General features: G+C 72.0%; 40 protein-coding genes, 1 pseudogene and 1 riboswitch. Of the genes and pseudogenes, 10 read left to right on the top strand and 31 right to left on the bottom strand.

Annotated features, from left to right (window positions below):
* Positions 1–88 precede the first annotated feature (88 nt).
* The 14 genes from HET64_RS07240 to HET64_RS07175 form a co-directional block, all read right to left on the bottom strand.
* Positions 89–778 carry a hypothetical protein gene (locus HET64_RS07240; protein ID WP_215103216.1) on the bottom strand — a complete coding sequence of 230 codons (690 nt, stop codon included), beginning with the start codon at positions 776–778 and terminating at the stop codon, positions 89–91.
* A gap of 71 nt (positions 779–849) precedes the next feature.
* Positions 850–1407, bottom strand: a complete 558-nt coding sequence (locus tag HET64_RS07235; RefSeq protein WP_215103215.1) for a GNAT family N-acetyltransferase — start codon at positions 1405–1407, stop codon at positions 850–852.
* On the bottom strand, positions 1385–3646 hold the full coding sequence (locus HET64_RS07230) for an efflux RND transporter permease subunit (protein ID WP_215103214.1): 2262 nt from the start codon (positions 3644–3646) through the stop codon (positions 1385–1387). Before HET64_RS07230 ends, HET64_RS07235 begins: the two co-directional genes overlap by 23 nt.
* A gap of 189 nt (positions 3647–3835) precedes the next feature.
* Entirely contained in the window at positions 3836–5944 is a 2109-nt protein-coding gene (locus HET64_RS07225) for a phosphocholine-specific phospholipase C (protein ID WP_215103213.1), read from the bottom strand.
* Between the two features lie 122 nt (positions 5945–6066).
* Positions 6067–7326 carry an SLC13 family permease gene (locus tag HET64_RS07220; protein ID WP_215103218.1) on the bottom strand — a complete coding sequence of 420 codons (1260 nt, stop codon included), beginning with the start codon at positions 7324–7326 and terminating at the stop codon, positions 6067–6069.
* A gap of 94 nt (positions 7327–7420) precedes the next feature.
* Positions 7421–8929 carry an Asp-tRNA(Asn)/Glu-tRNA(Gln) amidotransferase subunit GatB gene (gene gatB / locus HET64_RS07215; RefSeq protein ID WP_215103212.1) on the bottom strand — a complete coding sequence of 503 codons (1509 nt, stop codon included), beginning with the start codon at positions 8927–8929 and terminating at the stop codon, positions 7421–7423.
* Between the two features lie 17 nt (positions 8930–8946).
* On the bottom strand, positions 8947–9180 hold the full coding sequence (locus HET64_RS07210; protein ID WP_215103217.1) for a hypothetical protein: 234 nt from the start codon (positions 9178–9180) through the stop codon (positions 8947–8949).
* A 5-nt stretch (positions 9181–9185) separates the two neighbouring features.
* Complete coding sequence (gene gatA, locus HET64_RS07205) at positions 9186–10688, bottom strand: Asp-tRNA(Asn)/Glu-tRNA(Gln) amidotransferase subunit GatA (protein WP_215103211.1); 1503 nt, start codon at positions 10686–10688, stop codon at positions 9186–9188.
* Between the two features lie 5 nt (positions 10689–10693).
* Complete coding sequence (gene gatC, locus HET64_RS07200) at positions 10694–10990, bottom strand: Asp-tRNA(Asn)/Glu-tRNA(Gln) amidotransferase subunit GatC (RefSeq protein WP_003966094.1); 297 nt, start codon at positions 10988–10990, stop codon at positions 10694–10696.
* Positions 10991–11163: 173 nt separating this feature from the next.
* Positions 11164–13335 carry a bifunctional diguanylate cyclase/phosphodiesterase gene (locus HET64_RS07195; protein ID WP_215103210.1) on the bottom strand — a complete coding sequence of 724 codons (2172 nt, stop codon included), beginning with the start codon at positions 13333–13335 and terminating at the stop codon, positions 11164–11166.
* 349 nt (positions 13336–13684) lie between these two features.
* Positions 13685–15916 carry an NAD-dependent DNA ligase LigA gene (ligA, locus tag HET64_RS07190; protein ID WP_215103209.1) on the bottom strand — a complete coding sequence of 744 codons (2232 nt, stop codon included), beginning with the start codon at positions 15914–15916 and terminating at the stop codon, positions 13685–13687.
* A 32-nt stretch (positions 15917–15948) separates the two neighbouring features.
* A complete protein-coding gene (locus HET64_RS07185; protein ID WP_215103208.1) occupies positions 15949–16977 on the bottom strand; it encodes a methionine synthase in 1029 nt (342 codons plus the stop codon).
* A 45-nt stretch (positions 16978–17022) separates the two neighbouring features.
* Complete coding sequence (locus HET64_RS07180) at positions 17023–17712, bottom strand: SDR family oxidoreductase (RefSeq protein WP_215103207.1); 690 nt, start codon at positions 17710–17712, stop codon at positions 17023–17025.
* Positions 17713–17798: 86 nt separating this feature from the next.
* Positions 17799–18338 carry a TIGR00730 family Rossman fold protein gene (locus tag HET64_RS07175; RefSeq protein ID WP_215103206.1) on the bottom strand — a complete coding sequence of 180 codons (540 nt, stop codon included), beginning with the start codon at positions 18336–18338 and terminating at the stop codon, positions 17799–17801.
* Between the two features lie 118 nt (positions 18339–18456).
* On the opposite strand from HET64_RS07175, the gene HET64_RS07170 reads away from it, so the two are divergent.
* Entirely contained in the window at positions 18457–18792 is a 336-nt protein-coding gene (locus HET64_RS07170; RefSeq protein WP_215103205.1) for a DUF427 domain-containing protein, read from the top strand.
* A gap of 74 nt (positions 18793–18866) precedes the next feature.
* Entirely contained in the window at positions 18867–19670 is an 804-nt protein-coding gene (locus HET64_RS07165; protein WP_215103204.1) for an alpha/beta fold hydrolase, read from the top strand.
* Positions 19671–19733: 63 nt separating this feature from the next.
* Here the strand turns inward: HET64_RS07165 and mnmA are convergent, their stop codons facing one another.
* Complete coding sequence (mnmA, locus tag HET64_RS07160; protein WP_215103203.1) at positions 19734–20870, bottom strand: tRNA 2-thiouridine(34) synthase MnmA; 1137 nt, start codon at positions 20868–20870, stop codon at positions 19734–19736.
* A gap of 61 nt (positions 20871–20931) precedes the next feature.
* Here mnmA and HET64_RS07155 point away from each other — a divergent pair, with 61 nt between their 5' ends.
* Positions 20932–21681: an N-acetylmuramoyl-L-alanine amidase gene (locus tag HET64_RS07155; protein WP_215103202.1), complete on the top strand. Its 750-nt coding sequence runs from the start codon at positions 20932–20934 to the stop codon at positions 21679–21681.
* Positions 21682–21691: 10 nt separating this feature from the next.
* On the opposite strand, the gene HET64_RS07150 is transcribed toward HET64_RS07155, so the two are convergent.
* From HET64_RS07150 to HET64_RS07140, 3 genes are all read right to left on the bottom strand, one after another.
* The gene (locus HET64_RS07150) at positions 21692–22861 is read right to left on the bottom strand and encodes a cysteine desulfurase family protein (RefSeq protein WP_215103201.1); all 1170 of its coding nucleotides are present in this window, start codon (positions 22859–22861) and stop codon (positions 21692–21694) included.
* Between the two features lie 176 nt (positions 22862–23037).
* The gene (locus HET64_RS07145; RefSeq protein WP_215103200.1) at positions 23038–23457 is read right to left on the bottom strand and encodes a hypothetical protein; all 420 of its coding nucleotides are present in this window, start codon (positions 23455–23457) and stop codon (positions 23038–23040) included.
* 79 nt (positions 23458–23536) lie between these two features.
* Entirely contained in the window at positions 23537–23692 is a 156-nt protein-coding gene (locus HET64_RS07140; protein ID WP_215103199.1) for a hypothetical protein, read from the bottom strand.
* Between the two features lie 138 nt (positions 23693–23830).
* Between HET64_RS07140 and HET64_RS07135 the strand changes: the two genes are divergently transcribed.
* The 3 genes from HET64_RS07135 to HET64_RS07125 all read left to right on the top strand — a co-directional run bounded on the left by HET64_RS07135 (position 23831) and on the right by HET64_RS07125 (position 26273).
* Positions 23831–24457, top strand: a complete 627-nt coding sequence (locus HET64_RS07135) for a TetR family transcriptional regulator (protein ID WP_215103198.1) — start codon at positions 23831–23833, stop codon at positions 24455–24457.
* A 71-nt stretch (positions 24458–24528) separates the two neighbouring features.
* Complete coding sequence (locus HET64_RS07130) at positions 24529–25413, top strand: DUF2268 domain-containing protein (RefSeq protein WP_215103197.1); 885 nt, start codon at positions 24529–24531, stop codon at positions 25411–25413.
* Between the two features lie 38 nt (positions 25414–25451).
* Positions 25452–26273, top strand: a complete 822-nt coding sequence (locus HET64_RS07125; RefSeq protein ID WP_215103196.1) for a MerR family transcriptional regulator — start codon at positions 25452–25454, stop codon at positions 26271–26273.
* Positions 26274–26282: 9 nt separating this feature from the next.
* Here the strand turns inward: HET64_RS07125 and HET64_RS07120 are convergent, their stop codons facing one another.
* From HET64_RS07120 to HET64_RS07075, 10 genes are all read right to left on the bottom strand, one after another.
* Positions 26283–27152 (bottom strand): thioesterase family protein, encoded by an 870-nt coding sequence (locus HET64_RS07120; RefSeq protein ID WP_215103195.1) that lies wholly within the window; start codon positions 27150–27152, stop codon positions 26283–26285.
* A gap of 62 nt (positions 27153–27214) precedes the next feature.
* On the bottom strand, positions 27215–27886 hold the full coding sequence (locus HET64_RS07115; protein WP_215103194.1) for a trimeric intracellular cation channel family protein: 672 nt from the start codon (positions 27884–27886) through the stop codon (positions 27215–27217).
* 18 nt (positions 27887–27904) lie between these two features.
* Positions 27905–29095 carry an ABC transporter ATP-binding protein gene (locus tag HET64_RS07110; protein WP_215103193.1) on the bottom strand — a complete coding sequence of 397 codons (1191 nt, stop codon included), beginning with the start codon at positions 29093–29095 and terminating at the stop codon, positions 27905–27907.
* The gene (locus HET64_RS07105; protein ID WP_050362362.1) at positions 29092–30084 is read right to left on the bottom strand and encodes an ABC transporter ATP-binding protein; all 993 of its coding nucleotides are present in this window, start codon (positions 30082–30084) and stop codon (positions 29092–29094) included. The genes HET64_RS07110 and HET64_RS07105 overlap by 4 nt, the downstream gene beginning before the upstream one ends.
* 6 nt (positions 30085–30090) lie before the next feature.
* The gene (locus HET64_RS07100) at positions 30091–31053 is read right to left on the bottom strand and encodes an ABC transporter permease (protein ID WP_007457141.1); all 963 of its coding nucleotides are present in this window, start codon (positions 31051–31053) and stop codon (positions 30091–30093) included.
* Position 31054: 1 nt separating this feature from the next.
* Complete coding sequence (locus HET64_RS07095; protein ID WP_215103192.1) at positions 31055–32059, bottom strand: ABC transporter permease; 1005 nt, start codon at positions 32057–32059, stop codon at positions 31055–31057.
* An 85-nt stretch (positions 32060–32144) separates the two neighbouring features.
* Positions 32145–33815: an ABC transporter substrate-binding protein gene (locus HET64_RS07090; protein ID WP_215103191.1), complete on the bottom strand. Its 1671-nt coding sequence runs from the start codon at positions 33813–33815 to the stop codon at positions 32145–32147.
* 275 nt (positions 33816–34090) lie between these two features.
* Entirely contained in the window at positions 34091–34918 is an 828-nt protein-coding gene (locus tag HET64_RS07085; protein ID WP_374105544.1) for an enhanced serine sensitivity protein SseB C-terminal domain-containing protein, read from the bottom strand.
* A gap of 167 nt (positions 34919–35085) precedes the next feature.
* Positions 35086–35856: an enhanced serine sensitivity protein SseB gene (locus tag HET64_RS07080; protein WP_215103189.1), complete on the bottom strand. Its 771-nt coding sequence runs from the start codon at positions 35854–35856 to the stop codon at positions 35086–35088.
* Positions 35857–35926: 70 nt separating this feature from the next.
* Positions 35927–36619, bottom strand: coding sequence for an AAA family ATPase (locus tag HET64_RS07075; RefSeq protein ID WP_215103188.1), 693 nt, complete (start codon positions 36617–36619; stop codon positions 35927–35929).
* 175 nt (positions 36620–36794) lie between these two features.
* Positions 36795–36893, top strand: a riboswitch (glycine riboswitch).
* Positions 36894–37067: 174 nt separating this feature from the next.
* Here HET64_RS07075 and gcvT point away from each other — a divergent pair.
* The 4 genes from gcvT (at position 37068) to HET64_RS07055 (ending at position 41647) form a co-directional block, all read left to right on the top strand.
* Entirely contained in the window at positions 37068–38183 is a 1116-nt protein-coding gene (gene gcvT / locus HET64_RS07070) for a glycine cleavage system aminomethyltransferase GcvT (protein ID WP_215103187.1), read from the top strand.
* Between the two features lie 155 nt (positions 38184–38338).
* Positions 38339–38716, top strand: a complete 378-nt coding sequence (gene gcvH, locus HET64_RS07065; protein ID WP_215103186.1) for a glycine cleavage system protein GcvH — start codon at positions 38339–38341, stop codon at positions 38714–38716.
* A 19-nt stretch (positions 38717–38735) separates the two neighbouring features.
* Positions 38736–39995 carry a serine hydroxymethyltransferase gene (gene glyA, locus HET64_RS07060; RefSeq protein ID WP_215103185.1) on the top strand — a complete coding sequence of 420 codons (1260 nt, stop codon included), beginning with the start codon at positions 38736–38738 and terminating at the stop codon, positions 39993–39995.
* Between the two features lie 266 nt (positions 39996–40261).
* Entirely contained in the window at positions 40262–41647 is a 1386-nt protein-coding gene (locus HET64_RS07055) for an L-serine ammonia-lyase (RefSeq protein WP_215103184.1), read from the top strand.
* A gap of 44 nt (positions 41648–41691) precedes the next feature.
* Here HET64_RS07055 and HET64_RS07050 read toward each other — a convergent pair whose 3' ends face one another.
* From HET64_RS07050 to HET64_RS07040, 3 genes and pseudogenes are all read right to left on the bottom strand, one after another.
* On the bottom strand, positions 41692–43842 hold the full coding sequence (locus HET64_RS07050; RefSeq protein WP_215103183.1) for an ATP-binding protein: 2151 nt from the start codon (positions 43840–43842) through the stop codon (positions 41692–41694).
* Positions 43839–44543, bottom strand: coding sequence for a DUF4255 domain-containing protein (locus tag HET64_RS07045; RefSeq protein ID WP_215103182.1), 705 nt, complete (start codon positions 44541–44543; stop codon positions 43839–43841). Before HET64_RS07045 ends, HET64_RS07050 begins: the two co-directional genes overlap by 4 nt.
* Positions 44540–45219 (bottom strand): annotated as a pseudogene (locus tag HET64_RS07040) (DUF11 domain-containing protein); the annotation flags it as partial. The gene HET64_RS07045 and the pseudogene HET64_RS07040, both read right to left, overlap by 4 nt.

The following is a 45219-nucleotide window of genomic DNA, read 5'->3' as shown; positions in this document are numbered from 1 at the left end:
GCGGGGGACTTAGGGAGTGTCCGGCGGATCGTGACCCGGCCCGCCGGACACGCCCGGGCCCCGTGCTCTACGAGGCCTCGGACCGTGGTCAGCCGCCGGCCGGGGCGCCCGCGGTGGGCAGGGAGACGAAGAGGTCGAAGTACATGCCCGCGGAGATCAGCACGCCGATGGCGCCGAGGGCGACACCGGCCAGGGCGACCGCGCGGATCCAGGTGGGCTGCGGACGCTCGGAGGGGGTACCGAAGGCGGGGCGGACCAGGACGAAGACACCGACGAGCAGGGCCAGGACGGCGAAGACGCCGTTGACCAGGGCGGTGGTGTGCCAGGCGTCCCCGTAGATCTCGGAGATCTGCTGGGCCGCGCTGCCGCCGCCGCCGGAGGTCTGGATCTGGCCGATGAGCGTCTCGCGCTCGGCGGCGACCCGGCCGGTCCACGCGCCGGTCAGGGCGACGATGCCGAGGGCGGCGGAGACGACGGCCGCCGCGCCCGCGCCGACGCCGTGCCGGGCCTCGTCGAAGGGGTCGGGCTCCAGGGCATCGTCCTCGTCGTCCGACTGCGCGGCGAGGTCGTCGTCGGGGGCCGTCCCGGAGTCGGCGGCGTCGGACGGCGTACCGGTGGCGTCCTTCGTCGCGGAGTCCTTCGCGGGGCCCTTGACCAGGGATTCCTTGGTGGTCGCCTCCTCCGTGACGGCGTGGGCGGTGCCATCGGCGGGGTCGGTCGTCCCGGCGGGCGGGGTGGTCGTGGACGGGGTCGTCGTCTTGGAGGGGGTGGTGTTCATGCGCCGCACGCTAGGGGGCCCGGATGAGAGCCCGCTTAACGCCGGGGCCCGGGAAGGGCCCGGGCCTGGGCTCAGCGCCCGGTGCGGGCCCGCCATTCCGGGGCGAGGACCGACCAGATCTCGGAGTCGTGGCGTACGCCCCGGTGGAGGTAGTTCTGCCGCATCACCCCGTCGCGGGCCATGCCGAGCCGCTTCGCCACCGCGATCGACCTGGTGTTCGCGGCGGAGGCGACCCACTCCACGCGGTGCATGCCGCGCTCGTGCACCGCCCAGTCGATCAGGCGCTCGGCGGCGCGCGTGATCAGCCCGCGGCCCTGGGCGGCGGGCTCCAGCCACACGCCGATCTCGCAGGTGCCGGACTCCGCGTCGAAGATCCGGAAGAGGACGCCGCCGACGAGGACGCCGTCCAGCCGGATGCCGTACAGCCGCCCGGTGTCCGTCGCCTGCTTCTCCGCGTACCGCTGGAGCAGGGCGCGCGCCGAGTCCAGCTCGGTGACGGACGAGGCGAGCGGGATCCAGGCGTCGACCAGCTCCCGGGCCCGGTCCATGTGGGCGAGGAGCTCCTCCGCCTGCCAGACCTCCAGCGGGCACAGCTGTGCCCCGTCGTCACCCAGGGATACGGCGAACATCGTGCTCCTCCTCGGCGGGCCGGACCATCACCGGTCCGGCGCCCTCTTCGGCACCCGTACCGCGTGCCTCCGGGATCTTCGCACGGAGCGGTACGCAGTCGGGCGGCTCGATGCTGATCCTGGGCAGCCGCTTCTCCAGCCAGCCCGGCAGCCACCAGTTCGCCCCGCCGAGCATGTGCATCAGGGCGGGCACCAGCAGGGTGCGCAGGACGAAGGCGTCCAGGGCGACGGCGGTGGCCAGAGCGATGCCGAACATGGCGATGACCCGGTCGCCGCTGAGCACGAAGGCGAGGAAGACGGAGATCATGATCACGGCGGCGGAGTTGATGACCCGGCCGGTCTCGGCGAGGCCGACCCGTACGGCCCGCCGGTTGTCGCCGGTCTCCAGCCACTCCTCGTACATCCGGCCGACCAGGAAGACCTGGTAGTCCATGGAGAGGCCGAAGAGGACCGAGACCATGATCACGGGGAGGAAGGGCTCGATGGGCCCGGCGCTGCCGAGGCCGAGCAGCTCGCTCCCCCAGCCCCACTGGAAGACGGCCACGACGACGCCGAAGGACGAGGCGACGGCGGCCACGTTCATCACGGCGGCCTTGAGCGGGATGCCGATGGAGCGGAACGCCAGGAGGAGGAGCAGGCAGCCGAGTGAGATGACGACCCCGACGAAGAGCGGCAGTTTCCCGACGATGATCTCGGCGAAGTCGTCGTAGCTCGCCGTCACCCCGCCGACATGGGCCTCCAGCGAGGTGTTGTCCTGGACCGGCGGCAGCACGTCGTCCCGGATCCGGTCGACCAGCTCGCTGGTGTCCTGCGACTGGGGGGACGAGTCGGGGACGACGGTGAGGAAGGCGGTGTCGCCGGAGCTGTTGTACGTGACCGGGCTGACGGACGCGACGCCCTCGGTGGTGCGCAGCTCCTCGGGCAGCGAGTCCAGCGCGAGCCGGTCGTCCGCGCCGTCGAGCTGGGCGGCGATGGTGAGGGGGCCGTTGACGCCGGGCCCGAAGCCGTCGGCGATCAGGTCGTAGGCCTGCCGGGTGGTGGCGGTGGCCGGGTTGTTGCCCTGGTCGGAGGTGCCCAGGTGGAGGCCGAGGGCGGGCAGGGCGAGCACCGCCATGACGACGGCCGCGATGCCACCGAGCAGCTTGGGGTGCCGTTCCACGAAGGCGGACCAGCGGGCGGCGAACCCGGTGGGCAGCTCGGGCCTCGGCCCGTGTTCGGCGAGCTGTCGCCTCTCGCGGCGGCTGAGCGCCCGCATCCCGATGAGGGACAGCAGCGCGGGCAGCAGCGTGACCGAGGCCATCACGGTGAGGACGACGGTGAGCGAGGCGGCGATGGCGACGCCGTTGAGGAAGCCGAGCCGCAGGATCAGCATGCCGAGCAGGGCGATGCAGACGGTGGCCCCGGCGAACACGACCGCGCGCCCGGTGGTCGTGACGGCGTTCTGCGCCGCTTCGTCGACCGACATCCCGCGCCGGAGGCCTCTGCGGTGCCGGGTGACGATGAAGAGGGCGTAGTCGATGCCCACGCCGAGCCCGATGAGCATGCCGAGCATCGGGGCGAAGTCCGCCACGGTCATCACGTGGCCGAGGAGCACGATGCCCGCGTAGGCGGTGCCCACGGAGACCAGGGCGGTGGCGATGGGCAGCAGGCTGGCGGCGAGCGAGCCGAAGGCGAGGAAGAGCACGACGGCCGCGACGACGACGCCGACGCCCTCGGCGAGGTGGACGGAGGGCGCCTCGCCGAGGGCGACGGCGGTGCCGCCCAGCTCGACCTGGAGCCCGTCGGCCTCGGCTCCCTTCGCGGTGTCGACGAGGGCCTGCGCCCGGGAGGCGGGGATCTCGTCGGCGGGGTGGTCGAAGGTGACCGTGGCGTACGCGGTGTGGCCGTCCTCGCTGATCTGGCCGGGTCCGGTGCCTCCGTAGGGGCCGGTGACCGCGCCGACGCCCGGCAGCTCCTCGATCGCGTGGAGCGTCCGGGTCATGGTCTGCTCGACGTCGGCGGCCCGGACCGTGGAGCCGGTGGTGTGCCAGACGACGGTGTCGGTGTCGCCGCCGAGGTCGGTGAAGCCGCGGGAGAGGAGTTCGGTGGCGCGGCCGGACTCGGTACCGGGGACCTCGTAGTCGTTGGAGTACGCGGAACCCGCGAAGCCCGCCGCGGCGGCGGTCCCGCCGAGGGCGGCGAGCCAGATGAGAACGGCGACGAGACGGTGCCTGATGCACCAGCGAGCGATGGCAGCCAACGGATGAGCTCCCTGCGGGTTCGTGAACATTTACCCACAGATGGCGTGATCTGCCCGTAAACGTCTCATGACCTGAGACCGTCACTCTGTCAGCAGAACGTGATCCTTTGTCCGTTTCGTGGCCATGGTCACAGGGCTTGATCTGTTCCCTACACGGAACGGATCAAGCCCTGCGGCCCTCGGGCCGGGTCAGCCGGAGACGCTGGCGCGGCCGTTCTCGATGTGGCCCATGAGCCGCCGCCGGAAGCCGTCCTCCCCGTCGACGGTGACGGCGAGGTCGTACCAGCCGTGGGCGTCGGCCGCCGAGTGCACGAGCGCGCGGCTGCGGCCCGGCTTGACCGTGACGCGGCGGGTCCAGTCCCGTACGTCGTCCTCGTCGACGTAGCCGAGCGGCCGCACCAGGAAGGTCAGGGTCCGGCGGCCGGTGTTGCGCAGGGTGAGGTGAAGGTCGCGGTCGCGGTGGTCGATGCGGGAGGCGACCTCCGCTCCCCCGTCGGCCGGTCCGGCGAACTCGCGCCGGAAGCCGTTCGGCCCGGTGACCGTGAAGCGGTACGCGTCCCCGGCGAGCGGAACGGTCCAGTGCGCGGTGTCGCGGACGTCCTTGTGCTGCGGGGCCGGGAACTCACCGGCGTACGGGTACAGCGCGAAGTGCGCCGAGGACCGGCCGGTGTTGGCGAGCTCCACGCGCAGGGTGTCGCCCGACCGCCTCGCCCGGGCGTCCGGCCGGTAGGGCAGCGGGCGCGCCGGGCGTGCGCCGGGCTCCTGCTCGGGGAGGTGCTGGACGGCGGGCGGCTTCGGCTGCCAGCGCCCGCCGATCGGCGGGATCGCCCCCGGCCGCTCGACGGCGGGCTGCCGGCGGGCCCGGGTGAAGTCGAAGGCGGAGGTCAGGTCGCCGGTGACGCGCCGCCGCCAGTCGCCGATGTTGGGTTCCTTCACGCCGGTCCAGCGCTCCAGGAAGCGGATGACGGAGGTGTGGTCGAAGACCTCGGAGCAGACGTACCCGCCGACGGTCCAGGGCGAGACGACCAGCAGCGGCACCCGGATCCCGAGGCCGGTGGGCCGGCCCTCCCACTGCTCGTCGGTGACCTCGGGGGGCGCGACGGGCGGCGGGACGTGGTCGAAGAAGCCGTCGTTCTCGTCGTAGTTGATCAGTACGGCAGTGTGCCGGCACACGTCGGGGTGCTTGCCGAGCGCGTCGAGGATCTTGTAGACGATGGTGGCGCTGTGCACCGGCGACGAGGTGCTCGGGTGCTCGGAGTCGATCGCCGAGGGGACCAGGTAGGAGACCGCCGGCAGCGTCCCGGCCGCCACGTCCTTGGCGAACTCGTCCGCCAGGCTTCCGGTCGGCACCCGGCGCAGCCCCCGCTCGAACAGGCTGCGCTCGCGCCGGTCGAGAGTGGCGACGCCCTCCTCCAGCAGCCCGAGGAGCCGGGTGCGCTCGGTCTCGGACGCGCCCCGGACCTTGGCGTAGAAGGCCTCCATGTAGGTGTGCCCGCCGGTCCTGGCCAGCGCCTTGCGGGCGATCGCCTTGAAGGTGGCGAAGAACTCGATCTGGTTGTCGGTGAAGTTCTCCCACTCGGTGTACGTCCGCCAGCTGCGCCCGGCCTTCTCCAGCCGCTCGGCATAGGTGGACCAGTCGTAGCCGGGGTGGCTCCCCTCGTTGTACGCGTCGTTGCCGACGGCCCGCTTCCCGTTCGCCTCGAAGCCGGTCTTCCCGCTCCACAGGTGGTTGCGGTTGGGGCTGGTGGAGGTGTGGACCGAGGAGTGGTAGGCGTCGCAGACGGTGAAGGTGTCGGCCAGCTCGTAGTGGAGCGGGATGTCGCGGCGGTCGTAGTACGCCATCGTCGCCGCGGTCTTCGCGCTGATCCAGCCGTTCATCCAGCCGCCGCCCCAGGCCTTCGCGCCACCGTTCCAGGAGTGGTCGAGGGCGCCGATGTACTGGAGGTCCTTCTTCTGCTCCTCGGCCGCCCCGCGCACCGGGAAGGGCAGCACGGTGGAGCCGGCCGCGGCGGGCTGCTCGAACACCGTTCCGCCGGTGGGCAGCTCGATGGCGTTGCGGTCGCCGAAGCCGCGTACGCCGCGCAGGGTCCCGAAGTAGTGGTCGAAGGAACGGTTCTCCTGCATCAGGATCACCACATGCTTGATGGAGCCGAGGCCTCCCCCGCCGGACCCCGCGTGGGCGGGCTGCGCGGCGATGGCGGCCTGGAGCGACGGCGGCAGGAACGATCCGGCCGCAGCCGCGCCGAGTGCGCCGCCGCCCAGCGCGAAGAGCCGTCGCCGTGACATGTCCGTGGTCAAAAGAGCCTCCTGGTTCCGGTGGTTACAGCCGGGAAGCTAGTCAGCCCAGGTGGCGTCGGGAAGGACTGCGCACGGACCGGTGGTGAACGTCCAAGAGGTCGGGCGAGAAGTCCAACCGGCTCTCACACGCCGATGAGGTGCAGCGATGCCCAGAGCGCGAGCGTGGAGGCCAGCAGCGTCGCCGGTACGGTCGCGAGTCCCAGCCGGGTGAAGTGGCCGAGCTCCGGGGCGTCCCCGTGGGCGTGCAGGATGCGCCGCCACAGGAGCGTGGCCAGCGACCCGACGTAGGTGAGGTTCGGCCCGAGGTTCACCCCGATCAGGGCGGCGAGCAGCGGTCCTGGCCCGGCCGCCGCGACGATCGGCAGCAGGGCGAGGATCGCGGGCAGGTTGTTGATCAGGTTGGCGAGCAGCGCCGCGACGACGGCGACGCCGAGCAGCGCCGGCAGAGTGTCGCCGTCGGGCAGCAGGGCCGCTATCCCGTCGCCGAGGCCGTTGTCGACGACGGCCTTGACGACGACGCCGAGCGCGAGGACGAAGAGGCAGAACAGCGGGTTGGCCGCGCGGACGACGGCGAGGGGTGTGGTCTCCCGCTTGGCGAGGGCACGGGCGCCCAGCACGGCGGCGCCCGCCAGCGCCGCCCACAGCGGCTCCGCGCCCGCGAACGAGGTCACGACGAACCCGGCCAGGGTCAGCGCCAGCACGACGAGCGTGAAGACGGGGACGGGCGTGCGCTCCGCGTCGGGATCCGGCGCATGCGCCCCGGCGGCCAGGTCGGCCCTGAACGCGCGGCGGAACACGGCGTACTCGACGGCGATGGCGGCGAGCCACGGCAGCGCCATCAGCGCGGCGAACCGGGTGAAGGAGAGGCCGCTCGCGGTGAACGCCAGCAGGTTGGTGAGGTTGGAGACGGGGAGCAGGAGGGACGCGGAGTTGGCCAGGTGCGCGCAGGCGTAGACGTACGGGCGCGGCCGCGCTCCGACCCGGGCGGCAGTGGCGAGGACGACCGGGGTGAGCAGGACGACGGTGGCGTCCAGGCTGAGGACGGCGGTGATCAGGGAGGCGATGACGAAGACGCCGCCGAGCAGGGGCCGGGTCTGCCCCCGGCAGGCACGCGCCACGAAATCCCCGGCGGCCCGGAACAGCCCTTCGTCGGCGCAGAGCTGTGCCAGCACCAGGATCGCGGCGAGGAACCCCACGACCGGCAGCAGCTCGCCGACCTGCTCGCGGGCCTCGGGCCAGGAAACCGCCCCGACGGCCACCACGAGGACGGCGGCGGGCACGGCGACGGTCGCCTCCGGCAGGCCCCGGGGGCGCAGCACGGCGAAGGCGAGGACGCCCAGGAGCAGGGCGAAGGAGACGAGCTCGGCGGTGACGGTGTTCAGGGGGGTCTCTCAGAACGGGAGGGGTTCACGGGTGAAGGGGCGGTGCGCCCGCGTTGTGCGGGTGCACCGCCCCTTCGGGGTGATGACGGCTGGATCAGCCCTCGACGCCGAGCTTCTCCAGGATCAGCTCGCGCACGCGTGCCGCGTCCGCCTGGCCACGGGTGGCCTTCATGACCGCGCCGACGAGCGCGCCCGCCGCCGCGACCTTGCCGCCGCGGATCTTGTCCGCGATGGCCGCGTTGCCCGCGATGGCCTCGTCCACGGCCGTGGACAGCGCGCCCTCGTCGGAGACGACCTTCAGGCCGCGCTTCTCGACGACGGTGTCCGGGTCGCCCTCGCCCGCGAGGACGCCCTCGATGACCTGGCGGGCCAGCTTGTCGTTGAGGTCGCCCGCGGCGACGAGCGCGGCCACCCGGGCGACCTGCGCCGGGGTGATCGGCAGCTCGTCCAGACCGCGGCCGGTCTCGTTGGCGTTACGGGCCAGCTCGCCCATCCACCACTTGCGGGCCTGGTCCGAGGGTGCGCCCGCCTCGGTCGTGGCGACGATCAGGTCGACCGCGCCCGCGTTGAGGATCGACTGCATGTCGTGCTCGGTGACGCCCCACTCCTCCTTGAGCCGCGCCCGGCGAAGCCGGGGAAGCTCGGGAAGGCCCTCGCGGAGCTCCTCGACCCACGCGCGGGCCGGCGCCACGGGCACCAGGTCCGGCTCGGGGAAGTAGCGGTAGTCCTCGGCGTTGTCCTTGATGCGGCCGGCCGTGGTGGAGCCGTCCTCCTCGTGGAAGTGCCGGGTCTCCTGCACGATGGTGCCGCCCGAGGACAGCACGGCGGCGTGCCGCTGGATCTCGAAGCGCGCGGCCCGCTCGACGGAACGCAGGGAGTTCACGTTCTTCGTCTCGGAACGGGTACCGAACGCCTCACGGCCGTGCGGGCGCAGCGACAGGTTGACGTCGCAGCGCATCTGGCCCATCTCCATGCGGGCTTCGGAGACCCCGAGGGCCTTGATCAGCTCGCGGAGCTCGGCGACGTACGCCTTGGCGACCTCGGGGGCGCGGGCACCGGCTCCCTCGATCGGCTTGGTGACGATCTCGATGAGCGGGATGCCGGCCCGGTTGTAGTCGAGCAGGGAGTGGGACGCGCCGTGGATACGGCCGGTGGCGCCGCCGACGTGCGTCGACTTGCCGGTGTCCTCCTCCATGTGGGCGCGCTCGATCTGCACCCGGAAGATCTCGCCGTCCTCCAGCTGGACGTCCAGATAGCCCTCGAAGGCGATCGGCTCGTCGTACTGCGAGGTCTGGAAGTTCTTCGGCATGTCCGGATAGAAGTAGTTCTTCCGGGCGAAGCGGCACCACTCGGCGATCTCGCAGTTGAGCGCGAGACCGATCTTGATGGCCGACTCCACGCCGATCTCGTTGACGACCGGCAGCGCGCCGGGCAGTCCGAGACAGACCGGACAGGTCTGGGAGTTGGCGTCCTGCTTCAGCTCCGTGGAGCAGCCGCAGAACATCTTCGTCTTGGTGCCGAGCTCGACATGGACTTCGAGGCCCATGACGGGGTCGTAGGACGCGAGCGCGTCCTCGTACGACACCAGGTCAGTGACAGTCACGGTGAAACGTATCCCTCTCAGCCCAGCAGAACGTCGTCGTCGCCGAGACGCTTCAGTTCGCGATAGAGGATCGCGAGTCCGGTGACGATGGCGGCCGCGGAGACGGCCGCGTCGACGAGTCGCAGCATGTCGTTGTCGTTGCGGGCCAGCTTCGCCTGCTTGGCGACGCTGATCGCGCCGAACGCGGTACTGCCGAGCGCGACGTACACGCCCGTCTTGGACTTCTTGAAGTTCTTGGCCTTCTTTGCCATGGCACTCACAGCGACGGAGCCTCCTCAAGCAGCGGGTGCCCCCACTTTTCCACGAACGCGGCCTCGACGGCGGCTCCGACCTTGTAGAGCCGGTCGTCCTTCATGGCGGGGGCGACGATCTGCAGTCCGACCGGCAGACCGTCCTCCGGGGCCAGGCCGCAGGGCAGCGACATGGCGGAGTTGCCGGCCAGGTTGGTGGGGATGGTGCACAGGTCCGCGAGGTACATGGCCATCGGGTCGTCGGCGCGCTCGCCGATCGGGAAGGCAGTGGTCGGCGTCGTCGGGGAGATGATCACGTCGACCTGCTCGAAGGCCTTCTCGAAGTCCTGGGTGATGAGGGTGCGGACCTTCTGGGCGGAGCCGTAGTACGCGTCGTAGTAGCCGGAGCTGAGCGCGTACGTCCCCAGGATGATGCGGCGCTTGACCTCGTCGCCGAAGCCCGCCTCGCGGGTGAGCGCGGTGACCTCCTCGGCCGACTTCGTGCCGTCGTCGCCGACCCGCAGGCCGTAGCGCATGGCGTCGAAGCGGGCCAGGTTGGAGGAGCACTCGGACGGGGCGATCAGGTAGTACGCGGAGAGCGCCAGGTCGAAGGACGGGCAGTCCAGCTCGACGACGTCCGCGCCCAGCGACTTCAGCAGCTCGACCGACTCGTCGAACCGCTGGAGCACGCCGGCCTGGTAGCCCTCGCCGCGGAACTGCTTGACGACGCCGACGCGCATGCCCTGTACGGAGCCGTTGCGGGCGGCCTCGACGACCGGCGGGACCGGGGCGTCGATGGACGTCGAGTCCAGCGGGTCGTGCCCGGCGATGGCCTCGTGGAGCAGCGCCGCGTCCAGGACCGTACGGGCGCAGGGCCCGCCCTGGTCGAGGGAGGACGAGAAGGCGACCATGCCGTAGCGGGAGACGCCGCCGTAGGTGGGCTTGACGCCGACCGTGCCGGTGACGGCCGCGGGCTGGCGGATCGAGCCGCCGGTGTCCGTGCCGATGGCGAGCGGGGCCTCGTAGGAGGCGAGGGCGGCGGAGGAGCCGCCGCCGGAGCCGCCGGGGATGCGGGTGAGGTCCCAGGGGTTGCCGGTGGGGCCGTAGGCGCTGTTCTCGGTGGAGGACCCCATGGCGAACTCGTCCATGTTGGTCTTGCCGAGGATGACGACGTCGGCGGCGCGCAGCTTCTGCGTGAGCGTGGCGTCGTACGGCGGGACCCAGCCCTCAAGGATCTTGGAACCGACGGTGGTCGGCATGTCCTTGGTGGTGAAGATGTCCTTCAGCGCGAGCGGTACGCCGGCCAGCGGGCCGAGCTTCTCGCCCGCCTCCCGCTTCGCGTCCACGGCACGGGCCTGGGCGAGGGCGCCCTCGCGGTCGATGTGCAGGAAGGCGTGGACCTTCTCGTCGACCGCGTCGATCCGGGCCAGGTGGGCCTCGGTGACCTCGACGGCGGTCAGCTCGCCGGAGGCGATCTTTCCGGCGATCTCGGCCGCGGTGAGCTTGATGATGGTGCTGATGTCCGTCATGGCGGTTAGTCCTCCCCCAGGATCTGCGGCACCTTGAAACGCTGCTGCTCCTGGGCCGGGGCGCCGGAGAGCGCCTGCGCGGGGGTGAGCGACGGACGGACCTCGTCCGCGCGCATGACGTTGGTCAGCGGCAGCGGGTGGGAGGTCGGCGGTACGTCTTGGTCGGCGACCTCGGAGACGCGGGCGACCGCGCCGATGATGTCGTCGAGCTGACCGGCGAAGTGATCGAGCTCTTCGCCCTTCAGCTCCAGACGCGCCAGCCGGGCGAGGTGGGCGACCTCCTCGCGCGTGATGCCAGGCATGCAGCGATCCTCAGGGGTTGGTGTGTGGTTTGTGCCCCAATCCTATGGGGTCACCCGGGGCCGGGTACCCCACCCCGATCGGGGTACCCCTCTCCGGGCGGCGCGGCCCGGGAAGCGGCGAGCCCCGGGGCCGGCGGCCCGGGGCTCGGAGGGGGCGTTCCGCGGGGCACCCCTCATGAGCTCTCGGTCTCCGCGGTGCCGTTCACCGCGCCGTTCACCGCGCCGTTCAGCGACGCGTTCATCGAGCCGGTGGCCGACCCGGTGGCGGCGGCCGCCGCCTGGGCCTTCAGCTCGGCGGGCCTGCGCCAGCCGTGCTCGCCACGCGCCCGCAGCCAGGCCGTCGTCTCCTGCGGCGGCATCGCGGCCGCCACCAGCCAGCCCTGCACCGCGTCGCACCGGAGGTCCCGCAACCGCTCCCACGTCTCGTCGTCCTCGACGCCCTCGGCGACGACGACCAGGCCGAGTGAGTGGGCCAGGTCGATGGTGCAGCGGACGATCTCCGCGTCCTCGTGGTCGACCGCCAGCCGGGCCACGAACGACCGGTCGATCTTCAGCTCGCTGACCGGCAGTCTGCGCAGGTGGACCAGGGAGGAGTAGCCGGTGCCGAAGTCGTCGAGGGACATCTTCACGCCGTGCGCGGTGAGCCCGGCCAGGGTGTCGGCGGCGCGCTGCGGGTCCTCCAGCAGCACATGCTCGGTGATCTCCAGTTGGAGCGCTCCCGCGGGCACGCCGTGACGGGCGAGCCGGGCCGCCACGCTCCCCGCGAAGCCGGGGGTGTGGACGTCGCGCGGGGAGACGTTGACCGCCACGGGCACGAACAGGCCCTGCGCCCGCCAGCGGGCGACCTGGGCGAGCGCCGTCTCCAGGACGTACTCCGTGAGGTGCGGCATCAGACCGGAGGACTCGGCGATCGCGATGAACTCGTCCGGGGGGACCCGGCCGCGCTCCGGGTGCACCCAGCGCACCAGCGCCTCCAGGCCAGCGACCTGCCCGTCGAAGCGGACCTTGGGCTGGTAGTGCAGCTCGACCTCGCTCGCGTCCAGCGCCCGGCGCAGATCGCCGAGGAGCCCCAGCCGGTCGGGGGTGTTGCTGTCCCGCTTGGACTCGTAGACCTCCACGGCGGTGCGGTCCCGCTTGGCCTGGTACATCGCGACGTCCGCCCGCCGCAGCAGGCCCTCGGCGTCCAGGGCGTGGTCGGGGTAGACGGCGACCCCGGCGCTGGCCTCCAGGACGAGGGTCAGCCCGTCGAGGTCGAGCGGGGAGGACAGCTCGGCGACCAGGTGGCGGGCGACCTGCTGGGCGCTGGTGGTCGAGTCGGTGTGCGGCAGCAGCACGGCGAACTCGTCGCCGCCGAGCCGGGCGGCCTCCGCGCCGCGTGGCAGAGCGAGCCGCAGGCGCTCCGCTATCTGCAGCAGGAGCCGGTCGCCGGCCAGGTGGCCCAGGGTGTCGTTGACCGCGCGGAAGCGGTCCAGGTCGATGAGGACCAGGGCGGAGCGGGTGCCGATGGACTCCGCGTCCTCCAGCGCCGACCAGGTCCGCTCCAGCAGCCACTGACGGTTGGGCAGCCCGGTCAGCGGGTCGCGCAGCTGCTCCTCGGCGCGGGCGCGGGCGATCCAGAGCGTGGAGTCGAGGGCGATCAGCGGCACCGCGAAGAGCGGCAGCAGGACGGGCATGGACATCGCGACGGCGCAGATCAGCGGGGCGAGCCCGAGGAGCGCGACGGCGACGAGTCCCTGCCGCAGCATCGCGGTACGGGCGATGGTGGGCAGCCCGCCGTTGTGCGGGGCCTGGGCGTACCACAGCAGGACCCGGGTGACGAGCAGATACGTCGAGGCCGTCAGGAGCAGTTCCGGGACGGCCGCGATGCCCCAGTCGAGTGGCTGCCAGGGTTCCTCGACGGTGGGCACCTCGCCGAAGGCGGCCAGCACGAGGGCCGCCGCGCCGATGCCCAGCATGTCCACCCCGCCGTGCAGGAGCCCCTGCCACCAGCGGTGTCTGCGGGCGGTCCCGACGAGCACCACGACGGCGAGGCTGACCAGCACGGCCGGGAGCCAGCCGAACAGCAGCAGCACGGCGAGGGTGAGGGCCGCCCCGGAGCCGGTGCCGCCCCACCAACGGTCGCGGCCGAGCGCCACCAGATGGCCGACGATGATCCCGGTGAGCACGGCGAGGGACCAGCCCACCGCACCGTCCGGGAAGAGCGCGTGCCCCTGTTCGACGGTCCGGTAGGACCCGACCGCCAGCACCACCGCGGCGATCCCCACGACGGCGGCGCCCACGGGGGGCGTGAGGCCCACGAAACCCTGCAGCCGCGACACCGGGGCGGCGCTCTCGGTCGGTTTCATTCCGTCCCTCTCACAGCCGGCGGTGCCGATGTCCCTCGGTGGCGCCCGCTCCCGTGGCACCACGGCCCGGTCGAGCAGCCGTGCACGGCGGGCGCACCTCTCAACAGTAGGCCGCGAAAGGCTTCCAGGGGCAGCGCTCTACAGCTCTTGCCCGAATGCGAACCGACCACCCGTCACCATCTGCTATTGACCCGAACGGGTGGCGCGGCAGGGCCATTCGGGGAACGGCGGCCCCTTCTTCACCCCTCTGCCCCGTTTCCTTCCCCGTACGTGCCGCGCCACGCCGGGGCAGCGTCTCGAAGGCGTCTCGATCCGGAGAACGGTGGGCGAACGCGGGTCCGGCGGGTGGTTACTCCCCGCTGTCCTCCGGGCCGGTGCCGGGTGTGGTTTCCGGGGCGGGCAGGGCCGCCTCCTTCGCACGTTCGGGTCCCTGTTCGAGCAGGATCGCGAATCCGTCCTCGTCCAGCACGGGCACCTTCACCTGCATCGCCTTGTCGTACTTGGAGCCGGGGTTGTCGCCGACGACGACGAACGCGGTCTTCTTCGACACCGATCCGGCGACCTTCGCACCCAGCGCCTGGAGCGCCTCCTTCGCACCGTCGCGGGTGTGGCCCGCGAGGGTGCCCGTGACGACGACGGTGAGTCCTTCGAGGGGGCGGGGGCCCTCGTCCTCGTCGGAGCCCTCGTCCGCCATGCGCACTCCGGCCTCGCGCCACTTGCGCACGATCTCGCGGTGCCAGTCCTCGGCGAACCACTGCTTGACCGAGGCCGCGATGGTCGGCCCGACGCCGTCGGCGGCGGCCAGCTCCTCCTCGCTCGCCTCGTCGATCCGGTCGATGGAACGGAACTGACGGGCCAGCTCCTGGGCGGCGACCGGCCCCACGTGCCGGATGGAGAGTCCGGTGAGGATCCGGGCGAGCGGGGCTTCCCTGGCTGCGGCGATGCCCTCCAGCATGGCCACCGCGTTCTTCTTCGGCTCGCCCTGCTGGTTGGCGAAGACCGTCGCGATCTTCTCCTCGCCGGTCTTCGGGTCGCGCTTGGGCAGCCCGCTGTCCTGGTCCAGGACGTACGCCCGGATCGGCAGCAGTTGGTCGACGGTGAGGGAGAACAGATCGCTCTCGTCGCGCAGGACGGGCTCGGCGGGCTCCAGGGGCCGGGTCAGGGCGGCGGCGGCCACATAGCCGAAGTGGTCGATGTCCAGGCTCTTGCGTCCGGCGAGGTAGAAGACGCGTTCGCGCAACTGGGCTGGGCAGGTACGGGCGTTGGGGCAGCGGAGGTCGATGTCGGCCTCCTTCATCGGGCGCAGCTCCGTCCCGCACTCGGGGCAGTGGGCCGGCATCTCGAAGGCCTTCTCGGTGCCGTCGCGCAGGTCGACGACGGGGCCGAGGATCTCGGGGATGACCTCGCCCGCCTTGCGGATGACCACGGTGTCGCCGATGAGGACGCCCTTGGCCTTGACCACGTTCTGGTTGTGCAGGGTGGCGAACTCGACCTCGGAACCGGCCACTTCGACCGGTTCGACCTGGGCGTACGGGGTGACGCGGCCGGTGCGTCCGACGCCGACGCGGATGTTGACCAGTTTGGTGTTGACCTCTTCGGGGGCGTACTTCCAGGCGATGGCCCAGCGGGGGGCGCGCGAGGTGGAGCCCAGCCGGCCCTGGAGCGGGATCTCGTCGAGCTTGACGACGACACCGTCGATCTCGTGCTCCACGGAGTGCCGGTTCTCGCCGTAGTACGCGATGAACTCCCGTACGCCGGCGAGGGAGTCGACGACCTTGTTGTGCTGGGCGGTGGGCAGGCCCCAGGCGTGGAGCAGTTCATAGGCCGCGGAGAGGCGGTCGATGCTCAGGCCCTCGTGGGCGCCGATGCCGTGCACCACCATGTGCAGCGGGCGGGTGGCGGTGACCTTGGGGTCCTTCTGGCGCAGCGACCCGGCCGCCGCGTTGCGCGGGTTGGCGAAGGGCTTGTCGTCGGCGGCGACCAGCCGGGCGTTCAGCTCCTCGAAGTCCTCCATGGGGAAGAAGACCTCGCCGCGGATCTCGACGAGCGCGGGGATGTTCTCGCCCCGGAGGCGGTGCGGGATCTCGGCGATCGTCCGGACGTTGGGGGTGATGTCCTCGCCGGTCCGGCCGTCGCCGCGGGTCGCCGCCCGGGTCAGCCGGCCCTGTTCGTAGGTGAGGTTGACGGCGAGGCCGTCGACCTTGAGCTCGCACAGGAAGTGGTGGCCGGGGGTGCCGACGTCCTTGGCGACCCGGTCCGCCCAGGCGGCCAGCTCCTCGTCGTCGAAGGCGTTGTCCAGGGAGAGCATGCGTTCGCGGTGGACCACGGAGGTGAACTCCGTGCGGTAGGGCCCGGCGACCTTCTGGGTCGGGGAGTCCGGGGTGCGCAGCGACGGGTGCTCCTCCTCCAGGGCCTCCAGGGAGCGCAGCTGCCGGTCGAACTCGCCGTCGCTGACGACCGGCTGGTCCTTCACGTAGTAGCGGAAGCGGTGCTCCTCGATCTGCTCGGCCAGCAGCGCGTGCTTCTCCCGCACGTCCGCCGGAACCGAGCTCTCCTGCTCCACCCGCTCTTCGCCCGCCATCGTCCCGTCCTCCTGTGTACCCGTCGTCCCCGTCACTCAGGGTTGTCCGCGAGCGACCTCGCCGCCCGGGCGCTGTGGGCGAGCGCGGTGCGGGCGTGAGCGGGCGACGCGCCCGCGAGACCGCACGACGGGGTGATCGTGACGGACTCGGCGAGAGTCCCCGGATTCAGCCCCAGCCTGCTCCACAACGTCCTGACTCCCATGACGCTACCGCCCGGGTCCGACAATCCGTCCGAAGCGGCGTCGGTGGAGGGCACGACGCCGAGGAAGAGCTGGGTGCCGCCCTCGACGGCTTCCCCGATCGCCTCCTCCTCACGCTCGGTGAGCAGCGAGAAGTCGAACGAGATGCCGCCGGCCCCGGCCCGGCGCAGCAGCGCGAACGGCACCTCGGGGGCGCAGGAGTGGACGAGCGTCGTGCCGTCCTCGCCCGCCGCGGCGAGGACGTCGCGCAGGGTCCCCTCGACGGCCTGGCGGTCGACGGCCCGGTAGGTGCGGTAGCCGCTCGCGGAGCGGACCCGGCCCAGCAGGACGGCGGTCAGGGAGGGTTCGTCGAGCTGGAGGACGACCTTCGCCCCGGGCATCCGGCGGCGGACCTCCGCGAGGTGGGCGCGGAGTCCCTCGGCCAGGGATCCGGCCAGGTCGCGGCAGGCGCCGGGGTCGGCCAGCATGGCTTCGCCGCCGCGCAGTTCCAGTGCTCCGGCCAGGGTCCAGGGGCCGACGGCCTGGACCTTGAGCAGACCCTCGTACCCCTGGGTGAACTCCTCCAGGGCGTCCAGGTCCTCCCCCAGCCAGGAGCGGGCGCGGCGGGTGTCGCGGCCGGGCCGGTCGCTGATCCGCCAGCCGCTCGGCTCGACGTGTCCGTACATCTCGACGAGCATGCCGATGGTCCGGCCGATCATGTCGGCGCCCGGCCCGCGCGCGGGCAGTTCCGCCAGGTACGGCATGCCCCGGCCGTCGGCGAAGGAGCCGGTAACGGTCTTCGCCGCCTCCCTCGCGTCTCCCCCGGGCATCGACCCGATGCCGGTCGCCGGACACCCGCTGAACTTGCTCTTCTCGCTCACGCGGGAAGCCTACGGTCCGGGGCGGGAAACCTTCTCCTCGGGAGGTCAGCGGCCGGGGCGGACGGTGAGGTCGTTGACCTCGGCGTCGCGCGGCAGGTCGATCGCCATCAGGATCGTGGTGGCCACCGACTCGGGGTCGATCCAGCGGGCCGCGTCGTACTCCTTGCCCTCCTGCTGGTGCACCTTGGCCTGCATGGGGCTGGCGGTGCGGCCCGGGTAGACGGTGGTGACGCGCACCCCGTTGCCGTGCTCCTCGTGGCGCAGGGAGTCGGCGAGCGCCTTGAGGCCGTGCTTGCTCGCGGCGTACGCGCTCCACCCGGCGTGGGCGGCGAGCCCTGCCCCGGAGTTCACGAAGAGGACCTGGCCCCGGGAGAGGCGGAGCTGCGGGAGCAGGAGGCGGGTGATCTCGGCGGGGGCGATCAGGTTGGCGTTGAGCTGGAAGTGCCAGGCCTTGGGGGTGAGCTCGCCGACTTCGCCGAGCTCGACGACGCCCGCGATGTGCAGCAGGGTGTCGATCCGCTCGGGCATGGACTGCTGGCCGAACGCCCAGGACAGCCGGTCGGGGTTGCCGAGGTCGCCGACGAGGGTGCGCGCGCCCGGGTAGCGGTCGGCGAACTCCTTGGCGCGGCCGGCGTCGCGGGCGAGGAGGACGACGTCGTCGCCGCGCTCCTGGAGACGGCGGGCGACAGCGGCCCCGATGCCGGATCCGGCGCCGGTGATGAGGTGGGTAGACATGGGGCGATCCTAAGACCGCTCCCCCCTGCCGGTGACCGGCGGACTCGTCACCGGTGCTCATGACCGGTGCTGCTGACCGGTGCTCCTCACTGGTGACCGGCGGACTCCTCCAGGTAGGCGAGCGCGCCGACGCCGTCCTTGGCGAAGAAGACCAGGTCGGTCAGGGGGATCGGCAGGAAGCCCTCGTCCTCCATGCGCTGGAACTGCTGGCGCAGCCCGTCGTAGAAGCCCGCGGTGTTCAGCAGGACGACCGGCTTGGTGTGCTTGCCGTGCTTCTTCAGCTCCAGGATCTCGGTGGCCTCGTCGAGCGTCCCGGTCCCGCCGACCATGATCACGACGGCGTCGGCCTTCTCCAGGAGGAGAGCCTTGCGCTCCGCGAGATCACGGGCGATCACCATCTCGTCGGCGTTCGTGCGGGCCTTCGCGGCGAGGAAGTCGACCGACACGCCCACGAGCCGCCCGCCCGCCGCCTGCACGCCGTCCGCGACGACCTTCATCAGGCCGCTCTCCGATCCGCCCCAGACGAGGGTGTGCCCGCCCCTGCCGAGCAGCTCGGCGAACTCCCGGGCGGGCACGGTGTAGCGGTCGTCGAGGTCGGCGGCGGAGAGGAAGACGCAGATGTTCATGGCCCAACCGTACGACCCGCCTCGGACACTCCCCCGATCACTCCCTCGTTCCGGGGAGAATTCCGGCCACAGCGGTCGCGGCGGGAAGATTACGGGCGCGTACGCCGCTGGAACCGACATGACTGCCACACGAGGACACCGCATCACCGTCGAGCCGGGCACCGAGCACGTCCGGGTGGTGCACGACGGACAGGTGCTGGCCGAGAGCCGCCGCCCGCTCGTGCTCCGCGAGACCGGGTGCCCGGTCCGCTACTACCTGCCGCCCGGGGACGTCCGCACCGACCTGCTCTCCCCGTCGGACACCTCCACCCACTGTCCGTTCAAGGGGGACGCCTCCTACTGGTCCCGCCCCGGGGCCGCCGATCTCGTCTGGGCCTACCCGGACCCGAAGCCCGAAGTAGCCGCGATCAAGGACCACTTCTGCTTCTACGCGGCGGAGACGGTGGCCGACTGACCCTCGCCACGGGCTCCGTGAAGTTCTCTCCGCCGGAACGATGAGTTTTCCCGACCGCCCCGGTCTGCACTCCCATGGACAGGACTCTCTCCGCCGACGGCACGCCGATCGCCTACCGACGCCAGGGTGACGGCCCACCGCTGGTGCTGGTCGGCGGGGCGCTGGGCGCCTCGGCGGCCGACGCGCCGCTGGCCGCCCTGCTCGCTCCGCGCTTCACGGTGCTCACCTACGACCGCCGGGGCCGGGGCGCCAGCGGTGACCCCGGGCGCTGCTCCGTGGCGCGGGAGGCCGAGGATCTGGCCGCCGTCGTCGGGGCCGCGGGGGCGGGCGCCTCGGTCTTCGGGATGTCGTCGGGCGGGGCACTGGCCCTGGAGGCGGTCGCCGCCGGGCTGCCGGTGGAGCTGCTCGCCGTGTACGAGCCGCCCTACACGCCGGGCGCGTCGGGGCTGCTGTTCAAGGCCCGCTGCACGGCCCGGCTGCACCGGCTGCTGGCGGCCTGGGACCGGGGCGGGGCGGTGGAGCTGTTCCTGTCGACGACGGGCGTCGCGGAGGAGACGACCGCCCGGATGCGGCGCACCCCGCTGTGGGCGGAGCTGGAGGCGATGGCGCACACCCTGGCGTACGACGACGCCCTGCTGGGCGACGGGGCGGTCCCGGTCGAGAGGTTCGCGGCCGTCACGGCCCGGACGCTGGTGATCTGCGGCGGCTTCAGCAGCCCCCCTGCGCGCGCGGCGACCCGGACCCTGGCCGAGGCGCTGCCGCGCGGCCGGCACCGCACGCTGACGGGCCAGATGCGCGAGGTGGCGCCCCAGGTGCTCGCACCGGTGCTGGCGGAGTTCTTCGCGAAGGACGCGTACGCCTACCGGCAGGCGTCATAGGCCTGCTCGCGCGCCGGCCGCCGTGGATCGGCCCTCCGCCCGTCCGGCCGGAGGGCCCCGGCCTCAGCCGCCCGTCGCCACCCGCTCGCGGCGGGATGTCGTGGCGATGGTGGCCGAGCCGACCACGCGCGTGCCGTCGTACAGGACGACCGCCTGGCCGGGAGCCACGCCCCGGACCGGCTCGGTGAAGGTGACGTTCAGCTCGGAGCCGTCCACCAGCTCGGCGGTGACCTCGGTCTCGCCGCCGTGGGCGCGGAGCTGGGCGGTGTACGTACCGGGGCCGGACGGGGGCGTTCCGCACCAGCGGGGCTTGATGGCGGTCAGCGAGGTCACGTCGAGGGCCTCGACGGGGCCGACGGTCACGGTGTTGTTCACCGGGGAGATGTCGAGGACGTAGCGCGGCTTGCCGTCGGGGGCCGGGTGGCCGATCTTCAGGCCCTTGCGCTGGCCGATGGTGAAGCCGAAGGCGCCCTCGTGGGTGCCCAGCTTCGTACCGGACTCGTCGAGGATGTCGCCCTCGGCCGGGCCGCCGAGGCGGTCGGCCAGGAAGCCCTGGGTGTCGCCGTCGGCGATGAAGCAGATGTCGTGGCTGTCGGGCTTCTTGGCGACGGCCAGGCCCCGGCGCTCGGCCTCGGCGCGGATCTCGTCCTTGGTGGTGAGGGTGTCGCCGAGCGGGAACATGGCGTGGGCGAGCTGCTTCTCGTCCAGGACGCCGAGCACATAGCTCTGGTCCTTGGCCATGTCGGAGGCGCGGTGCAGCTCGCGGCTGCCGTCCTCGGTGAGCACGACGGTGGCGTAGTGGCCGGTGCACACGGCGTCGAAGCCGAGGGCGAGGGCCTTGTCGAGCAGCGCGGCGAACTTGATCTTCTCGTTGCAGCGCAGGCAGGGGTTGGGGGTGCGCCCGGCCTCGTACTCCGCGACGAAGTCCTCGACGACGTCCTCGCGGAAGCGTTCCGCCAGGTCCCAGACGTAGAACGGGATACCGATGACGTCGGCCGCGCGGCGGGCGTCCCGGGAGTCCTCGATGGTGCAACAGCCGCGCGCCCCGGTCCGGAAGGACTGGGGATTCGCGGACAGGGCGAGGTGGACACCGGTCACGTCGTGGCCCGCCTCGGCGGCACGGGCCGCGGCGACGGCGGAGTCCACGCCGCCCGACATCGCGGCGAGGACACGCAGGGGGCGCTGGGAAGTCTGAGTCATAGCTCCTCCAGGGTACGGGTCGCCGGGAACCGAACGCTCGCGGATATGCGTTGACGATCACATGGGGAACAACGGAAGCACCCGGGGTGCGCGAAAGCCTTCGGGAAAGTCTTCGGGCTCGTCTTCGCGGAAGAAGCCGGCGAACGGGGTCAGCCGGCGCGGGCTGCTGATCGGCGGCGGTGCGGTGGCGGCCGCCGGTACCGCCGCCGTGCTCGCGCGCGACAAGGTCAAGCGCCTGTGGTGGCAGGTGCCCGGGGTCGAGAAGCCCCGGAAGCCGGGCGAGCTGGACTACGCGGGGGCGACCTGGGTGGCCGCGTCGGAGGCGAACTGGCGGCGGGCGGACCGGCCGGACGACTTCACCATCGACCGCGTGATCATCCATGTCACCCAGGGCAGTTTCGCCAGTGCGGTGAAGGTGTTCCAGGACCCCGCCCACCAAGCCGCGACGCACTACATCGTGGGGCAGGACGGGCGGGTGGTGCAGATGATCCGCGAGCTGGACGTGGCGTACCAGGCGGGCAACCGCGCGTACAACGAGCGCGGCGTCGGCATCGAGCACGAGGGGTTCGTGGACCGGCCGAAGGACCTCACGAAGGCGATGTACGAGTCCTCGGCGCGGCTCACGGCGTCGATCTGCGCGCGGCACGGCATACCCGTCGACCGCGAGCACATCATCGGGCACGTGGAGGTGCCGGGCACCGACCACACGGACCCGGGCCCGCACTGGGACTGGGACCGGTACCTGGAGCTGGTGCGCCGGGCAGCGACGGCGCCGCCCCGCCCTTCCCCCACGCCGTCGGCGAAGGCGTAGCGGCGCTCCCTCAGCTGAGCCCGGCCGTCCTCGCCCGCTCCACCGCCGGGCCGATCGCCTCGGCCAGCGCCTTCACGTCGCCCTCGGTCGAGGTGTGGCCGAGCGAGAAGCGCAGGGTGCCCCGGGCCAGGTCGGGATCGGTGCCGGTGGCGAGCAGGACGTGGCTGGGCTGGGCGATCCCGGCGGTGCAGGCGGAACCGGTGGAGCATTCGATGCCCTGGGCGTCCAGCAGCAGCAGGAGCGAGTCGCCCTCGCAGCCCGGGAAGCTGAAGTGGGCGTTGGCCGGGAGGCGTCCGGCCGGATCCGGGTCGCCGCCGAGCACGGCGTCCGGCACGGCCCGGCGCACGGCGGCCACGAGGTCGTCGCGCAGGGAGCCCACGCGCCGGGCGAACTGTTCGCGCCGTTCGGCCGCCAGCCGTCCGGCGACCGCGAAGGAGGCGACGGCGGGGACGTCCAGGGTGCCGGAGCGCACGTGCCGCTCCTGGCCGCCGCCGTGCAGGACGGGCACGGGGGTGTGGTCGCGGCCCAGCAGCAGCGCGCCGATGCCGAACGGGCCACCGATCTTGTGCCCGCTGACCGTCATCGCGGCCAGTCCTGAGCGGGCGAAGTCGACCTCCAGCTGACCGAAGGCCTGGACCGCGTCGGCGTGCATGGGGATGGAGAACTCGGCTGCCACCGCCGCCAGTTCGCGGACCGGCATGATGGTGCCGATCTCGTTGTTGGCCCACATCACGGTGATCATCGCGACGTCGTCGGGGTCGCGGAGGATCGCCTCGCGCAGGTCTTCGGGGTGGACCCGGCCGTAGCGGTCGACCGGGAGGTAGTCGACGGTCGCGCCCTCGTGCTCGGCGAGCCAGTCGACGGCGTCCAGGACGGCGTGGTGTTCGACGGGGCCGGCGAGGACCCGGGTGCGGCGGGGGTCGGCGTCGCGCCGGGACCAGTAGAGGCCCTTCACGGCGAGGTTGTCGGCCTCCGTGCCTCCGGAGGTGAGGACCACCTCGCTGGGTCGTGCGCCGAGGGCGTCGGCGAGGGCTTCTCTGGACTCCTCGACGGTACGGCGGGCCCGGCGTCCGGCGGCGTGCAGTGAGGACGCGTTGCCGGTGGCGGAGAGCTGGGCGGTCATCGCCTCGATCGCTTCGGGAAGCATCGGGGTGGTCGCGGCGTGGTCGAGGTAAGCCATGGTGGGGCCGATTCTACGAGCCCGGGGTGGGGCGCATGCCGGGCGCGTCACGGCCCGGCCCCCGCGCACGCCCGCGCGAGGTGCGGTGGACCGGTCCGGAGGCCGGCCGGAAGCCCCGCCCGGAGCCCGATCCGGTACGGGGAGGGCGGCCCGCGGGGCCGCTCCGGGGCGGTGCGTCAGCCGCCGAAACTCCAGGAGACCGTGCCGTTGACGGTGACCAGGACGGCGAGCACGGCGAGGTCGGCGATGCCCAGGGCGAGTCCCAGCCGGGCGCGTCCCGGGCGGCGGGTGCGGCGGGCCAGGGCCAGCAGCGCCATCACGATCGCGGTGGGCCCGAGCAGGACGTTGAAGACCAGCAGCCCGACGAGCCCGAGGACGAACGAGGCGACGGCCAGACCGTCCGCCTCCCGGCCCACGGCCCGGGGGGCGACGGCGCCCGTACCCGCGACGGGGGCGGAAGCGACGGCGGCGTCGCCACCGGGAGCGACCTCGGCACCGGGAGCGACATCGCCACCGGTAGCGGCCTCGGCGCCGGCATCGGTCGTGCCCTCGGCATCGGCATCGGTCACGCGGCGGGCGAAGTCGGTGAGGGTCATGGTGCGAGCTCCTTCGGATCGGTCCGGGACACGGCAGGCTCGGCGGGTGCGGGTGCGGGTTCTGGGTGCGGCGGTCGGGTCAGCGGGGGCGGCGCGAAGCGCGCTCGCGTACGGCGAAGATCAGCAGCCAGCAGCCGATCACGGTCGCGGCGGCCAGGGTGAGCGGCAGCGGGATATGGGCGACCGTCCCGAGGACGATGCCCAGCAGAAGCAGCGCGGCGACGAGGACGAGCACGGCGGAACCTCTCTGTGCGACGACGAGTACCGTTCGGCGGCCGTGGGGAAGCCGTTCGGAGTACGAGTGTTCACTGACTGCTGAGTCTAAACCCCGAGACCCTTCCTCGGCCCGGAGAACGGTTGTTTACTGAATGGCATGAGTCACACCCCCGCCGGAGTCCGTCAGACCCAGAAGCTCAGGACACGCCAGTCCCTCCTGGACGCGGCGCTCGTGCTGCTGGAGCACCAGAGCCTGAGCAGCCTGGGCCTGCGGGAGGTCACCCGGGCCGCCGGGGTCACCCCGACGGCCTTCTACCGGCACTTCGAGGACACCGCCGCGCTCGGCGTCGCCCTGGTCGAGGAGACCCTCGGCAGCCTGCACGGGCTGATCGCCGCGGTGCTCGCGGAGACGGGTGACAGCGAGGAACGGCTGGACCGCAGCGTGGAGGTGATAGCGCGTCATGTCGGCGCGCAGCCGGCGCACTTCCGGTTCATCGCCCGTGAGCAGCACGGCGGCGTGGAACCGGTGCGCGTGGCGATCGCCGCCCAACTGCTGCGGTTCGCCCAGGAGGTGGCGCTCGCGCTGCGCGAGGAGCCGGGGTCGGCCGGGTGGAGTACGGAGGACCTGCTGATGCTGGGCGGCCTCTATGTGGACCACATGGTGATCACCGCGTCGGCCCTGCTGGAGGCGGGTCCGGCGGGTGAGCGGGAGGTCGTCCGGGTGGCCCGGCGTCGGCTGCGGCTGGTCTCGATCGGCCGCGAGCACTGGCTGGACGAGGGGTGACCGCACCGGGCCTCGACCGGCACAGACCGCCCTTGACCCTCCCGTAGCAGGAGGCCCTACGGTCCCCGGGTATGAAGATCGTCGTCCATGACACCGCCTCCGCCCACCTCGACCTCCTGCGTCGCCCCGTGGCCCAACGGCCCGACGCCCTGCGCGAGATGCTCGCCCCGCTGCAGGAGGTGATGTCCCGGGTGGGGGTCGGGGACCTCGTCGGGACGCACCGCGCGGGCAGCGGGTTCCCGCTCGACCGGGACGACCCGCGCCTTCCGGAGGCCCTGGAGCGGATGCGGCAGGCCCGGGTGTGGCAGCGGATCGAGGATTCCCTCGCCGCCGCGCGGGAACGGCTGGGCGCGGCGGCGCCCGGTGCGCGGACCGCCGGCACCGTGCACGTGGTTCTGGTGCTCGGCGACCCGGACGACCCGATGATGCGCCTCAACCAGGGCTACTTCGGCCTCGGCGGCATCCCGGGCGCGATCCTGCTGATGATGTGGCCCACCGCGACCAGCCTGGCCAGGATCGAGTACGCCGCCGCCCACGAGCTGCACCACAACGTCCGCTACGCCAACGTGGACTGGGACCCGACGGCGGTCACGGTCGGCGAGCAGGTGGTGGCCGAGGGGCTGGCCGAGGCCTTCGTACGGGAGCTGGCGGGCGAGGACGCCATGGGCCCCTGGGCGACCTCGCTGTCCGGCGCGGAGCTGGACGACGCCTGTGCGAAGGTGGCGGCCGGGATCGATGTCGCGGGCATGGGGAATCTGTCCCCGTACGTGTTCGGCGACCGCACCGCGATCCAGCTGGGGCAGGAGCCGGTCGGGCTGCCGGACTTCGCCGGGTACGCGGCCGGGCTGCGCTTCGCCGACGCCCACCTCGCGGCCTCCGGGCTGACCGCCGCCGCGAGCGTCGCCCTGCCCGCGCGCGAGGTTCTCGGGCACGCGGGCGTGCCGACCACCGCGTGACCCGGCCCGGGGACCTCCGCCTCCGGGAGACTGGACCGATGAGGAGCGAGGACCGGGGTCCCGAGGAACCGCCGGCCGACGGCCTGACCGTCGGCCGGACGGCCGGGCTCGTCGGGGTCAGCGTGAAGACGCTGCACCACTGGGACGCGATCGGCCTGGTGCGGCCGGGCGGGCGCACGAGGGCCGGGTACCGGGTGTACGGGGACGACGACGTCGCCCGGCTCCACCGGGTCCTCGTCTACCGGGAGATCGGCATCCCGCTCGCCGCGATCGGGCGGCTCCTGTACGACCCGGAGGTCGACGCGCGCGAGCATCTGCGGCGGCAGCGGGGTCAGCTCGCGGAGCGGATCTCCCGGCTGGAGCGGATGGTGGGGGCGGTGGACCGCATGCTGCTGGAGTCGAAGCCGGGAATCCGGCTGACGCCCGGGGAACAGGTGGAGATCTTCGGGGCCGACTGGGAGCCCGCCCGGACGGAGGAGGCCGAGGAGCGCTGGGGCGGCACGGAGCAGTGGGCGCAGTACGCGGAGCGGGCGGCCCGGATGAGCCGCGAGGACTGGGAGGGCGTGGCGGCGTCCGTCGAGGCCCTGACCGCCGACCTCGCCGCCGCGTACCGGACGGGCGTCGCTCCCGGGTCGGAGGTCGCGGACGCCCTCGCGGAACGGCACCGCGCGCAGATCTCGACGTACTTCGACTGCACGTACGCCCTGCAGCTCTGCATCGGCCGGACCTACGTCACCGACCCCGGCTACGTCGCGCACTACGACGCGATCGCGCCGGGACTCGGCGGCTGGCTGTGCGAGGTGATCGCCGCGAACGCCGGGGCCCACGGCGTCGATCCGGAGTCCGTTGTCCGGGAGTGAGGCGCGCTCTCAGGCCGTGCGCGGGGCCTTGGCCAGCTGGCGGGACTGGGCGACGAGGCGGTCGGCGCTGTCCCAGACCTCGGCGTCCTCCTCCAGGAAGCCGCCCGCGAGGTTGCGGGTGGTGATGGAGACGCGCAGGGGGCCCGGGGCGGGGCGGCAGCGGATGTGGGCGGTCAGCTCGACGGTGGGGGTCCAGCCGGCCAGGCCCAGCTCGAACGAGGTCGGCGGCAGGGCGTCCACGGTGAGCAGCAGCGACAGCGGGTCCGGGTCGCGGCCGTCGGCCAGGCCGAACCAGCCGCGCATCTCGCCCTTGCCGGACGGGGCTCCGACGGCCCAGCCGACGGTCGCCGGGTCGAGCTTGATGTCCAGGCGGTCGGTGATGGCGGAGCTGCCGGGAATCCTGGGCGCGCCGTCGCTCGGGCCGAGGCAGTGGTCCCGGTCGGGCATGGCGGGCGGCAGGGCCGTCGTGCGGACGTCGTCGGGGAGCGCGTCCAGGTCGCCGTAGGTGGCCAGGACCCGGATGCGCTCGATCTCGCTGCCGTCCTCGGCGTACTGGAAGAGGGAGGCCTGGCCGGTGGAGAGGGTGCGGCCGGCGCGGACGGTCTGGGTGCGGACGACGGCGGGTCCGGGCACGGAGGCGGTGAGGTAGTGCGCCGAGACGGAGAACGGGTCGGCGTGCGGCAGGGCCTCGCCCAGTGCCCGGCCGAGCAGGGCCAGCAGATAGCCGCCGTTGACGGCGTGGATGATGGTCCAGCCCGCGGAGAGCTCGGCGTCGTAGACACCCTCCTCGCGCAGGGTGACCGCGGTGTCCCGGTCGAACTCGCTGTCGCCGATGGTTGCCCGTGCGGTCTGCGCCGCCTCAGTCGCTGCCTGTGCCATGGCATGCACGGTACATGGACCTCACTACTGAGCGGTAGCTTTTTGAGAGCCGGATCACCGCGCTACGTGGCCGCCGAGCCCTTCTCGGCACGGGCGGAGGAGCGGTTGTACGCGCGGGGCGCCCGCCAGTGGAAGCGCAGCGCCAGCAGCCGCAGGACGAACGCGGCGATCACCGCCATCCCGCTCGTCAGGGCGTTGAGGGTGTCGAAGCGGATGCACAGGGCGACCATGGTCGCGCCGGCGATCGCGGGCACCGCGTACAGGTCGCGGTCCCAACGCAGCAGGGAGGGGACCTCGTTGGCCAGCACGTCGCGCAGCACACCGCCGCCGACCGCGGTGGCCAGGCCCAGCGCCGCCGACGCGGTGAGCCCGAGGCCGTACTCGTACGCCTTGACGGTGCCGGTCACGCAGAACAGGCCGAGCCCCGCCGCGTCGAAGACGTTGACGCCGGCCTGGATGCGCTCCACGTGCGGGTGGAGGAAGAAGACCAGGACGGCGGCGAACAGCGGGGTGATGAAGTAGCCGAGGTCGGTGAAGGCGGCGGGCGGGATCGCACCGATCATCACATCGCGGAACAGCCCTCCGCCCAGCGCTGTCACCTCCGCGAGAACCGCGATGCCGAAGACATCGAAGTTCTTGCGGACGGCGAGCAGGGCGCCCGAGATCGCGAAGACGAAGATCCCGACGAGATCGAGCGCATGCTGGACGGAGGGCGTGAACAGTTCGGTGAGCACCGGGCAATTGTGCCGGTCCTACGCCTTGGGGCTGTCCTCCGTCTGTTCCGTGGCGTCGGCCGCCTTCTCCGTGGGATCCGCGTCGGCCTGGGCCGGTACGGTCGCGGGCTCCTTCGCGGGAGCCTCGGCCTCGCCCTCCGCGGTCTCCACCGCTTCGGCCGCCACCGTCTCCGTGCCGGTGACCGCCTCGATGCCGGTGGCCAGGGTCTGCTTCACCGTCCCGGCCTCGATCTCGGCCGTGAAGTGGCAGGCCACCTTGTGCCCGTCGCCGGTGTCCAGCAGCGGCGGGCGCTCCGTGGCGCACTTGGTCTCCTGCACCCACGGGCAGCGGGTGTGGAACCGGCAGCCGGCCGGCGGGTTCGCCGGGGAGGGCAGGTCGCCGTGGAGGAGGATCCGCTCGCGGCGGTCCTCCACCTCGGGGTCGGGCACCGGGACCGCCGACATCAGCGCCTTGGTGTACGGGTGCCGGGGCCCCGCGTACAGCGCGTCGCTCGGGGCCTCCTCGACGAGCCCGCCGAGGTACATCACCCCGATGACGTCCGAGATGTGCCGGACCACGGCGAGGTCGTGCGCGATGACCAGGTAGGTCAGGCCGAGGGACTCCTGGAGCTCCTCCAGCAGGTTGATCACCTGCGCCTGGACCGAGACGTCCAGCGCGGACACCGGCTCGTCGCAGATGATCACGTCCGGCTCCAGCACCAGCGCGCGGGCGATGCCGATGCGCTGGCGCTGGCCGCCGGAGAACTCGTGCGGGTAGCGGGACATCGCGTTGGACGGCAGGCCGACCTTGGCGAGGATGTCCTCGATCTTCTTGCGGCGCTCCGCCGCGTCCTTCCCGATGCCGTGGGCGGCCATGCCCTCGGAGAGGATGGACTCGATGTTCTGCCGGGGGTTGAGGCTGCCCAGCGGGTCCTGGAAGACCATCTGGAGTCGGCGGCGGAAGGCCCGCATCTCCTCGGAGGGCAGCTTCGCCAGGTCGGTGCCGTCGAAGACGACCCCGCCCTCGGTGATGTCGTTCAGCCGCAGGACCGCGCGGCCGAGCGTCGTCTTGCCGCACCCCGACTCACCGACCAGCCCGTACGTCTGACCGGCCTCGACGCTCAGCGAGACGCCGTCGACCGCGTAGACGTGGCCCACCGTACGGTCGAAGAGGAGGCCCTTCTTGACCGGGAAGTGGACTTTGACGCCGTCCAGTTCGAGAAGGCTCATGCCGGGACCTCCGCCTTGGGCAGGACCGGGTTGACGCAGCGCACCTGGTGTCCGGCCGTGCGTGGTTCGGTCAGTTCGGGAGTGCCGGTGAGGCACTCCATCGTGTAGTGGTCGCACCGGGGTGCGAACGCGCAGCCGTCGGCCCAGGCGATCTTGTCGTTGATGGACCCGCGGATCGGGTGCAACGGCTCTCCGCGCGGCGCGTCCAGCCGCGGGATGGAGCCGAGCAGCCCGTGCGCGTACGGGTGGGTGGGGTGCGCGAACAGCTCGCGCCGGCCCGCCGATTCCACCGCCCGTCCCGCGTACAGGACGTTGACCTCGTCGCAGAGGCCGGCGACGACGCCGAGGTCGTGCGTGATCATCAGCAGGGCGGTGCCCTCCTGGTCGACCAGTTCCTTCAGGAGCTCCAGGATCTGCGCCTGGATGGTCACGTCCAGGGCGGTCGTCGGCTCGTCGGCGATCAAGAGCCGGGGGGCGCAGGCGACCGCCATGGCGATCAGCGCCCGCTGGCGCATACCGCCGGAGAGCTGGTGCGGGTACTCCTTGAGCCGCCGGTCCGGGTCGGGGATGCCGACCCGGTCGAGCAGGGACGCGGCTTCCTTGCGGGCCTTCTCGCCCTTCAGCCCGCGGTGGCGCTGGAGGATCTCGGTGACCTGGATCCCGATGGGGACGACCGGGTTCAGCGAGGAGAGCGGGTCCTGGAAGATCATGGCGAGCTGGCTGCCGCGGAGGTCGCGGAGCTTGCGCTCGTTCATGGTCAGCAGGTTCTGGCCGTCGAACTCGGCACGGCCGCCGACCCGTACGCCCTTGCGGGGCAGCAGCCCCATCAGGGCGAGCGAGGTCACGGACTTGCCGCAGCCCGACTCGCCGACCAGGCCCACGACCTGGCCCTGGTCGACCTCGAAGGAGACACCGTCCACGGCCGTGGCGTCCTTGCGGCCGCGGGCGGTGAAAGTGACGCTGAGTTCCTCAACGGAGAGCAGTGACATAGGACTTCAGCCTCGCAACTTCGGGTCGAGGGCTTCGCGCATGGCCTCGCCGAGCAGGGTGAAGCCGAGGGCGGTGATGATGATCCCGACGGCCGGATAGGCGGCCATCATCGGCTCGTTGTCGAAGAAGCGCTGCGCCTGGGAGAGCATCACGCCCCACTCGGGAACGGCCGGGTCGGGGTTGCCGAGGCCCAGGTAGGACAGGGCCGCGGCCTCGATGATCGCGGTGGCCAGGCTCAGCGTGGCCTGGACGATCACCGGGCTCAGCGAGTTCGGCAGGATCTGCGTGAGCACGATCCGCTTGCGCCGGATGCCGACCGCCTTCGCGGCGAGCACGTAGTCCGCACCGCCCTGGACCAGCATCGAACCGCGCAGCAGGCGGGCGAAGATGGGGATCTGGACGACACCCACGGCGATCATCACGGTGGTCAGCGACTGGCCGAGGACCGCGGCGATGGAGACCGCGAGCAGCAGCGAGGGCAGCGACAGCATGATGTCGGTGAAGCGCATGATCACGGTGTCGACGCGCTGGCCGACCTTGCCGCCGAGGGTGGCGGCGGCTCCGGAGAGCACACCGACCAGCGCGCCGACGATCAGTCCGATGAGCATGGAGACGACACCGACGAGCAGCGTCTGCCGGGCACCGACGAGCCAGCGGGAGAACATGTCGCGGCCCAGGTGATCCAGGCCGAACCAGTTCTCGCCGCGCATGCCGACGAACTTGCCCTGGTTGGGGAAGACTTCACTGCGCCAGTTCTGCGCGGTGGGCCCGTGCGGGGCCAGCATCGGTCCGACGATCGCGACGAGGACGAACGCGGCGATGATCGCCGCGCCGATGATCGCCATCTTGCTGGAGCGCATCCGGCGGAACGCCTCGCGCCACAGGCTGCTGCCGGTGACGGTCTCCGAGCTCTGCGTCAGCTCGGCGAGACGGTCGATCTTGTCTGCTTTGTTGGTCAGGATCGTCACGTCAGTGCACCCGCACTCTCGGGTCGATGATGCTGTACGCGAGGTCGACCAGCAGGTTGATCAGCACGTACACCATCGCGATGAAGAGAATGAACCCAACGAGGACCGGGTAGTCGCGGCCGTCGATCGCGGTACGGATGAAGGAGCCGATGCCGCCGAAGTCGAAGACCGACTCGGTGAGCACAGCGCCGGAGAGCAGGCTGCCGGTCAGCAGGCCGACCGCGGTGATCACGGGCAGCAGGGCGTTGCGCAGCACATGGCGCCCGCGCACGGTCTTCTTGTCGAGGCCCTTGGACTCGGCGGTGCGGATGTAGTCCTCGCCGAGTACCTCCAGGACGCTGGCGCGGGTCATCCGGACGATGACGGCGAGCGGGATCGAGGCCAGGGCGACGGCGGGCAGGATCAAGTGCATGATCGCGTCCCAGCTGGCGTCGAACTCCCCGGTCAACAAGCCGTCCAGGACGGCGAATCCGGTGATGTCGGTGGCGTCGAGTCCGGTGGTGAGCCGGCCCTGGCTCGGGAACCAGCCCAGCTCCACGGAGAAGATCCCGCGCAGCAGCATGGCCAGGAAGAAGACCGGGATGCAGATGCCGAGCAGCGATCCGGAGACGGAGGCGACGTCCAGCCAGCCGCCGCGGTGCTTGGCCGCCAGATAGCCCATCGGGATGCCCACGACCACGGCGATCAGGATCGCGGCGACACTGAGCTCCACGGTGGCCGGGAAACGCAGGGTGAATTCGTCCCACACCGGCTGGCCGGTCTGGGTGGAGGTTCCGAGGTCGAGCTCGAAGATGCGCTTGAGGAACCGCCAGTACTGGACGTGGACCGGCTCGTCGAGCCCGAGTGCCCTGTTGATTCTCGCTACTTCGGCTTCGGTGGCCCGCTCGCCCAGGATCGCTGAGGCGGGTCCGCCGGGCAGTCGGTTCAGCCAGAGGAACAGCAGGACCGACAGGCCGAGCAGGGTGGGAATGAGCTGGAGAAGTCTTCTTACGACGAGTCGCAGCACCCCGCATGCCCCTTTCTCACGTGCGTCGATGCGGGTCCGCCCGGCCACCTGGTTGCTGTGGCCGGGCGGACCCGCTGGTGTGCGATTACTTGAAGGAGACCTCGGCGAAGTTCTCCTGCGTCAGCGGGGAGACCTTCGGCGGGTTGACGTTCTTGGCGAACGCGATGGCCGGCGGCGACGACGAGATCGGCACGCCCGGGACGTACTCCGCGATCGCCTCGTTGGCCTTCTTGTAGGCCTCGGTGCGGGCGGCCGGGTCGGTGACCTCGGAAGCGGCGTTCACGGCGTCGAAGACCTTCTGGTCCTTGAAGCCCCACTGCTTGTCCGGTCCGGCGAACCAGGTGCCGATGAAGTTGTAGCCGTCGTTGAAGTCACCGGTCCAGCCGAGCATGTGCAGGGCGCAGGAGCCCGCCTCGGTGGCGTCCAGGTAGTCCGGGGCCCACTTCATGGCCTTCGGCTTGACGGTGATGCCGGCCTTCTCCAGGTCGGCCTTCATCAGCTCGAACATGTCCTGCGGGGCAGGCATGTACGGGCGGGTGACCTCGGTCGGGTAGCAGAAGTCGATGGTGAGCTTCTCCGCACCGGCCTGCTTGAGGAGGTCCTTCGCCTTGGCGGTGTCGAACGGGTACGTCTTCACCTTGTCCGAGTAGCCGGCGACCGTGTCGGGCATGAACTGGGTCGCGACCTTGCCACCCTCGGGCAGCTGGGTGTTGACGAGGTTCTCGCGGTCGATGGCGTGCGTGATCGCCTGACGGACCTCGGGCTTCTTCAGCGCCGGGTTCGCCGACTGGCTCATACCGAGGTAGAAGATGTTGAAGACGTCACGGGTCGGGACCTCGTAACCCTCCTTCTCCAGCGTCGTCACATCGGCCGGCGCGACCAGGTCGTAGCCGTCGATGTCACCCGCCTGGAGCGCCTGGCGGCGGGTCTCCTCGGTGGAGATGGTGCGGAAGACCAGGTTCTTCACCTTGGCCTTGTCGCCCCAGTAGCCGTCGAAGCGCTCCAGGGAGACTTCCTTGTTGCCCTTGTTCCACTTCGTGATCTTGTACGGGCCGGTGCCGGCGACCGTGCCGGCCTCCTGGCTGTACTTGGGGTACGTGATCGCGTCGCCCTTGGCGGTCGCGTCCTGCTTCTCGTACTCCTTGATGGCCTTCGGCGAGTGGATCGCCAGCGCCTGGAGGGAGAACCCGCCCGGCAGGTTCGCCGAGGGCTCGTTCACCTCGATGACGGCCGTGTTGTCGTCCTTGGCGGTGCAGGACTTGTAGTTGGGCTTGGGCGCCTCGGCGTCCTCGTTCTTCGCGAACCCGCCCATGATGGTCTGCCAGTAGTAGGAGACCGCGCTGGACTGGTACGTGCCCTTCCAGTTGAACCAGTGGTCGTAGTTCGCGCAGACCGCGGCGGCGTTGAACGCCTCGCCGTCGTGGAACTTCACGCCCTGGCGCAGGTTGAACGTCCAGACCTTGCCGGCCGGGTCGCTCTCCCACTTCTCGGCGAGGCCGCCGACGAGCTTGCTGCCACCGGGCTCGTGCTCCAGGAGCGCCTCGAAGGCCTGACGGGTGACGCGGAACGTCTCGCCGTCGCTCGCGAGGGCCGGGTCGAGGGAACCGGGGTCACCGGCTCCGGCGAAGACGAAGGTGTCCTTGTCGCCCCCCTTGGAGCCGCCCTCGTCCCGCTCGCTGGAACAGCCCGTGGCGATCAGAGCGACAGCGACCGCTGTCGTGACCGCCCGGACAGCCCGGGACTTGAATATGCGCATGGGTCCACCCCTGGTTCGCCATGTGGTGAGGTTTGATGGCCGCACACTACAGACGGTGCCTGCCGCAAGAGAACAGTCCGGATAGCGGTGAGACCTAGTCGAGACCCGGACAGTTAACAAACCGTCCAGTTCCGGGACATCCTCCCGGGGGAAGTTAACAAGCCGGACATCGAGGGGTGTTCGACGGAGGGTGACCGGAGGCGAAGGCGACGCGCGCGCCGCTCACCCCTCATCCGGGGCCGACCGGAGTGCCCGGCCGGGCGTGCCCACAGGGCTCAGCGGGGCTGGGGCGGGTAGCCGTATCCGGGGGCCGCGAGAGGCGGCGGACCGGCGGGGGCGTGGGCCTCGCGGTCGTAGAAGGGGCGGGCGTTCGCGCGCAGCCACATGCCGACCGGGTCGTACTCGTCGGACAGGGCGACGGTGGAGACGGGAAGCCCATCGGGGACCGCGCCGACCGACTGCCGCATCATCTCCCGCACCGATTCGACGGAGGCGCGGCCGGTGTCGTAGAGGTCGAGGCCGATCGCGAGATACGGAACGCCGACCGCGGGGTGCACCCAGGCCCGGCGCAGGGAGCGGATCGCGGGGGTGCGGTGGGCGTTCTGGGTGAGCAGGGCGTAGAACTGCGGGAGTTCGATGGCGGGGTCGGAGAGCCGGAGCGGTCCGGCGGGCAGCCGGTCCAGGCCGGTGGCGATGCGCCGCAGGTCGAGCCAGGGAATGCCGACGCCGCCGCCGGGGGCGTGCGGATTGAGCCAGATGCCCCAGCGGTCGGGGAACAGGGCGCGGGCGATGTCGCGTCCGGTGACCAGCTCGTGGGCCCGGTTCCAGCCACTGGCGGAAAGCTCCTGGGCGGAGGTGACGCAGGGGGCGTAGCCCAGGCCGTCGATCTCCATGTTCCCGTACTGGGCGTCCGGTGAGCCGGCCGTGCCGTGCCAGAGCAGCATCCACACCCGGCCCTCGGTGACCGCAGCGAGCAGCGCCTCGTAGGCGTCGTAACGCCCCGGGGCCACTTGGCGCAGCATGTGCTCGACCTTCCCCGAGGCACTCGACTCCGCCCGATCGGGGAAGGCCCCACTGGCCGCCGCGGTGCCTGACGCACTCACCCTGGGTTCCGCCCCTCGTCGATCCGTCGCGTTCGCGCCACCGCTCCCGGGCACACGGGAGCGACCACGCCATCAAACCAGCTTATGCGCCGATTCTGGCACCGACTTGACGCCCTGGTCCGGTGGTGCCCGGTCCCGTCGCCGTCAGTGGTCCTCGCGGCGGTGGATCAGTGGCCCTCGCGCCGGTAGAACGGGCGCACCTTCTCCCGCATCCAGTCGCCGACGAGGTCCTCCGCCACGTCCAGGAGGACCAGGTTGACCGGCCAGGGCACCTGGACCCGGCCGAGCGCGCGGCCGATGGCGTCCATGGGGGCGCTCTGTCCCGCGCCGTCCCAGGTGGCGAACTCGACGCCGACGAAGAGGACCGGGTCGCCGCCCTCGATGCTGGCCAGGGCCCGGCGTGCGGTGCTCACCACTCCGGTGGCCTCGAACTCCTCGGAGACGGCGGTGAGGAAGTCGACCGGGTCGTGCTGCCAGTCCGGCTCGAACAGCCGGACCCGGCCGCCGGTGGCGGGCCCGTCCAGGGCGGTGCGGCCGGCCCGGCAGAGCTCGGCGACGGCGGGCGGCGGAAGCGGTATGCCGACCGCGCCGCCCGGATTCACGGCGATGCCGACCTGTGGGGGCAGGCCCCGCGCGAAGTCGCGGGCGGGCGCGACGGTGAAGGACATGTGGCTGCCGACGCAGCTGAGGAACTGGGCCTCGGAGCTGAAGACGGGGACGAAGGCCGCGCCGTCGATCTCGATCATCGGCAGATCGAGGTCCGCGCTGGCGGGGGTGCCGCCGTTCGGCAGCGGCACCCAGACGGAGCTGCGGCCGAGCACCTCGACGAGGCGGCCGCCCGCGTCGGGGACGCCGAGCGAGGCCGTCAGCACCTCTTCGAGCTCGTTGGCGGGCCACCCCTGCTGGGGGTGTGCCGGTGCGGGTGCCGGAATGTCCACTGCCTCTGTGCCCTCTCTCCACCGCCTCGGCCGCGCCCGGCGGCCTCTGCTCCGGCCAGCACCTTAACGGTCAGCGGCCGGTGGAAGCCTCGTCGGCCGTGAAGGAGATCCGGCAGAGCGCTCCCGCGGCCTCGCGGTCCAGCAGCACCGCGGAGGTGCAGCCGGCGGGCAGCAGCCCCTGCTCGGTGTCGCGGAGCAGCCGGGCGACCGCGTGCCGGTGGCGGGCGAAGGCGTAGCCGGAGACGCCGCGCCCACGCTCGCGCTGCCCCTGCCGCGCCACCTCGGGCGTCACGTCGAGCAGGATCAGATGGAGGGTGCGGCCCCGGCTCACGGCGTGCCGGGCGAGCCAGCGGCGTACCCAGGTCTGGGTGCCGCAGTCGTGCACGACGACGGATTCACCGGAGCGCAGGGCGTTCCAGAGGCCGAGGTAGTGCGCCGCGCGGACCAGGGGGCGGTAGAGGGCGTAGGGCAGTAAACGGGGCAGGGCGGCGGCCCAGCTGTCGCGGGTGTTCTGGGAGTCGATGGCCCGGCCCTGCGCGGCCCGCCGGATGAGGGTCGACTTCCCGCTGCCGGGGAGGCCGGAGACCACGACGACGTCACCGGCGGTGAGGTCGAGGCCGTACGGGCCGCAGCCGGTGCGCCCGCGCAGGTCGCGCACCACCGGCGCGCCCTCCGTCAGCAGCTCCCGCACGGGAGCGCCGGGCTGTGCGGGCATCGCGCCGTGCGCGACCCCCGCGGTCGGTGCCGACCGCTGCAACGTCATCGCCCATCCCCCTGCCGTCGTGTCCCCCACGCCTGCCCCTGAAGTGTAAAGAAAAGGCAATGAGGCACAACCGTGTCCGGGCCTGTTGTAGCCGTATTCACCTGCGTGGGGACCGGACCCCCCACTCTCCCCCAAGGCATGCGATGATGACCCCGCCAACTGCATACCGGCCGTTCGAATCCGCGCGGGAGAGTTCCGGCCACTTGTGTGAGCCGGGCGCCGAAGGAGCAAGATCCTCCCTTGAATCTCTCAGGCCCCGTACCGCGTGGATGAGGCAGATCTGAAAAGCGAGCCGTTCAGCGGCTCCACCCAAGGTGCAAGCCGAGCCCCCTGATCCGGGGCGCCCTCCAGGGGCATACCCCGTCGGGGGCTATCGGCGAACCTCTCAGGTTCCGATGACAGATGGGGAGGATTCGTCCTGACGTCGTCATGCCCTGGAGCCGTATCCATGAGCACTGCCCCCCGTCTTACCGCCCTCGACACGCTGCACCGCTCGCTCGGCGCCACCATGACCGACTTCGCGGGCTGGGACATGCCCCTGCGGTACGCCAGTGAGCGCGACGAGCACAACGCCGTACGCACCCGGGCCGGTCTCTTCGACCTGTCGCACATGGGCGAGATCACCGTCACCGGGCCCGGGGCCGCCGCCTTCCTGAGCTACGCGCTGGTGGGCAACATCGCCACCGTCGGCAACGGCCGGGCCCGCTACACGATGATCGTCCAGGAGGACGGCGGGATCGTGGACGACCTGATCGTCTACCGGCTCGGCGAGACCGAGTACATGGTCGTCGCCAACGCGGGCAACGCGCAGGTCGTCCTGGACGCGCTGACCGCACGGGTCGGCGGCTTCGACGCCGAGGTGCGCGACGACCGGGACGCGTACGCGCTGCTCGCGGTCCAGGGCCCCGAGTCGCCCGCCATCATGAAGGCGGTCACCGACGCCGACCTGGACGGGCTGAAGTACTACGCGGGCCTGCCGGGCACGGTCGCCGGGGTCCCGGCGCTCATCGCCCGTACCGGCTACACCGGCGAGGACGGCTTTGAACTCTTCGTCGCGCCCGGGCACGCCGAGCAGCTGTGGCGGGCGCTGACCGAGGCCGGCGAGGCGCACGGGCTGATCCCCTGCGGGCTCTCCTGCCGGGACACGCTGCGCCTGGAGGCGGGCATGCCGCTGTACGGGCACGAGCTGACGACCGCGCTCACCCCGTTCGACGCGGGCCTGGGCCGGGTCGTGAAGTTCGAGAAGGAGGGCGACTTCGTCGGGCGCGAGGCCCTGACCGCCGCCGCCGAGCGCGCCGAGACCGCCCCGCCGCGCAAGCTGGTGGGCCTGATCGCCGAGGGCCGCCGGGTCCCGCGCGCCGGTTTCCCCGTCGTCGCCGACGGCGCGGTGATCGGCGAGGTCACCTCCGGCGCCCCGTCCCCGACCCTGGGCAAGCCGATCGCCATGGCCTACGTGGACGCGGCCTTCGCCGCCCCGGGCACCGAGGGCGTGGGCGTGGACATCCGCGGCACGCACGAGCCGTACGAGGTCGTCGCGCTGCCGTTCTACAAGCGCCAGAAGTGATATTCGGGAAGGACCGGCGGTTCCCGGGCCTTCCTCCCGCGCGAGGCGTCACCGAAGTGAGGCGCGCGCAGGCGTCACGGAAGTGACGTACCTCCGTCTCACACCGTAAGACCACCGTTCATCAGCACTCCCCCGCGTACAGGAGAATTCAGGTCATGAGCAACCCCCAGCAGCTGCGGTACAGCAAGGAGCACGAGTGGCTGTCGGCCCTCGAGGACGGCGTGGCCACCATCGGCATCACGGAGTACGCGGCCAACGCGCTCGGTGACGTCGTCTACGCCCAGCTTCCGGAGGTCGGCGACACGGTGACCGCGGGCGAGACCTGCGGCGAACTGGAGTCGACCAAGTCCGTCAGCGATCTGTACTCGCCGGTGACCGGTGAGGTGACGGCGTTCAACCAGGACGTCGTGGACGACCCCTCGCTGGTGAACTCCGCTCCCTTCGAGGGCGGCTGGCTGTTCAAGGTGCGCGTCGCGGAGGAGCCGGCCGATCTGCTCTCCGCCGACGAGTACACCGCGTTCTCCGGCAACTGAGACCTTAAGGGACCCCCTGATGTCGCTTCTGAACTCCTCCCTCCACGAGCTGGACCCGGACGTCGCCGCCGCCGTCGACGCCGAGCTCCACCGTCAGCAGTCCACCCTCGAAATGATCGCGTCGGAGAACTTCGCTCCGGTCGCCGTCATGGAGGCGCAGGGCTCCGTCCTCACCAACAAGTACGCCGAGGGCTACCCGGGCCGCCGCTACTACGGCGGCTGTGAGCACGTCGACGTCGTCGAGCAGATCGCGATCGACCGGATCAAGGCCCTGTTCGGCGCCGAGGCCGCGAACGTGCAGCCGCACTCCGGCGCCCAGGCGAACGCCGCCGCGATGTTCGCGCTGCTGAAGCCGGGCGACACGATCATGGGCCTGAACCTGGCCCACGGCGGTCACCTGACCCACGGCATGAAGATCAACTTCTCCGGCAAGCTCTACAACGTGGTCCCGTACCACGTCGACGAGAGCGGCATCGTGGACATGGAGGAGGTCGAGCGCCTCGCCAAGGAGTCCCAGCCGAAGCTGATCGTGGCCGGCTGGTCCGCCTACCCGCGCCAGCTGGACTTCGCCGCCTTCCGCCGGATCGCGGACGAGGTCGGCGCGTACCTGATGGTCGACATGGCGCACTTCGCGGGCCTGGTCGCGGCCGGTCTGCACCCCAACCCGGTGCCGCACGCCCATGTCGTCACCACCACCACGCACAAGACCCTCGGCGGTCCGCGCGGCGGCGTGATCCTCTCCACCCAGGAGCTCGCCAAGAAGATCAACTCGGCGGTCTTCCCGGGTCAGCAGGGCGGCCCGCTGGAGCACGTGATCGCGGCCAAGGCGGTCTCCTTCAAGATCGCGGCGGGCGAGGAGTTCAAGGAGCGCCAGCAGCGCACCCTGGACGGCGCCCGGATCCTGGCCGAGCGCCTGGTCCAGCCGGACGTCACCGAGGTGGGCGTATCCGTCCTCTCCGGCGGCACCGACGTGCACCTGGTCCTGGTCGACCTGCGCAACTCGGAGCTGGACGGCCAGCAGGCCGAGGACCGGCTCCACGAGCTGGGCATCACGGTCAACCGGAACGCCATCCCGAACGACCCGCGCCCCCCGATGGTCACCTCGGGCCTGCGGATCGGCACCCCGGCGCTGGCCACCCGCGGCTTCGGCACGGAGGACTTCACGGAGGTCGCGGAGATCATCGCCGCCGCCCTCAAGCCGTCCTACGACGCGGACGACCTCAAGGCCCGCGTGGTCGCGCTGGCCGAGAAGTTCCCGCTGTACCCCGGCCTGAAGTAACACCTGGCCTGCGGTTCCGCACGTTCGGACGGGGCACCGCGCACACTGAGGAGAGTGAGCGCGGTGCCCCGACCCGTGTCCCGCGCTCCACCTTTTGCCCTGCTTGCCCTGCTTGACCCGCTCGACCTGCTCGACCCGCTTCAACCGTTTGACCTGCTTGAACCGCTCGACCCGCGGGCCCCACCCCGGCCCGTTCCGCACCACCCGGCCCGTTCCCGCACCACCCAGGCAGACAACGGCGTCTTCCAACCCCAAGGAGTACTCCCGTGGCCATCTCGGTCTTCGACCTCTTCTCGGTCGGCATCGGCCCGTCCAGCTCCCACACGGTGGGCCCGATGCGCGCCGCCCGGATGTTCGCGCGCCGCCTCAAGAACGAGGGCCTGCTCGCGCACACCGCCTCGATACGGGCCGAGCTGTACGGTTCCCTCGGCGCGACCGGCCACGGGCACGGCACGCCCAAGGCGGTCCTGCTCGGCCTGGAGGGCGAGTCGCCCCAGACCGTGGACGTGGAGTCCGCCGACGGCCGGGTCGAGGAGATCCGCGGCAGCGGCAGGATCAACCTGCTGGGCATGCACGAGATCCCGTTCGACTTCGACGAGGACCTGGTCCTGCACCGCCGCAAGGCACTCCCGTACCACGCCAACGGCATGACGATCCTCGCGTACGACACCGAGGGCGCACCGGTCCTGGAGAAGACCTACTACTCGGTCGGCGGCGGCTTCGTCGTCGACGAGGACGCGGTGGCCGGGGAGAACCCGATCGTCCCGGACGACACGGTCCTCAAACACCCCTTCCGCACCGGCGACGAACTGCTGCGGCTCTCCCGGGAGACCGGTCTCTCGATCTCCTCGATGATGCTGGAGAACGAGCTGGCCTGGCGCACCGAGGCGGAGATCCGCTCCGGGCTGCTGGACATCTGGCGCGTCATGCAGGCCTGCGTCTCGCGCGGCATGTCCCGCGAGGGCATCCTCCCCGGCGGCCTGAAGGTCCGCCGCCGCGCCGCGAACTCGGCCCGCCAGCTGCGCGCCGAGGGCGACCCGCAGGCCCACGCGATGGAGTGGATCACTCTGTACGCGATGGCGGTCAACGAGGAGAACGCGGCGGGCGGCCGCGTGGTCACCGCCCCCACCAACGGCGCGGCGGGCATCATCCCCGCCGTTCTGCACTACTACATGAACTTCGCGGCCGGCGGCTGCACCGAGACGGAGAAAGAGGACAGCGTCGTGCGCTTCCTCCTCGCGGCCGGTGCGATCGGCATGCTGTTCAAGGAGAACGCCTCGATCTCCGGCGCCGAGGTCGGCTGCCAGGGCGAGGTCGGCTCCGCCTGCTCGATGGCGGCCGGAGCCCTGGCCGAGGTCCTCGGCGGCTCCCCCGAGCAGGTGGAGAACGCCGCCGAGATCGGCATGGAGCACAACCTGGGCCTGACCTGCGACCCGGTCGGCGGCCTCGTCCAGATCCCCTGCATCGAGCGCAACGGCATGGCGGCGGTGAAGGCGGTCACCGCGGCGCGGATGGCGCTGCGGGGCGACGGCAGCCACAAGGTCTCCCTCGACAAGGTCATCAAGACCATGAAGGAGACCGGGGCGGACATGTCCGTCAAGTACAAGGAGACGGCGCGGGGCGGGCTCGCGGTGAACATCATCGAGTGCTAGGCGGAGCGGCCCTGGGGCGGCGACCACCGTCGCCGTACCACCCGCTACCGCAGGCCGCGCCCCCGCTCCTTCGCCAGCCACGGCCCGAACTCGCTCTCCAGCACGAGCCGTCCGAGCTTGCGGTACTCCTGGAGCACCGCCGTGACGAGCTGGTCCATGTCCAGTGGCTTCCCCGACTCGGCCGCGAAATAGGCGGCGGTCACCGCGCAGGCCCGGATCGAACCGCCGGCCAGCTCGAACCGGTCCGCGCAGAACTCCAGGTCGAGCGCGGCGTCGCGCGGGATCGCCGGGCCCAGACAGCGGTCCCACAGGGCCAGGCGCTGCCGGGCGTCGGGCATCGGGAACTCGGCGATCACGTCGAGGCGGCGGGTGAACGCCTCGTCGAGGTTGGCCCGGAGATTGGTGGTGAGCACGGCGATGCCGTCGAAGGACTCCATGCGCTGGAGGAGGTAGGCCGACTCCACGTTGGCGTGCTTGTCGTGCGCGTCCTTGACCTGGGACCGCTTTCCGAAGATCGCGTCGGCCTCGTCGAACAGGAGGATGCCGTTGACGTCGGACGCCTCGACGAAGATCCGCTCCAGGTTCTTCTCGGTCTCCCCGATGTACTTGTCGACCACCGTGGACAGGTCCACGACGTAGAGCTCCATGCCCAGTTCGGCGGCGATCACCTCGGCGGACATGGTCTTGCCGGTGCCGGACTCCCCGGCGAACAGGGCGATGACGCCCCTCCCCCGGCCGCCGCCCGGCCGCATCCGCCACTTCCCGAGGACCGTCTCGCGATGGCGGGCGCGCAGGGCGAGTTCGCCGAGCTGGGTGCGGGTCGCCGGGGGCAGCACCAGGTCGTCCCAGCCGACCGCGGGCTCGATGCGGCGGGCGAGCCGTTCCAGGCCCGCGCCGTTCTGGGCGCGGACCGCCGTACGCAGGTCCTCCGGGGTCACCGGCCGCTGCCCGATGACGGCCAGCCGGGACGCGACGGTGCTCGCCCTGCGCAGTTGGTCGGAGTCGAGCCGGTAGGCGGCGGCGGACTCGATCAGGGCGTCGTCGGCGGACGCGTGCGCGGCGGACAGGCCGACCGTCCGGCCCGCCTCGGCGAGCGCGCGCCGCCATTGGCGCCCGGCCCCGTCGGGGTCGGGGGGCGGGACGGTGACGGGCACCGGGCTCTCCGCCGTCCACAGGGGGTCCCAGTTCTTCTTCCCGTACGCGATCAGGGGCGTGGAGCCGAGCGCCACGCACAGGGAGCCGAGCAGCCGGGCCCCCTCGGGGCGTTCGGGGGCGAGCTTTTCGAGCGGGCCGAGGATCACGCCGGCGTGGCCGAGGCGGGCCTCGGTCGCCAGGGCCTGTACGAGCGGGGCCGGTTCGGCGGCGGTGGCGAGCGCCGCGACGTCGACGACCAGCGGGCGCCGGCCGGCCGCCACCAGCGCCTCGACCGCGAGGCCGCGCGGGTCGCCGCCCCGGTCGAGCAGGTGCACCAGACCGCTGCCCGTGCCGAGGGCCGCCGCGATCCGGGCGACCTCGGGACGCTCCTCCGGCTCCCTGGGGGGCGTGGCCTCCTGGACGAGCCCGCGCAGCCGGCCGTCGGTCCCTTCGTCGCCGAGGAGATGCGCGGTGACCCGGTCCGGTACGCGCAGGGTCCGGGAGAGCAGCGGGCGCTCGCCGTCCGTGATCTCCAGCAGCCCGCCCGCGACGAGCGGGGCGGACGGCGTGAACCGGAAGCGGCCGGAGCCGGCGGTGGGCAGCCCGCAGAGTTCCAGGGCCAGGCCGATGGTGGGCCGGCGGCGGGTGAGGTCGTCGTTGAGGTAGCCGTACAGCCGCTCGAACCGGGTGTCGATGTCCGGGGCCACGGCGACCAGCAGGAGTTCGACGTCCGGCGGAGCGAGACCGAAGCGGTCCGCCAGTCGGCCGAGCCGGCTCCCGGCCGGGGCGTCCGGCGAGGCCCCGTCCGCGTACGCCGGTACCACGGGCCCGCCCTCGTACGCCGGTACGGGCGTGAACGCGTCGCGGGTCTCCAGGATCCGTGCCGCGCCCTCGGGGGTGAGGTACTGCCCCCGGTAGGGGTCGTCGGGGTCCGGATCGACGGCCCGGCGTGCCGCGACGGCCTCCCGGACCCGCTGCTCGACGCGGCCGAGCCGCTCCCAGAGTTCTTCGAAGCCGGTCAGGGGGCCGTGAGCGTGGAGCTGTTGTGGTGCCAGGGTCATCGTGCGGCGTTCCCCCGCTTGCGTCGGCCGGGCGGCAACCGCCGTTCGCGGGGCGCGGCGAAGCCCTGCCCGCCCGGGTCGGACGCTCCGTCGTAGCGCAGGCGCCGGCCGGGGCCGTCGACGTCGCCGTCCAGGTGGGGTGCGGCCTTCATCACGAGTCCTTCGGTGACGGGCGGGCCCGCGGGGGTGCGTTCACCGGCCAGCGGCGCGACGACCCGCAGATCGATCGCGGCTTTCAGTTCCCCGCCGAGCGCGGACCAGACGTCCGAGGCGGACGGTCCGCCGGCTCCCGGTCCCGCCGCCTCCAGCTCCACGGTCAGGCCGAGTTCGGCGAGGCTTCCGGTGTGCATCCGGGCGGGCAGCACCTCGGAGCGGACGAGGACGCGCAACACCTCGGAGAGCAGGCGGTGTTCGTCCTGCGGGCGGTTGGTCCAGGCGGTGACCAGATAGGTCAGTTCGAACCAGCGGGGCGGGGTCCGCCAGCCGGTGACCATGCCCTCCTCGTCGTGGGTCCCGGCCGTGCCGCTGCGCCGCCTGCCCGCGTCCTCGCGGATGCCGTGCAGGAAGACGCTGATGGTCGGGGCGTTGCGGCGGGCGGACCAGTCCTTGGTCGGGGCGTCGAAGACCAGGTCGACGCCGCTGTCCTCGAGCCCGGCCCCGGCCAGCAGCAGCCGCAGCCCCTCGTCGACTTCGTGGATCATCGGCGGATCACCTCGTCCGGCGGGGTGATGGTGCCGAGCACCACGAGGAAGTCGGTCTTCACGGGGCTGAAGCCGGGGCCCTTCGCGGTGATCGTGCGCGGCCCGGTCCGGTCCTTGGCGACGATGAGGAGCTGGGCGATGAACGTGCCGTCGCCCAGCGGCCGGGTCGGGGCCGCGGCGGCCGTGATCCCGGGCTTCCAGCCGAGGGTGACGGGCGCGCCGGGCGGGAAGTCCTTGCCCCGTACGGAGGTGACGAAGCCGGGCTTGCCGACGGCGGGCACCGCGACGATGCGGGGCTGGAGGATGCGCAGCGGGATCCGGGAGACGTTGTCGCGGAGGCTGGCGTCGGTGCCCGTGGTGGTGAGCGATGCCGTGATCGTCGTCCGGAGGGCCTTGTCGGGCGACAGGACGACGCTGAGGACCGTGGACGCGCCGGGTGCGAGGTCGGGGAGCGTGCACGTGCCGCCGGCGCAGCCCGCGGGGAGCCGTCCGGCGGGGATGCCTCCGGGCAGTCCGAGCGTCAGCCGGAGTCCGGTGGCGAGCGCGTTCCTGCCGTTGCGCACGGTGTACGTCACCACGACCTTGCCGCCGACGTAGCCGGGGCTGGGCTGGGCCCGCACGGTGACCCCGGGCCCGGCCTCGGGCGCGGGCGGCGGCGGTGCGGGGGCCGGCGGCG

Source organism: Streptomyces sp. McG3 (assembly GCF_018619185.1).
Taxonomy (GTDB): Bacteria; Actinomycetota; Actinomycetes; order Streptomycetales; family Streptomycetaceae; genus Streptomyces.
This window is presented reverse-complemented; position numbering and strand designations above follow the sequence as displayed.

Excerpts from the sequence above, each read along its gene's own strand:
- HET64_RS07240 (WP_215103216.1), bottom strand. The coding sequence starts at position 778 with ATGAACACCACCCCCTCCAAGACGACGACCCCGTCCACGACCACCCCG.
- HET64_RS07235 (WP_215103215.1), bottom strand. The coding sequence starts at position 1,407 with ATGTTCGCCGTATCCCTGGGTGACGACGGGGCACAGCTGTGCCCGCTG.
- HET64_RS07210 (WP_215103217.1), bottom strand. The coding sequence starts at position 9,180 with ATGGCAAAGAAGGCCAAGAACTTCAAGAAGTCCAAGACGGGCGTGTAC.
- gatA (WP_215103211.1), bottom strand. The coding sequence starts at position 10,688 with ATGACGGACATCAGCACCATCATCAAGCTCACCGCGGCCGAGATCGCC.
- gatC (WP_003966094.1), bottom strand. The coding sequence starts at position 10,990 with ATGCCTGGCATCACGCGCGAGGAGGTCGCCCACCTCGCCCGGCTGGCG.
- HET64_RS07195 (WP_215103210.1), bottom strand. The coding sequence starts at position 13,335 with ATGAAACCGACCGAGAGCGCCGCCCCGGTGTCGCGGCTGCAGGGTTTC.
- ligA (WP_215103209.1), bottom strand. The coding sequence starts at position 15,916 with ATGGCGGGCGAAGAGCGGGTGGAGCAGGAGAGCTCGGTTCCGGCGGAC.
- HET64_RS07180 (WP_215103207.1), bottom strand. The coding sequence starts at position 17,712 with ATGTCTACCCACCTCATCACCGGCGCCGGATCCGGCATCGGGGCCGCT.
- HET64_RS07175 (WP_215103206.1), bottom strand. The coding sequence starts at position 18,338 with ATGAACATCTGCGTCTTCCTCTCCGCCGCCGACCTCGACGACCGCTAC.
- HET64_RS07170 (WP_215103205.1), top strand. The coding sequence starts at position 18,457 with ATGACTGCCACACGAGGACACCGCATCACCGTCGAGCCGGGCACCGAG.
- HET64_RS07165 (WP_215103204.1), top strand. The coding sequence starts at position 18,867 with ATGGACAGGACTCTCTCCGCCGACGGCACGCCGATCGCCTACCGACGC.
- mnmA (WP_215103203.1), bottom strand. The coding sequence starts at position 20,870 with ATGACTCAGACTTCCCAGCGCCCCCTGCGTGTCCTCGCCGCGATGTCG.
- HET64_RS07155 (WP_215103202.1), top strand. The coding sequence starts at position 20,932 with ATGGGGAACAACGGAAGCACCCGGGGTGCGCGAAAGCCTTCGGGAAAG.
- HET64_RS07150 (WP_215103201.1), bottom strand. The coding sequence starts at position 22,861 with ATGGCTTACCTCGACCACGCCGCGACCACCCCGATGCTTCCCGAAGCG.
- HET64_RS07145 (WP_215103200.1), bottom strand. The coding sequence starts at position 23,457 with ATGACCCTCACCGACTTCGCCCGCCGCGTGACCGATGCCGATGCCGAG.
- HET64_RS07135 (WP_215103198.1), top strand. The coding sequence starts at position 23,831 with ATGAGTCACACCCCCGCCGGAGTCCGTCAGACCCAGAAGCTCAGGACA.
- HET64_RS07130 (WP_215103197.1), top strand. The coding sequence starts at position 24,529 with ATGAAGATCGTCGTCCATGACACCGCCTCCGCCCACCTCGACCTCCTG.
- HET64_RS07125 (WP_215103196.1), top strand. The coding sequence starts at position 25,452 with ATGAGGAGCGAGGACCGGGGTCCCGAGGAACCGCCGGCCGACGGCCTG.
- HET64_RS07120 (WP_215103195.1), bottom strand. The coding sequence starts at position 27,152 with ATGGCACAGGCAGCGACTGAGGCGGCGCAGACCGCACGGGCAACCATC.
- HET64_RS07110 (WP_215103193.1), bottom strand. The coding sequence starts at position 29,095 with ATGAGCCTTCTCGAACTGGACGGCGTCAAAGTCCACTTCCCGGTCAAG.
- HET64_RS07105 (WP_050362362.1), bottom strand. The coding sequence starts at position 30,084 with ATGTCACTGCTCTCCGTTGAGGAACTCAGCGTCACTTTCACCGCCCGC.
- HET64_RS07090 (WP_215103191.1), bottom strand. The coding sequence starts at position 33,815 with ATGCGCATATTCAAGTCCCGGGCTGTCCGGGCGGTCACGACAGCGGTC.
- HET64_RS07075 (WP_215103188.1), bottom strand. The coding sequence starts at position 36,619 with ATGACGTTGCAGCGGTCGGCACCGACCGCGGGGGTCGCGCACGGCGCG.
- gcvT (WP_215103187.1), top strand. The coding sequence starts at position 37,068 with ATGAGCACTGCCCCCCGTCTTACCGCCCTCGACACGCTGCACCGCTCG.
- gcvH (WP_215103186.1), top strand. The coding sequence starts at position 38,339 with ATGAGCAACCCCCAGCAGCTGCGGTACAGCAAGGAGCACGAGTGGCTG.
- glyA (WP_215103185.1), top strand. The coding sequence starts at position 38,736 with ATGTCGCTTCTGAACTCCTCCCTCCACGAGCTGGACCCGGACGTCGCC.
- HET64_RS07050 (WP_215103183.1), bottom strand. The coding sequence starts at position 43,842 with ATGACCCTGGCACCACAACAGCTCCACGCTCACGGCCCCCTGACCGGC.
- HET64_RS07045 (WP_215103182.1), bottom strand. The coding sequence starts at position 44,543 with ATGATCCACGAAGTCGACGAGGGGCTGCGGCTGCTGCTGGCCGGGGCC.